This window comes from Brevundimonas sp. LM2, from assembly GCF_002002865.1.
Lineage (GTDB): Bacteria > Pseudomonadota > Alphaproteobacteria > Caulobacterales > Caulobacteraceae > Brevundimonas.
Genome location: NZ_CP019508.1, coordinates 112,330 through 165,189, shown reverse-complemented (window position 1 = coordinate 165,189; position 52,860 = coordinate 112,330). Strand labels below are relative to the sequence as shown.

The following is a 52,860-nucleotide window of genomic DNA, read 5'->3' as shown; positions in this document are numbered from 1 at the left end:
CGATCCGCTATTTCGATCCCCGGCCCTTCACCCTGTTCGTCGACAAGCTGGAACGGGAGCCGGCGCTGTGCGCGTCCGGCGTGGACATGTTCCTGAACCTGATGGAGGCCATCATCGACCGCGCCTCCGACGTGCTGGGCAAGACGTCCCACAAGGTCGAGGCGGTCGGCAACCACATCTTCAGCGAGGGCAAGCGGGTCGGGTTCGAGCATCTGGTGACCAAGCTGGGCCGGGCCCACATCGCGAATGCGCGGATCGAGCAGAGCCTGTCGGGCCTGGCGCGGGTCTTCGCCTTCGTCGGCGTGGACGACCGGATGGAGCATGGCGAGCCGAGAGAGCACCTGAGGTCGCTCGCCCGCGACGCCACCAGCCTGCTGGGCCACAACCAGGCGGTGGCGCAGGGGATCAATTTCCAGCTCTCGGCGGCCCTGGGCTTCATCAACATCGAGCAGTCATCGATCTTCAAGGTGTTCTCGATCTTCAGCGCCGTGCTGATGCCCCCGACTTTGATCGGGGCCATCTACGGCATGAATTTCGATCTGATGCCCGAGCTGCGCTGGGCCGCCGGCTATCCGATGGCCCTGGTCGCCATGGCCGTCTCCGCCGCCCTTCCGCTGCTGTGGTTCCGGCGGAAGGGCTGGATCTGAAGGGGAGGCAGTAGGCAGTAGGCAGTAGGCAGTAGGCAGTAGGGAAGCATCGCGCTTTTCTGCCAGCCGAGCCGGCTAAACTACTGCCTACTGCCTCCCTCACCACTGCGGCGAGATCGAGAATTGGAAGGCGACCAGCCCCTCGGTCACGTCCTTGTCGATGCCGTGGCCGGACATGCCCTCGGCCTCGATCTCGCGGTAGACCAGGCCGAACGAGCCCTGCAGGTCGCCGCGGCGCAGGGCGACCCCGACCGAGGCGTCGCCCAGGAAGGTGCCGCTGTCGCGGCTGACGCCCGAGCGGGCATAGTCGCCGTCGCGGTTCCGCGCGAAATTATAGCCGACCGCCGTGCCCGAGCCGGCGGCGTAGATGTACCAGCGCGCCCGTTCCCCGAACGCGTCCTGGCCATCGCGCACCAGACGGTCCAGCCCCTTGCCGATCTTCAGGGTCGCGCCCGCCTCGGCCAGGCCGCCGCGGTCGCCGACGCCGATGCCCGCGTGCGGGGTCAGGGTGACCTCGAGGCCGGACGCCGTATAGCCCCGCGCCACGGGCCAGCCGCGCGCGAAACTGACGTCGTAGCCGTCGGCCTCGAAGGCGGAAGGGTTCAACAGGGACGGCGGCAGGGGCCCCCCGTCGGCCCGACGCAGTTCGCCGCGCGCGCGCACCCGAAGACGGTCGGCGTGGCCGGCGCCCTCGATCCAGACGTCGCGGGTGGTGGAGGCGGCGAAGGGGTTGGTCCGCGTCGATGCGGCCAGAGGTTCGGCAAGCGCGACTGCCGGTCCGAACACGGCGTCCGCGGCGGCGATCTCGAACGCGGAGGCCGTCCCGAAGGCCGAGGACGTGTTGAGCCGGGTCGTGATGCCGGCGGTTGCGGGGGTCTGCGTCGTCCAGGTCTGGCCCACCGACGTCTGCGCACAGGCGGGAGCCGTCATGGCCACCCACGTCAAGACGCCGAACGCAGAGCGCAACAGATCAGGCAACGGTCCCCTCACAGTCCGTTCACAGCCCGCAGACTGCACCGGAATCCGGGACTGGCCGACCGTGATTTTGTGACAAGGCCCTGACGGCCTCGAAACGTGGGGTTGAGCGGGAGGTTCCACGGCCCGTGCGATCGCATCGCGCGGGCCGGGCCCTCAGGTCACTGGCAGGCCAGGCACTCGTCGTAGTCGGTGCGGGCGGCGCTGAAGAGGTCGGGCTGGTTCGGGTCCGGCTCGACCTCGGCCTTGTCCTCGGCCCCGGCGAAGGCGGCGCGCTGCACCGACTTGGAGCGCAGGTAGTAGAGCGACTTCACCCCCGTCTCCCAGGCCCGCCAGTGCAGCATGTGAAGGTCCCACTTGTTGACGTCGCCGGGGATGAACAGGTTGATCGACTGGGCCTGGCAGATCTCGGGCGAGCGGTCGGCCGACAGTTCGACGACCCAGCGCTGGTCCAGTTCGAAGGCGGTCTTGAAGATCCCCTTCTCGTCGTCGTTCAGCATGGTCAGGTGCTGGACCGAGCCTTCGTGCTCGAGGATGGAGGACCAGACGGCGTCGCTGTTGGCACCCTTCGCCTCCAGCACCCGCTCCAGATAGGGGTTCTTGACCGCGAACGAGCCCGACAGGGTCTTGTGGGTGTAGATGTTGGCCGGGATCGGCTCGATGCCGGCCGAGGTGCCGCCGCAGATGATCGAGATCGAGGCGGTGGGGGCGATCGCCAGCTTGTGGCTGAACCGCTCCATCACGCCGCGCTCGGCCGCGTCCTCGCAGGCGCCCTTCTCCTCGGCCAGCTTGACGCTGGCCTTATCGGCCTCGCGGCGCAGGTGTTTGAACAGCCGCATGTTCCACGACTTGGCCATGGCGGATTCGAAGGCCACGCCCTGGGCCTGCAGGAAGGAGTGGAAGCCCATCAGCCCCAGGCCGACCGAGCGCTCGCGCTTGGCCGAATAGACGGCGGCGGCCATTTCAGGCGGGGCGCGGGTGATGAAGTCTTCGAGGACATTGTCCAGGAAGCGCATCACGTCCTCGATGAAACGCGGCTCCTCGCGCCATTCCAGGAACATCTCGGCGTTGACCGACGACAGGCAGCAGACGGCGGTGCGGTCGATGCCCAGGTGGTCGGGGCCGGTGTGGAGCATGATCTCGCTGCACAGGTTCGACTGTTTGACCTTCAGCCCCAGGTCGCGCTGGTGCTGCGGCATCTGACGGTTCACCGTGTCGGAGAAGATCAGATAGGGCTCGCCGGTCTGCAGGCGGATCTCGAGGATCTTCTGCCACAGGCTGCGGGCGTCGACCCGGCGGATCACGGCCTGGTCCTTGGGCGACAGCAGGGCGAAGTCCGAACCGGCCCGCACCGCCTCCATGAATTCGTCGGTGATGTTGATGCCGTGGTGCAGGTTCAGGGACTTGCGGTTGAAGTCGCCCGAAGGCTTGCGGATCTCGAGGAACTCCTCGATCTCGGGGTGGTGCACGTCCAGATAGACGGCGGCCGAGCCACGGCGCAGGCTGCCCTGGCTGATCGCCAGCGTCAGGGAGTCCATCACCCGGATGAAGGGAATGATGCCGCTGGTCTGGCCCGCGCCCTTGACCTTCTCGCCGATCGACCGGACGCCGCCCCAGTAGGTGCCGATGCCGCCGCCGTTGGAGGCCAGGCTGACGTTCTCGTTCCAGACCCGCTGGATGCCGTCCAGGCTGTCCTGCACCGAGTTCAGGAAGCAGGAGATCGGCAGGCCGCGCGCCGCCCCGCCGTTCGACAGCACCGGCGTCGAGGGCATGAACCACAGCTTGGACATGTAGTCATAGACGCGCTGGGCATGGTCGTGGTCGTCCGCATAGGCGGTGGCGACGCGGGCGAACATGTCCTGATAGCTCTCGCCGGCCAGCAGGTAGCGGTCCTCAAGCGTCTTCTTGCCGAAGTCCGTCAGAAGGTCGTCGCGGGTCCGGTCCAGATCGAGGCTTCGCACCACCGTCAGATGGGGACGCTCCGGCGTCGGGACGACCTTGATCGCCTCGAATTCCACAGTCTTCAACGCTTCGCCGCCAGCCATAATCGTCATCGTCCCGAACAAAAACCTTGGATCAGAGCCTGCGTCGCCGCCACATCATCTTGTGGTCTCAACGCTCCCTAAGCCCACATATGGGGCGCAGATGCCTAACGACCCGTCAACGGGCTTGACGGACGAATTCCGTCCGAATCACTCCGCGACCGGGGATGACCCTGTGCAAAAGCACGCGACGACCTCGCGACGGTCCTTCCAGCGCGAGATCAACAAGCCGTGATCGGGAACGCCGCGACAGCTTGGCCGTTAGCGCCCGATGCCATCTTCCGCGCCCGTCCGTTTCTTCCGCCGTGCCCTCCGTATCGCGCGGACCGAGTTCATCGCCCTGTCCGCGCTTCTGGTCATCGGCCTGGGGGTGTCGATCTTCGCCGATCTGGCCGAGGACATGCGCGAGGGCGATGGTCACGCCTTCGATCAGTGGGTCCTGACGTCCCTGCGTCAGGGCGGTGATCCGTCCGACGCCTGGGGGCCCTGGTGGCTGTCGACGGCCGCCAACGACCTGACGGCCCTGGGCGGCATTTCGGTCCTGGGCCTGTTCGCCACCATCGCGGTGATCTTCCTGGTGATCCAGAGGAAGCGGCTGTCGGCCGTGCTGCTGGTGCTGGGCCTGCTGGGCGGGGTCGCCCTCAGCGAAGGCCTGAAGGCGAAGTTCGAACGGGCCCGTCCGCCCGAGGCCTTCCAGGCGGTGGAGACCATCAACGCCAGCTTCCCTTCCGGCCACGCCCTGCTGTCCACCGTCTTCTATCTCAGCCTGGCGGTCATGCTGGCCCGGGCCTTTCCCAGCCGGCGGCTGAAGGCCTATGTCATCGGGGCCGGGGTGCTGATCGCGGTGCTGGTCGGTCTCACGCGGATCTATCTGGGGGCCCACTGGGCCACGGACGTCTTCGCGGGCTGGAGCGTTGGGGCGGCCTGGGCCATGGCCCTGTGGCTGGTCAGTTATGCGGTCGAGCGCCGCCAGATCGTTCACCACGCCACCCTGGTCGACGAGGCCGAACCGGCCCGGGCCTAGGCCCGACGTCGCGATCCGGCCCCGCCGGGCCGCCGCGGACGTCATCAACGCAAAGCGTTAATCCCCGGCGTGGCAAAGCTTGGCCGTTGCGTCGTTGGAGGGGTGCGTGAGGGGTCGTTGGCGGCTGTTTCGTCATGAAGCGGGGCAGCGGGCGGGGCCACCGGCCTGGGCCTATGTTCTGCTCTACGGCCTGTGTCTTCTGGTCGGCCTGTGGAGCTCGGCCCGGTTCGACGCGGTCGTGCTGTGGCCGGCGAACGGGGTGCTGCTGGCGGCGCTGCTCCAGCTGCACCGCCGCAAGGCCATTCCCGTGGCGCTGGCCTGTGTCGCGCTGAACCTGGCCACCAATGCGGTGCGCGGCGATCCCATGCCGTTCCTGTGGCTCTGTCCGGCCCTGAACCTGACCCAGATCGCGATCGCGGGGATGCTGGCGCGGCGGTTCTGCGGCGCGGCCCTGGATCTGCGACGACCGCGCCGGCTGCTGGCCTATGCGCTCCTGGCCATCGTTCCCGCCGTCTTTGTCAGCACGGCCATCAGCATCACGACCTTCGTCGGGGTTCACGATTTCCCGATCAAGATCATCTTGTTCGTCGCCGAGCGGACCTTCGCCATGGAGGCGCTGGGCCTGTTCACGATCACCCCGATCCTGATGCTCCTGGCCCGACGCCATCGTTTCCGCGACGTCGTCGTTCGCGGCCGACGCCTGGAGGTCATCGGCCTGTTCGGCCTGTTGGGGCTGGTGACGGCGGCCGTCTTCGCCCAGTCCAGCCAGCCGATCCTGTTCCTGGTCTTTCCGCCCCTGCTGCTTCTGCTGTTCCGAGCGCCCCCGACCTGGGCCGCCGCGTCCGTCTTCCTGATCACCCTGATCAGCGGCTTCGCGACCTTGAAAGGCCATGGCCCCATCGTCCTGGCCCGGCTGGATCCGGACCTCCAGGGCGCGGTCCCGGCGGTGATGCAACGGCTGAACGTCCTCTATGCCTTCATGACGACGGTGGTGGCGGTGGCCCTGCCGGTCAGCACGGTGGTGTCGGAGCGCCATCGCCTGCTCGAACGGATGGAGGCGCGCCGCGCCGGGGCCCAGGCCGCGCGTCGCCGGGCCGAGGCCGCGGACGCCGCCAAGTCCCGGTTCCTCGCGGTCATGAGCCACGAGATGCGTACCCCCCTGCACGGGGTCCTCGGCCATGCCGAGGTCCTGTCGCGTCGGCCCGGCCTGGCCCGCGACGTCCGCGCCCAGCTGGACCAGATCCAGGCGTCCGGCGCGGCCCTGCTGACCCTGGTCGAGGACGTGCTGGAGGTGACGAGCGACGCCGCCGAGCCGACCCTGGCCCCCGTTTCCCTGGCCACCCTGCTGGACCAGGCCGCAGCCGCCAGTCGCGACTTGGCCGCCGGAAAGGGGCTGGCGCTCGTCCTGGTCGTGGAGCCCGGCGCGGACGCCCCGGTGCTGGCCGACGGACGCCGGGTCCGGCTGATCCTGCACCGCCTCATCGGCAACGCCGTCAAGTTCACCGCCGCCGGACGGATCGAGGTCTGCGCCGCGCGCGACGGGGCGGACATCGTGCTGCGCGTGATTGACACCGGTCCCGGAGTCGATCCGAGCCTTCGCGACTCCCTGTTCCAGCCCCTGGTCCAGGGCGACGACTCCCTGACCCGCGCCCATGTCGGCGCCGGTCTGGGCCTCGCGGTCGCCGCCCGCATGACGCAGAGCCTGGGCGGCACGATCGCCCTGGAATCGACGTCGGATGCAGGCTCGACCTTCGTGGTCCGCCTGGCCCTGGCCCCGGTCGACGCCGCCGCAGCCGATGCGGCGGGCTCGCGCCCGTCCGACGGCGCCGGCGCCGGGCGTGTCCTGGTGGTCGACGACCATCCCACCAACCGCGAGGTCGCCCGGCTGATGCTGGCCCCGCTGGGCTGCGAGATCCGCGAGGCCGTCGACGGCGTGGAGGCGGTGGACCTGGCCTCGACCACCCGGTTCGACCTGATCCTGATGGACGTGCGCATGCCGCGCATGGACGGGCTGGCGGCGACCCGGGCCATCCGCGCCCTGGCCAAGCCCTGGTGCGACACCCCGATCCTGGCCGTCACCGCCGACGCCATGCCGGAGGATGTCGATCGCTGCCTGGCGGCCGGCATGGACGGCCATCTGGCCAAGCCCTTGACCCACGCCGGCCTGTTCGCGGCCATCGAGGCGGTCATGCCGAGCGAGGCCGAGGCGACGGTCGCCGGCTGATCAGACCTCGAACACCCGGTAGGGCTGTTCGCCCAGGGTCCGCAGCACCGGCAGCGCCACGTTGTAGACCGGCACGCCCCGGTTGGTACGGCCCTCGGGCGCGCCGCGGTGGGCGTGGCCGTGCACCACCAGGCTGACGTTGTCGTAGCGGTCGATGGTCTCGGCCAGGCGCGACGAGCCGAGGAAGCAGTGGATCTCCGGTGGTTCGCCGATCACCGTGTCGACCACGGGCGCATAGTGCAGCAGCACCACCGATCGTTCGGTCCGCAGCGACCGGATCGAGGTCTCCAGCTGGTTGGCGTCCTCGACCGCCTCCTGCACGAAGGTCTTGATCGAGGCCTCGCCGAACGGACTCAGCATGTAGCGGCCGAAGCCGCCGACAAAGCCCTTGGCCCCGGCGAAGCCGACGCCGTCGATCTCGTGGTTGCGGCCGCCCGACAGCATGGTGACGCCCGCGTCCTCGAACATCTGCATCACCACGTCCGGCTGGCCGCACTCGTGCTCGTGGTTGCCCATGACCCCGACCATCGGGATGCGGCAGGTCTTCAGGTCCTCGGCCAGGGCCTCGACCTCGGGGGTCTTGCCGAAATTGACCATGTCCCCGCACAGGCACAGGACGTCGGCGACATCGCCGACCCGCTCGAACAGGTCGCGATAGGGCGACGGCCCCTCGCCGACGTGCAGGTCGCCCACCGCCGCCACGCGCAGCCGCCTCGTCGGGCCCGCGTCCATGCCGGGCTGGGGCGTCTGAGGGTCAATGGATGGGGTCATGGCGTTCCTCCAGACCCTTGCCGACCACGTCGCCGAAGCCGAAATCGGTGATGTCGGCGATATAGTCGCGCGGGCTGAACAGGCGGCCGCGACAGACCCGGACGCGCGGCGCCGGCAGGGTGACCTGGGCCTCCAGCCGCTGGGCCAGTTCGGTCATCAGCCAGGCGGGGATGTTGTCGCGCTCGGTCGGATAGGCGAAGCGGAAGTTCAGCAGGTGCGCCATGAGCACCTCCCAGTACAGATCCATCTGGTCCAGCAGCGACTTCCAGTCGATGGCGGCCGCCTGTTTCAGGATGACGTGGTTCACGTCGGCCCCGTCATAGCGATAGCGGTCCTGGATGAAGACCTTGGACAGGATCAGGGCCGTCGGCGGGGTGATCTTCACCTCGTGGCCGTAGACTTCGATCGTGTCGTCGCCGAACCAGCTGTCGGACACCGCGATGGTGCCGTTCGACATGGCGAAGATCACGTCGAAGAAATGCTTCTCGTCCTTCCAGACCTTGGCGATCCAGCGCTCGTCCTCGACGTCGGTGCGATAGCCGCGGGCCTGGAAAAAGGCCAGGATCCGGGGATAGTCCCCGGGCTTGCAGAACACGTCCAGGTCCTTGGTCGGCCGCTTGATCCCCGTGTAGGCGGTCACCGCATAGGTGCCGGACAGCAGGAAGGGAATGCCGCTCTCCTGCAGCAGCCTGAGGGATTCGGCATAGAATTCGACCGCATCCTCGGGCGGATGGAAGGTCGGATCGACGGCGGTCTCGGTCATGCGGCACCCTGGGGACAAGGGCCGGGAAACGCCTCTGTCGTGTGGCCGGTTCCGCCGCCCGGCGGCATGGCCGGGCTTCCCAATCGCCAAGCTTCGCGGCAAGCTGCGGCGTCTCCGGGAGAACCTCGCCATGCGCCGCCTCCGCCGTTCCACCCTCGGCTGGAAGGTCCTGCTCGCGGTCCTGACCGCGACGCCGGCCGCCGCCGGGATCGCCCAGGTCCCGCCCCCCGCCGCCTTCGTCGTCCCGGCCGACATGCAGGTGCTGTTCTGGCCGGCGGAGCGGCGCGAGCGCGACCTGCGCCGCATGGCCGAGCTGATCCCCCACGCGCGGATCGCGCCCTCGCCCGCGCCCCGACCCCTGCCGGCGGGGGAACCCCTTGACCTCGACCCCTCAGCCTTCATGGAGGCCGAGCGGGTCGCCGGCCTGCTGGTCATTCACCGGGGCCAGGTGCGGCTGGAGCGTTACGGCCTGGGCCTGACGGCCGCGGACGTTTGGGACAGTTTCTCCATCACCAAGTCCCTGACGTCGACCCTTGTGGGGGCGGCCCTGGCCGAGGGGGCGATCCGCTCGACCGACGACCGCGTCACCGACTATCTTCCCGAGCTCGCGGGCGGGGCCTATGACGGGGTCAGCGTCGACGACGTCCTGACCATGCGGTCCGGGGCGCGCTGGGACGAGGACTATACAAGCGCCACCTCCGACGTGGCCCGGTTCTATCTGACGCCGCCGCCGGCCGAGACCGACGCCACGGTGGCCTATCTGCGGGCCCTGCCGAGGGCCCATCCGCCGGGCCAGCACTGGAACTACAACACCGGCGAGACCAATCTGATCGGCGTGCTGGTGGCGCGGGCCACCGGCCGGCCGCTGTCGGCCTATCTGAAGGAGAAGATCTGGGATCCGGCCGGCATGGAGTCGCCGGCCTTCTGGATGCTGGACGCCCAGGGTCGCGAGGCCGGGGGCTGCTGCGTCTCGGCGACCCTGCGCGACTGGGGCCGGGTCGGGCTGATGGCGCTGGAGCGGGGCGCGGTGCCCGGCGGGGCGATCGCCACCCCCGCCTGGTTCGAGACCGCCACGGCCCAGAGGATCGACTTTCCGGACTCCGATCGCGGCTACGGCTCCCAGTGGTGGACCCGGGGCGAGGGGGCGCGGTTCGAGGCCGCCGGCATCTTCGGCCAGCTGATCCATGTCGATCCGGCCAAGGACCTGGTCGTGGTCGTCCTCGCGGCCTGGCCCACCGCCACCGGCCGCGCCCGCTCCGAGGCCCGCCTCGCCATGATCGACCGGATCCGGGCCGCCGTGGATTAGGCGGCCTGCGCCTCAGTCCTGCGGGACCGGCCGGGCGTCGGCATAATCGCCCTCGAACGGAAAGCGCTCGGCCCAGAAGTCCGCCAGCGCGGGCAGGGCGTCCACCCGCCGCGCCACCGTGCCCAGTCGGGGGGCCACTGCGTGGAATCGCGGGCGCAGCGGCCGCCAGCGGCTGACGACGGCCAGATAGAGGTCGAGCACCGACACCGTGTCGCCCAACAGGAACCGCCCGGCCGGGGTCAGTTCCGCCTCCATCACCGCCCAGCAGTCCGAGATCCGCTGTTCCGTGCGTTCCAGCAGCAGGCCCTGCGCCGCCGGATCCTCGCCCGCCAGACGCGACGGCACGTCCCGGGGCCAGTACATCGAATAGATCGAGGCCGGGATGAAGGTCATCCAGCGCAGGAACCGGCCGCGCATCGGGTCGCCCGCTTGCGGCGCCAGCCCCGCCTCCGGATACCGTTCCGCCAGCCAGATCAGGATCGCCGCTCTCGGTCAGGGTCTCGCCTTCGGGCGTCACCAGGGCCGGCAGCTGGCGCATCGGATTGACCGGGGCGACCTTGTCGCGCTGGTGGTCTCCCTCCCAGGTCGGGGCCTCGATCACCGCATAGGGCGCGCCGATCAGGGTCAGCGCCGCCTCGACCGGCACGGAACCGGAGCCGGCGGCGCCATAGACTGTGTAGCTAATCGTCATTCGGCTCGCTCCCTCGCCGCGATCGGACTGCGTCCAGCGCTAGACGGCTTTTGCCAAAGGCTCCGGCCGTTTTCCATCCGGCAGCAGGCGGCGGAGTTCGCTGTGCACGATGTCCGCCGAGAAGGGCTTGGAGATGAAGGCGGCCTTGGGCGGCAGGTCGCCGTCCGCCGGGCTCAAGCGCCCGCTAGAGACGACGATCTCGATATGGGGCCAGTGTTCGGCCACGTGGCGCGCCAGGGCGAACCCGTCGGTCGCGCCCGGCATTTCGACATCCGTGAACAACAGAACGACCTGTTCCCACTTCGCGGACAGGACCTCGATCGCTGCGTCGCCGGACTCCGCATCGAGGCAGCGAAACCCCGCGTCCTCCAGAATCTGCGTGGCATCCATCCGGATGATCACCTCGTCATCGACGGCGAGCGCATAGGGGACTGTCGAGGTTTCCATAATGGAAACAATGCGCGCTGACGGATTGGGTTCGAGAGAAAACGACCGGCCGTCAGGCCGCACCGCCTCGAAGGCCGTCGCCCGCTGCCGGGGTCTAGTCCGGCACGTTGGCGTCCAGCTCCGCCAGCCAGGCCCCCGCATTGCCATCGGACGGCGCGCGCCAATCGCCCCGCGGCGACAGCGATCCCCCCGTGACCACCTTGGGGCCATTGGGCAGGGCGGACCGTTTGAACTGGCTGGTCTGGAAGAAGCGAACCAGGAATTTGCGCAGCCAGGCCTTGATCGTCGCCAGATCGTATTCGACCCGCTCGGCGTCGGGCGTGTTGGCCGGCCACTGACCCCGCGCCGCGTCGCCCCAGGCCTGATGCGCCAGGAAGGCCACCTTCGACGGGGTCATGCCGAAGCGGGTGATGTGGAGCAGGAAGAAGTCGTTCAGCGCATAGGGGCCGACCGTTCCCTCGGTCGACTGGATCTTCCCGTCCGCCCCCGCCGGAACCAGTTCGGGCGAGATCTCGGTGTCGAGGATGGCGTGCAGCACGGCGGCCGCCCCGGCCATCTCGGGCCGCCCGGCGACCCATCGGATCAGGTGGCGGATCAGCGTCTTGGCCACCCCGCCGTTGACGTTGTAGTGGCTCATATGGTCGCCGACGCCATAGGTGGCCCAGCCCAGGGCCAGCTCCGACAGGTCGCCGGTGCCCAGGACGAAGGCCCGGTTCTGGCTGGCCAGGCGGAACAGATAGTCGGTCCGCAGACCGGCCTGGACGTTCTCGAAGGTTATGTCGTGGACCGGTTCGCCGCCCGCGAAGGCGTGGCCGATGTCGCCCAGCATCTGCAGGGCGGCGGGCTTGATGTCGATCTCCCCTGCCGTGACGCCCAGGGCGGTCATCAGGGCCCAGGCATTGGCCTTGGTGCCCTCCGAGGTCGCGAAGCCCGGCATCGTATAGGCCAGGATGCCGGTCCGCGGCAGGGTCAGCCGGTCGAACGCCCGGCAGGCCACCAGCAGGGCCTGGGTCGAATCCAGCCCGCCGGAGACGCCGATCACCAGCCGCTCGGCCCCCGTGGCCGTCATCCGCCGCATCAGGCCCTGGACCTGGATGTTGAAGGCCTCGAAACAGTCCTGATCCAGCCGGGCCGGGTCATCGGGCACGAAGGGGAACCTGTCGAGGGGACGGATTAATCCTCCCCCCTTGGGGGAGGTGGCGCGGCGCGGCTTCGCGTCGTGACGGAGGGGGCTCACGGCCGGCGGAGTGTCTGAGGTTGCCCCCTCCACCACTTCGTGGTCCCCCTCCCCCAATGGGGGAGGAATACGGAACCCGAGCCGGACATAGCCCTCCTCGTCCAGCTCGCGTCGGGCGCAGTCGGCGAAGGTGCCGGTGCGCATCCGCTCCTGGCCGATGCGCTCGACGTCGACGTCGGCGATGGTCAGGTGGCTGTCCAGGGCGAACCGCTCGCCCGAGGCCAGGCGCGTGCCCAGTTCGTGGATCGTCGCCTGGCCGTCCCAGGCCAGGTCGGTGGTACTCTCGCCCCAGCCCGAGGCGGCGAAGACATAGGCGGCCATGGCCCGGGCCGACTGGCTGGCGCACAGCAGGGCGCGTTCGTCGGCCTTGCCGATGACGACGTTGGAGGCCGACAGGTTCAGCAGGATCCGCGCCCCCGCCAGGGCCTGGCGCGTCGACGGCGGCAGGGGGGCCCAGTAGTCCTCGCAGATCTCGACCCCGACCACGAACCCCGGCCGGTCGTCGGCCTCGAACAGCAGCCGGGTCCCGATCCAGCTGTCGCGCCCGTCGAGGCGGATCGTCTCGGCCCCGATGTCGTCGCCCGGCGAGAACCAGCGCTTCTCGTAGTATTCGCGGTAGTTGGGCAGATAGGTCTTGGGCACCACGCCCACGATCTCGCCGCCCGCCAGCACCACGGCCCCGTTCAGCAGCCGGTCGCCGTGGCGGATCGGAGCCCCGACCACCGCCACCACCCCGGCCTCGCCCGCCACGGCCGCCAGGTGGCCCAGCTGTCGCTCCACCGCGTCCAGCAGCGTGGTCTGCAGATGCAGGTCGTCGATCGCATAGGCGCTGAGCGACAGCTCGGGGAAGACGACGAGCTCGCAGCCCTGCGTCCCCGCCGACCGGATCAGGGTCGCGTGTTCCGCCGCATTGGCCACGGGGTCGGCGATGTGGACCACCGGTGTGGCGGCGGCGACGCGGACGAAGCCGTGGGTGCGGGAAGAATGAAAGTCGCGACGGTCGGGCATGGGTCAGTCCGGAGCGTCCCGGCGGGGACGAGGGGTCCGGGGTCTTCTATCAGGCCGGGCACGGGGACGCCAAAGGAGACCCGATCACCGCGACAGCGTCGTGGCGATCAGGGATGAAGCCGCAGCCGGAAGGCGCTCACGTCCCCGTGGCCGGGGGCTGGGGCCCGGGGGCCGAGGGTCATGGCCGGTCGCCCACGGGCTCGGCCCCGGACGCGCCGCGCGCGGCGTTCAGGAACCGGTCGAGGGCGCTGTTGAACAGGGCCGGCCGCTCCAGCATGACGGCATGGCCGGTGTCGGGGACCGGGAGAAATCGCGCGCCCTGAATGGCGTCGGCGACCGCCCGCGCCGTCGCCGGCGGCACCGGCCGGTCCTCCGTGCCCGACACCACCAGGACCGGGGCCGTGATGGCGGACAGCTCGTGGATGATGGACCGGCGATGGGCCGAGGCCCGGGCCGCATGGGCCAGGGATCGCGGCAGCCGTTCCAGATATCGCTTCCAGTGCCGGCGCTCTCCGGCGCGCGCCGGATCCTTCAGGAAGGAGGGGCCGAACAGGATGTTCAGGAGCGGACGCACGAACGGCCGCGGTCCGAACAGCGTCACGCCGGCGATGAGGACGCGGTAGGCCGGCATCTTGCGCGGGGCCTCGGCCTCGGCGCTGGGGCCGATGAGGACCAGGCTCCGCAGCAGGTCCGGGCGGCGGGCCGCGACCCGCAGGGCGATGAAGGCCCCCATCGAGAACCCCACCAGATGACAGGCACCCGCGTCGAGACTTTGAATCAGCTCGGCGACGTCGGCGGCCAGGTTGTCGAGGTCGAGGCCGGCCCGGACATGGGCCGACCGGCCCTGGCCGCAGAGGTCGAAGGTGACGATGCGGTAGCGGTCCGAGAAGGCCGCCACCTGGCCGGCCCAGGACTCCGAGGCCAGCATCAGGCCATGGACGAAGACGAGGGTCTCGGGGCCGCGTCCGGACTCGTCGTAGTGGAGGCGGACGCCTCCGATCAGGATGTCGGGCATGGTTCCTGCTTTCTGTCTGGGATTCAGTCCGGATAGGCGGCGAGCATGTGGTCGATCGCGGTCTCGATCCGTCGCCAGCCGGCATCGTCCAGGACGACGCCGGCGAAGCCGCCGCGGATGGAGGCGGCCAGGGCCAGGTGCTGGACGGCGGCCAGCAGCACCACGTTCAGCGCCACGACGTCGCCGTGCGGCGGCAGCGCGAGATCCGGCCTGCGCGAGACCGTCCACCGCTGCATGACCGCCGATCGCGCGGCCTCGAGCCGGCGCAGCAGCGGCGTATCCTGACTCAGCTCCCAGGCCACGAGCCGGAGGATCAGGGGGCGCGACCTCAAGGCGTCGAGATAGGCCAGCAGCAGTTCGCGCGCGAAGGCCCGGTAGGTGGGGGCGGCCACCGGCGGCCGGGCCGCCAGGGTCTCGCCCAGCCACAGGTCCAGCCGGCCGGCCAGGGCCTCGACCACCCCCTCGACGCCGTCGAAATAGCGGTAGACCAGTTTACGGTCGACGCCGGCCTCGGCGGCCAGGGTGTTGACGTTCAGACTGGTCCACCCGTCGCGCAGCAGCAGGCGTTCGGCCGCCGCCACGATGGCCGCCTCGGTGGCCGGGCGGTCGCGGGGGCGGGGGGCGGACGGGACCTCCGGCATCAGCGCCCCCCGGCCGAAGCGGCGCAGGCGCGCAGAGCGACGGCCCGGTCCCGCTCGAAGGTCGCGGCCCAGCGCGCGTCGTAGTCGCCCAACCGCACCTCGGCTCGCGCGCCGGTGTCGGCGGGCCGGATGGTGACGCTCTCATAGGCCGCGCCATAGCCGGCCAGCGAATAGCGCCACTGTTCGCCATCCCGCACGAACCGGCTCAGCGGCAGGAAATCGGCCCGTTCCTGGAAACAGGCCGCGAAGGCCTCGACGGACAGTGGGCTGTCGACCACCGCATCGGGGGCCTGGGCCGCCAGCAGATCGAGGTCGGCGACGCCGACGCGCGGCGCGGCACACGCCTGAAGCGCCAGCAGGGCGGCCGCCAGCGGTGCGGCGGGGAGAAGGGAGGCAAGCGTCATCGGGGGCACAGCTCTCGGCGCGACGGGTCGGGCTTGACACTTCTCATCACTGGGACATACATAAGTCTCACCACTGAGACAACAGGAAAATGACGATGACGATGCGACTGTCCGAAAGGCGAAAGGCCGGGGCCGCCCTGGTCGGCTTCGCGGTGGCGGTGAACGGGCCCTATGCCCTGCTGGTGCAGCGGTTCGGCTATGACGAAGTGCTGCGCCGACCCGCGCTCGACGTCCTGGCCGCCTTCGATGCGGGCGGACCCGCGCTGATCGTGATCTGGCTGGCCTTCGCCGCCTGTGCCCTGAGCTTCCTGTAGGTCTCGGCCTGGACGGGCGAGGCGGTCGAGGCGGCCGGAGGGCGCTGGCCGCGCTGGGCGGCGACGGCGGGGGCGGCCTCGGCCGTGGCCCAGGCGATCGGCCTGTCGCGCTGGGTCTTCGTGGTCCCGGGCCTGACCGATCGCGCCCTGTCCGACGATCCCCTGGCCTCGGCCGGTGCCGTGGCCGTCTACCAGGGCCTGCACCAGTTCGCGGGCGTGGCGATCGGCGAATGGCTGGGTCAGACCCTGATGGCGGCCTGGACCCTGGCGCTGGGCCTCGCCCTGGTCGCCGGGCCCCTGGCGCGGGGAGCCTGGTCCCGCGGGCTGGGCCTGTTCGCCCTGATCCTGTCGCCGCTGTGGATCCTGGGCCAGGCCGAGCTCCTGGCCACCGTCGATCCGGCCTTCCCCGATCTTCAGATCACCCAGTGGGTCTTCACCGCCTGGATGGCCTGGGTGCTGGCCCTGGGTCTGACCTGGCTGGTCCAGGGCGACCGCGGACGCGACGGTGTCACGAACCCGACGGCGCCGCCCGGACGAAATCGATGAAGGCCCTGACCGCGACGGAGGGGTGGCCGTTGAGCGGGTAGTAGAGGAAGAAGCCGGGCTGGGGCGGGCAGAAGCGCTCGAGGACCCGAACCAGCCGGCCGGAGGCGATCAGCGGCGCGACCAGGAGGTCGGGCAGGGCGGCGATGCCCATGCCCGCCAGCACCGCGCCGCAGAGGACGCCCGTATCGTTGACCGTCAGACGGTCTTCGATCGCGATCTCGAGGGGCCGGCCGTCGTCCTCGAACCGCCAGCGCGCCACCGCCCGGGACGGCCGCCAGCGATAGTTCAGGCAGACATGGTTCAGCAGGTCGCGCGGGTGGCCGGGCACGGCGCGGCTCCGGAAATAGTCCGGCGATCCCACCACCGCGACGCGGACGTCGGGCGTAAGGCGGACGGCGGCCATGTCCTGGGCCACCCGCCCGCCGATGCGGATGCCGGCGTCCTGCCCCTGGGCGACGATGTCGCTCAGGTCGTCGTCGACGGTCAGGTCCAGGGTGATCGCGGGAAAGGCGGCGGCGAAGCGCGCCAGCACCGGAGCCAGGATCAGCTCGGCCGCGACCCGCGGCAGGTTCAGCCGCACCACGCCGCGCGGCGTGTCGCTGATGGCGACGATCTCGTCGACCGCGCTGTCCATCGCGGCGACCAGCCCCGGCAGGCGGGCGAACAACTGCGCGCCGGCCGCTGTCAGGCTGACGCTGCGCGTCGTGCGGTTGAGCAGCCGCACGCCCAGGCGGGTTTCCAGCCGCCCGATCGCTCGACTGATGACCGACGGCGTCGATCCCAGCCGATGCGCCGCGCCGCGGAAGCTCAGCGCCTCGGCGACGGCCATGAAGACCAGAAGCTCCTGATAGTCCCAGCCCGTCATGCTGTTGCTCTCCATGCAACAGCGCATTGCCATTGGTGCGCATTGCGATCAACGGCGGCCCTCATACCTGTGGCCGTGATGGGGGCCCCGAGGCGCCCGCGCGATGCTTTGAAAGGATCAGACATGACCATCGACAACCGGGCGGCCTGGCAGCGCCAGCCGGGCGAGCCCCTGACCGTCGGGCCAACCGAGGCGCCGGTCCCCGGACACGGCGAAATCCTGGTGCGGAACGCGGCGGTCGCGATCAACCCGCTGGACTACATCCTCCAGGACATGGCCCTGCTGCCCTGGCTCGACTATCCGCTGATCGCCGGCAGCGACGTCGCCGGCACGGTGGTGGCCGTGGGCGAGGGCGTCGACCGGTTCGCCGTGGGCGACCGCGTCCTGGGCCAGGCCGTCGGCACCACGGTCAATGCCCCGTCCCAGGGCGCCTTCCAGCAGCACACCATCGTGCTCGCCCATATGGCGGCGCCGATCCCGGACGATCTGCCAGCGACCCACGCCGCGGTCCTGCCGCTCGGGCTCGGCACCGCCGCCTCCGGCCTCTACCAGGCCGGCAATCTCGGCCTGCGTCCCCCGTCGGACACCCCCCGGACCGGCGGCGAGACCCTGCTGGTCTGGGGCGCGTCGTCGAGCGTCGGTTGCAACGCGGTCCAACTGGCGACGGCGTCGGGTTACGTGGTCTTCGCCACCGCCTCGCCTCGCAACGCGGCGATGGTGCGCGCTCTCGGCGCCGTGGAGGTGCTCGACCACGGCGACGCTCGGGTGGTCGAACTGATGGTGGCGGCGCTGCGGGGCCGGACGGTGGTCGGGGCGTTTCATGCCACCGGGGATCTGGCCGACACCGTCGCCGTCATGCACCGGGTGGAGGGGCGACGTCTCGTCGCGACGACCCTGCCGCCGCAGATCCAGCCGCCCGAAACGGTCGAGATCCGCGCGATCGCCGGCACCAGCCTGCGGGACGATGAGGTCGGCCCCATGATCTACCGCGACTATCTGCCCGCCGCCCTCGCCTCCGGCCGCTATGTCGCCGCGCCGGCCCCCCGGATCGTCGGTCGCGGCCTCGAGGCCTTCCAGCCCGGCCTCGACCTGCAACGGGCGGGCGTCTCCGGCACCAAGCTGGTGGTCGATCTGTCCTGACGCCGGGGCGCCGCGTCAAGGCGAGCCCTTGAGCCACAGGGGCGCGCAGGCGCATAAGACGGGTCGATGGCCTTCGCACCCGTTCCGCTGCAACCCCTGGAGCGTGGCTACCTCGCGGTGCTGCGCCTGCGATCCCTCATCGGATGGTCGATCAATGCCGGCCTGGCGGCCGTCGCCGACGTCGGCCTGCATGCGCGCACCGGCCTGCCGTTCGGGGTGGTGGTGATCCCCATTCTCCTGCTCGGCTTGATCTCCGTCGTCTTCCTGGTGCCGGGGCGCTGGCGGCGCTGGGGCTATGCCTTCACCGAGCGGGAGCTGCATGTCGCCCGGGGCTGGCTGACGCGCGTCCACACCATCGTTCCGGTCGCCCGGGTCCAGCAGATCGACGTCAGCCAGGGACCGCTCGAACGCGGCGCGGGGGTCGCGACCCTAAGCCTGCATACCGCAGGGACCGAAAACAGCCTGGTCGTGCTGCCGGGCATCAGCCGCCAGAGGGCCGAGGACATCCGCGACGCGATCCGGGGTCGCATCCGCGACGCGGCCTGGTGAGCGCGCCCGATATCCCGACCGATGCGGAGGCCCTGCCGCCGCGACGGCTGGATCCGCGGACCATTCTGGTGCGGGGCCTGCAGAGCTTCCCCTCCGCCATCCTGGGCATCCCCGTCTTCCTGGCCTGGTCGCGCGGGGAGGGCCTGCCGCTGGGGGCCCTGCTGGGGGTGATGGGGCTGCTGCTGGGGATACTGCTGCTGACCGGCTGGCTGCGCTGGAGGACCTTCACCTATCAGATCCTGCCGGGGCAGCTGGTCATCGCCCGCGGCCTGTTCAACCGGACCCGCCGGTCGATCCCCGCCGAGCGGATCCAGGACGTCTCGATCAAACAGGGGCTGGTGTCGCGTTTGTTCGGCCTGGCGGAGGTGCGGATCGAGACCGGCGGCGGGGCGGCGGACGAGGGCCGGCTGGACAGCGTCAGCCTGCCGGAAGCGCATCGGCTGCGGGCGGTTCTGCGCGGCATCCGGGCGGAGGCGCAGGTCGGGGACCCGGACGGCCGCGACGAGGCGGTCGAGGCACCGGATGCGGCCGAGACCGTCCTGTTCCGGATGGGCCTGCCCCGCCTGCTGGCCTTCGGGATGTTCAACTTCTCCCTGGTCTGGATCGCCGCCATCTTCGGCGTCCTGCAGTATGCCGACCAGGCCCTGAGCTTCGATCGGGAGCGCTGGCTGGAACTGGCCGGCAGGGCCGAGCGCGAGCTGCAGCCCTGGCTGAACGCCCCCGTCTTCCTGGCCGTGGCCGGGGCCGCCGTTGTCCTGGGTCTGGCGGCGGGGATCGTGCGGACGGTGCTGACGTATCACGGCTTCACCCTGACCCAGGCCGGGGAGCGGTTCCGCTACGGGCGCGGCCTGCTGACCCGCACCGAGGTGGTCGTGGCCCGGCGGCAGATCCAGCTGGGGCTGGTCGAGCGCGGCACCGTCAGCGGACGCCTCGGCTGGGGGGCGCTGAAGGTCCAGACCCTGGGCGGCAGCGACGAGGCCTCAGGGCGACAGGAACTGGCGCCTTTCGCCCGACCGCACGAAATCGCCCCAATCCTGGCCCTGACCGGGCTCCCGCCGTTCGAACCGGCCGGGCTGCGGCCGGTCTCGCCCTGGCATGCCCTCGGCGGGCTTATCGGGTTCGTCCTGGTGCCGGCGGCCATGCTGGCGGTGGCATCGGCGTTCTCTCCATGGGCAGGATTCGGTCTGCTGCTCCTGCCGCTGCCGCTGGCGATCGCCCTGCTGCGGCGGCGGTTTCACAAGCATGCCCTGGCCGACACCAGCGTGCAGGTGACGCGCGGGGTGATGACGCGGCGCGACTGGACCGTGCCCTATGGCAATGTGCAGGCGGTCACCGTGCGGCGCGGGCCGCTGCAGCGCCTGGTGGGGATCGCCACGGTGCGGATCGACACCGCCGGGGCGCGCGGGCTGCACCGTCCGCACGTGCACGATCTCGACCTGGCGGTGGCCGAGGCCTTCGTCGGCGATCTCGTCGCGCGCGTGGAAGCCCGTGACGCGGGCCCCCGTCTCGGATAAGCGGAGCGGATGACCGATACGCCGAAGACGGGCTGGTTCCAGCGCCTCAGCCAGGGCCTGGCCCGCTCCAGCCAGCAGATGACCGAGACGGTCGTCGGCGCCTTCGTGAAGGAGCCGCTGAGCCAGGCCGCGCTGGACCGGCTGGAAGAGCATCTGCTGGAAAGCGATCTGGGGCCCGCCGCCACCGACCGGATCGTGGCCCGCTTCCGCGAGCTGCGCTTCGGCAAGGTCTCGGACGAGCGCGAGGTCAAGGAGGCCCTGGCCGAGGCGGTCGCCGCCGAACTGTTGCCGCGGCAGGCGACGTTCGATCCGCTGTCGGAGGGGATCAAGCCCTATGTCGTGCTGTTCGTGGGCGTCAACGGCTCGGGCAAGACCACGACCCTGGGCAAGATCGCGGCCGACCTGACGGGCAAGGGGGCGAAGGTCATGATCGTGGCCGGCGACACCTTCCGCGCCGCCGCCCGCGAACAGCTGAAGGTCTGGGCCGAGCGGGCCGGGGCCCATTTCGAGAGTCGCCGCGACGGGGCCGATCCGGCGGGCCTGGCCTTCGACGCCTATACCAAGGCGCGGGCCGAGGGGTTCGACGTCATCCTGATCGACACGGCCGGGCGGCTGCAGAACAAGTCGGCCCTGATGGACGAACTGCTGAAGATCGTGCGGGTGCTGAAGAAGATCGATCCGGACGCCCCGCATGAGACCCTGCTGGTGCTGGACGCCACCGTGGGCCGCAACGCCCTGGCCCAGGAACAGATCTTCGGCCGGACGGCCTTCGTCACCGGCCTGGTCATGACCAAGCTGGACGGCACGGCGCGCGGCGGGGTCCTGGTGCCCGTGGCCCAGGCGTCCGACGCGCCCATCAAGCTGATCGGGGTGGGCGAAGGCATCGACGACCTGCAACCCTTCGACGCCCGCGCGTTTTCAAGGTCGCTGGTGGGGCTCGAGGACTGACATGACCGACACCCGCGCGACCGCTTCGAAGACGCCGCCGACCTGGATCCGTCAGGTCGTGGACTTCGGCGCCCTGGCGGCCTTCGCCGCCACCTTCCTGTTCTTCCGCCTGCGCGGCCTGCCCGGCGACGAGGCCCTGGTGCATGCGACCTGGGGCCTGGTGGCGGGCTCGGCCGTCGCCGTGGGCGTGGGGCTGTGGATGGAGCGGCGCCTGGCCCTCATGCCGCTGCTGGTCGGGGGCTTCGCCCTGGTGTTCGGGATCCTGACCCTGATCTTCAACGACGACCTGTTCGTGAAGCTGAAGGTCACGGTGCTGAACGGCTGCCTGGCCGTGGCTTTGCTGGGCGGTCTGTATCTGAACAAACAGCCGCTGAAGGCACTGCTGGGCACCGTCCTGCCGATCAACGACCGGGCCTGGCGCATACTGACCCTGCGCTACGGCCTGTATTTCGCGGTGGTGGCGGTGGTCAACGAACTGGTCCGGTCCGAGGCCCTGGTGGCCTGGGCCGCGCCCCGCCTCGGCATGGCCGGGGCCGATCCGGCCGACGTCTGGGTCAGTTTCCGCGGTGTGCTGTGGATCGCCTCGTCCGTGTTCGGCCTGTCCCAGGTGCCCCTGATCATGAAGAACATGCTGCCGGACGCGGACCGGGACGGACCGATCGATCCCTCCGCGCCCGCGCGGCCCGACACCGCCCCCTGAACCGATCGGCCTCGTCCGGCGCAGACGCTTCGGTCCGCCCGCAAAATTAGTGTCTTCAAACCGTAAAGCTGCGCTGATAACCCTCCGCATACGGCAAAGGGGAATGCGCGATGGTCAAGTCCGGCAAACAGGCACGACGGTCCGGCACGCTCGCCGATTCGCCCAGCCATCTGATGCATCGGGTGCTGCAACTGGCGCTCGACATCTATGCCGAGGAGGCCGGCGACGGCGGCCCGACCCAGCGCCAGTTCGCGGTCATGGAGGCGGTCTCGGTCCGCTCCGGCCTGACCCAGACCGATCTGGTCAAGGCCACGGGCATCGACCGCTCGACTTTGGCCGATCTGGTCGCCCGGATGACGACCAAGGGGCTGCTGGCCCGTCAACGCTCCAGCCTGGACGCCCGCGCCATGGCCGTCAGCCTGTCGGCCGAGGGTCAGGCCCTGCTGGAAGCCGCCCGCCCCCGCGTCGAGGCCGCCGACAAGCGGATCATGGGCCTGCTGCCCAAGGCCAAGCGCGAGGGTTTCCTGGAACTGCTCGGCGAACTCGCCGCCTCCGCCGATGCGGCGCCGGAACAGGCCCGGGCCGAGGCCAAGGCGCTGAAGAAGGCGCAGAAGGAGGCCCGCAAGGCCGAGAAATCGGCCAAGAAGGCCGCCGAGCCGGTCAAGAAGGCGCGCAAGGTCAAGAAGCTGCGGACCGCCGAACCCGTCGCTTGAGCTAGACCCGGATATCCAGGAACTGGCCCAGACGAGGCAGACGCAGAGCATCCGACGACGATGCCGATGACGGTTCCGGCTCGGACATCGGCGTCGGTGCGCGTGCCCGGGTCGGGGCCGCGGCGGCCGGGGCGGCCTGGACGTCGGCCAGGGCCGCGCGGAAAAAGGCTGCCTGGGCCGCCCGCATCGGGGGCGCCTGACCCGAGGGGGCGGCGGGCAGGGCAGGCCGGGCGGGACGAATCGCACTCATGCCGACAGGGTTAACCACATCCATCGAGAAACGGTTAACGCGGGCGGGTGGGCGCTAACGCTCGCCGGCCGCTACCGCGCCGCCGCGTCGCGCTCGGCGGGGGTGCGGGCGGTCGGCAGGGGCCGGGACGGGGCGATCAGGGCGTCGGTCATCCGCCTCAGGTCCGCGTCGGTCAGCAGGGGGCCGGAAGACTTGGCCACCACCTCGCCCATCGCATTGACCGCGAAGCTCTCGGGCACGCCCGAGATGCCCAGGTCCAGACCGGCGCGGCCGTCCTGATCGACCAGGACCAGCTCGAAGGGGTCGCCGAGCTCGTCGAGGAAGGCCTGGGTCGCCTCGGGCTCGTCCTTGTAGGCGACGCCGACGACGGCGATCCCCTGGGCCTGCAGCTTCAGCAGCTGCGGATGCTCGACCCGGCAGGGGGCGCACCAGCTGGCGAAGACGTTGACGATCATCGGCTTGCCGACGCCCGCCGTGCGCAGGTCGACATTCTGCGGCCCGGGCACGCCGTCCTGCAGGATCGGCAGGACCGTCTCGGGCACGGTCTGGCCGACCAGGGCCTCGGGCTTGAACTCGGGATCGCGCTTCAGCGACCAGCCGATGAACAGGACCGCCAGGGCCGCCAGCACCACCAGCGGGATCAGGGACAGCCAGCGGGTCATTCCTGTGGGCCTACCGCGCCTTGCGCTGCTTGAGGCCGGTCGGCGGGCGTGTCTTCCAGCGACTGCAACGCCGCCTTCCATCTGCGCGAGGCCGCCAGGGCGCGCACCACGACCGCACCCAGAACGACGGCGCTGATGCCCCAGGCGGGCCAGACGAAGGCGGCATAGGGGCTCATGTCGAAGTCGGGCATCAGGCCTCCAGCGCCTGGCGCGCGCGGATCGTCTGGACCCGGCGCCGCACGATCTCGGTGCGGATGGCGGTCAGCCAGACCGCCAGGAACAGGACGGCGTAGGCGGCCATCATGGTCAGGAAGGGGGCCAGGTACACGCCCAGCGACTGCCCCCCGGCGCGCAGGAGGGACGCCGGCTGGTGCAGGGTGTTCCACCAGTCGACCGAGAATTTCACGATCGGCAGATTGATGAGCCCGACCAGGCCCAGGATGGCGGCCGCCCGCGCCGCGCGCGCCTCGTCATCGATGGCGGAGCGCAGGGCGATGTATCCAAGGTAGAACAGAAACAGCACCAGAACGCTGGTCAGGCGCGCATCCCACACCCACCAGGTCCCCCACATCGGCTGCCCCCAGAGGGCGCCCGTGACCAGGGCCAGGAAGGTCAGCGCCGCGCCGGGAATGGCGGCGGCCCGCGCCGCCGCATCGGCCAGGGGATGGCGGAACACCAGGGCGAAGAAGCTCGACACGCCGAGGGCGGAATAGGCCATCAGGCCGACGGAGGCCGCAGGCACATGGACGAACATGATGCGCACGGAATCGCCCTGCTGATAGTCGACCGGGACCGTGAAGCTGAGCCAGATCCCGATCAGCAGCAGCACGCCGGCCACGCCCCACAGCACCGGCACCAGGGGCCGGGTGAACGACATGAACCGTTGGGGGTTGGCGAGGCCGAACATCGTCTTGCGCCTTACGCGGGCCGGACGCGCCGGGCAAGCGTGCCGGCGTCGCGGGCCGGGTTCAGGCGAACTCGGCCTCGAGGTCCGACAGGCGCGCGGCCTGGTCCTCGGCGATCAGGGCGTTCAGCATCGCGTCCAGATCGCCCTCCAGGATCTGCGGCAGGCTGTGCAGGGTCAGGCCGATGCGGTGGTCGGTGACCCGCCCCTGGGGGTAGTTGTAGGTGCGGATGCGCTCGGACCGGTCGCCCGATCCGACCTGTGACTTGCGCGCGTCCGAACGGGCATTGTCCTTCATCTGGCGCTGCATGTCGTACAGGCGCACCCGCAGGTTCTTCATCGCCTTGTCGCGGTTGACGTGCTGCGACTTCTCCGACGACGTCACCACGATCCCGGACGGAAAGTGGGTGATGCGCACCGCCGAGTCGGTCTTGTTGACGTGCTGGCCGCCCGAGCCCGAGGCGCGGTAGGTGTCGATGCGGATGTCCTTGTCGTGGATCTCGATCTCGACGTCCTCGACCTCGGGCAGGACGGCCACGGTGGCGGCCGAGGTGTGGATGCGTCCGCCGGCCTCGGTGGTCGGAACGCGCTGGACCCGATGCACGCCGCTCTCGAACTTCAGCCGGCCGAACACGCCGTCGCCGGTGACGGTGGCGATGATCTCCTTGTAGCCGCCGGCGTCGCCCTCGGTCGCCGAGTCCAGCTCGACCTTCCAGCCGCGGGTGGACGCGTATCGGGAATACATGCGGAACAGGTCGCCGGCGAACAGGGCCGCCTCGTCCCCGCCGGTGCCGGCGCGGACCTCCAGCACGGCCGAGGCGTTCTCGTCGGCGTCGCGCGGGGCCAGCAGCAGGGCGACGTCGCGCTCCATGTCCGGCAGGCGGGCGTTCAGCGTCTCCAGCTCGTCGGCCACCATGGCCGCCATGTCCGGATCGGCCGTCATGGCCTGAAGCTCCTCGATCTCCGTGCGCGCCTTGGCCAGGGCCAGGACCGCATCGGCGACGGGCTTCATCTCCGCGTGCTCCTTCGACAGGCGCACGATTTCCTGCCCGTCGCTGGCCGCGCCCATCCGCGCCTCCACCTGGTGGAAGCGGTCGAGGACCTGGTCGAGCTTGGACTGGGGAAGATGCAAAGACGGAAACCTCGGGCGGCGAAGCCAGCGCTTCTAGCGGCTCAAAGCCGATTGGTCACGCCGCCCGAGATGTCTTTGCCCTTAGGCGGCCTTGGACAGGCCTTCGCCGATGGCCTTCAGCTTGTCGCCGGCGGCGCCTTCGGCCTCGCCCGCGATCTCGGTCGTCTCCTGACCGAGCTTCTTGAGGAGCGTGCCGATCTTGGCGGAGTCGGGCTCCTTGGCCTTGAGGGCGGTCTTCAGCGCCCCGAGGTCGCGCAGGATGCTCTTGGCGCCCGTGCCCTCGACCTCCTTGAGGCTGTCTTCCCATTTCTCGATCAGGGTGACGCCCTTTTCGGCGCTGACCGACTCGATCCCGTTCTCGAGGGCATGCTGTGTTTCTGCGTACTGAACCATGGAACTCGCTCTGACAGGGGTTTGATCCTGCGCCGGACATCGTGTCTGGACGCCCGATCTGAACCGGGCTTGATGACTGGCGTTCCTGCGACGGGTTGTCGCGACGGGCGCAGGCCGACGTTCAGCAGCGCTATCGACGTCCAGCAGTTATTGCCGTTTCGACGGGTCGGAAGCGACGGTCTAGAGATCGCGCTTCGAGAAGGGGACTGAATGGATACGTTTTTCCTGTTTCTGCTGGTCGGGGCGGTGGCCCAGGCGGTCGATGGGGCCCTGGGCATGGCCTATGGTGTCATCTCCTCCTCGGTGCTGCTGGCCTTCGGCGTGCCGCCGGCGACCGCCTCGGCCAGCGTGCACGGGGCCGAGGTGTTCACGACGGCGGCCTCGGCCGGGTCGCACATCTGGCACAGGAACGTGGATTGGCGGCTGCTGCTGCCGCTGGCGATCGCGGGGGTCATCGGCGGCTGCGTCGGGGCCTATGTGCTGGCCGGGCTCGACGGCGACGTCATCAAGCCCTTCATCATCGCCTATCTGGCGGCCATGGGCTGCTACATCCTGTATCGCGCCACCCGGAACGAGCGTCCCCGCCACATCCCGCGCTGGCTGGTCGCGCCGCTGGGCCTGGTGGGCGGCTTCTTCGACGCCATCGGCGGCGGGGGCTGGGGCCCGACCGTCTCGTCCGCCATGGTCGGCGCGGGGGCCGAGCCGCGCCGCGCCATCGGCACGGTCAACACGGCCGAGTTCTTCCTGACGGTGGCCATCTCGGCGACCTTCGTCTGGGCCCTGGTGACCGGGCACTGGAAGGAGGCCGATGCGCTGGAGAACCATTTCTCGGCCGTGGCCGGCCTGGTGGTCGGCGGCCTGATGGCCGCGCCGTTCGCGGGCTGGATCACCAAGACCGTCCCCCAGCGGGCCCTGACCTACGGCGTCGGCGGCCTGTTGCTGCTGCTGGCCGGATTCCAGGGCATGCAGCTGGCGGGGGTCTTCGCCTGAGGCAGGCTTGCGGTCTTCATCCGTCGCGGACTACCGGCGCTCGATCTGCACCCCTTCGCACGTCCGGAGGACCTGGCGGTGGCCCACGGTTCACGGCATCCGTTCAGGGGTATTCGCGGCTGGTGTGGAGGACGCGCAGGATCCTGATGGTCTCGAGGCCTACGGCGTAGACCATGGTATAGTTGGGGTGGACGACAGCTTCCCGCGTTCCGGGCTCTCGGCCGGCCCGGTAGGCGAAGGGTCGCTCGCCCAATCGTTCGGCCGCAGTCCATATCGTCTCTGCCAACCTATCGGCCGCCGCTGGATTCCGAGTGCCAATATACAGGCTGATGGCATCCAGATCGTCGAAGGCCTCATCGGTCCAGGCGACGACCGCCACGGGTCACGTTTTCAGCGACGCGAGACGGGCCTTGATCCTGGCAACCACCTCGTCATGGGGAATATCGGGACCAGGGTTGGCTAAAGCCTCTCGCACCTTGGCGCGGAACCACACGTCATAGGCGGCCTCATCCTCGGTCGAGGCGAACTCGGAAACGATAGGGTCCAGGGCGGGCATCAGCGGATTATGCGCTTGGCGGCCTCGGGCGGCAAGCGACCGACCCGTGCCTAGCGCCGCTCGATCTGCACCCCGGCCGGCGCGACCAGCGTCGCAAGGCGCGCCGCCGCCTCGCCATTCCCCAGGGCATGGGCGCGCATGAAGTCGAGGGTGATGGTGCGCACCAACTCCCGCTGGGCCTCCGTCCCGTCGCGCACCAGATTGTGGTCGCCGCCTTCGAAGATCACCAGCATCCGGTCGCCGGAAGGCGAGCGGTCGTAGGGGCTGCGGTGGGCGTGCCAGTCGGGCGCATAGGTCGGGACCGTGTCGGCGTCGCCGGTGATCATCAGCAGGGGCGCGGCCAGGCCGGCATAGGTCTCGGGCGTGATCAGACCCGGCAGGTCGCCGGCCGTCGACAGGGCGACAATGGCCCTGACCAACGGATCGCCCATCGGGCCCATGGCCGTGACGGCCCCGCCCTGGATCAGGGCCAGCAGCGAGCCGAAGGAGTGTCCCGCCATGACCAGGGGGCGATCGGGGTGCTCGGCCTGGACCAGGGCCCGAACGGCAACGAGGTCGGCGACGCGCGTGGCCAGGGCCTGGCCTCCGCCGACCCGGCCGCCGCCGGGGTGACGCCGCGAATCGACGTGCAGGGGGGCGATCACGGTGAAGCCCGCTTCGGCCCATTGCGACAGCAACGCCGCATAGGCTTGTGGCTCGCCGCCGAGGCCGTGGCCGAAGACGATGACCCCCTGTTCCTCGGGCGCGGTCCAGACGAAGACGGGGATGTCGCGGCCGTCGGCGGCCTTCAGGGTCCGATCGCCGAGGGGCGCGACCGCCGGGGCCGGATCCGCCTGCGCCCAGCTCACCGCCGGGGCTGTGAGCCACAACACTGCGGCCAGCAGGCCGGCCAGGCGCGAGGCGAAGGTCATGGTGTGCTCCCCGGAAAGCCTGGAGCTTAGCCGGATTGCGCCATGGGGAAAGGCCGGGAGCGCTCGGCACGGCGGCAACGGCTGCGGGTGAAGGCGGACCGTTCGTGTGCCCCAACCGCTTGCTGAGCACAGGCGCAAGGGTAAGATATCTGGCGCGCGTGCATGGCGCGTGGGGGGACCAATCATGAAAACGATCATCACGTGCGCGGCCGTGGCCGCGATCGGCCTGTCAGGCTGCGTCACCTCCAGCGGAGGCGACACCATCAAGGCGCTTTCGCCGGAGCGGGCGCGGGCGGCGTCGATCGGCGACGTCGTCCTGACCGCGGCTCCGACGACGGTCTCGGGCGAGTTCGCCGCGCTGTTCGACCGACTTGTCACCGAGGAACTGGCCAAATGCGCGAAGGGAAGCCAGCCGCTGCGGCTGGAGATCCGGCTCAGCGAGCTCAAGGCGGCCAATCCCGCCATGGCCTATCTGGTGGGCGATTCGAACGTCATTCGTGGGACGGCGGTTCTGCGTGACCCCGCGACGGGCGAGACCGTGGGCGACTATGAGATCTCCCGCTCCGCGGGGGGCGGCGGACTCATCGCCGCGATCAGCATGGCCGAGGCGGAAGAACAGATGAGCCGGGCCTTCGGGGCCGAGCTCTGCAAGCGCGCCTTCGCGGGCTGACGGATTGTCACCGGGATCGCCTGGCGATCCCGGGGCTGCCCCGCCTATAGGGTCAGGGCGGCGGTGAATTCCGGGTCGGCCATCAGGGTGGCCAGGGCCTGCGAGAGGGCCTGGGACAGGGTGGTGGCGGCATTGCCCCCATTGGCCAGCTGAACCGAACGCTCGGCCTTGCCGGTGATCTCGCGGCTGTAGACCTGGCTTCCGCCGGGGGTCGCGACCGTCACGGTCAAGGCGACGTCGGCCGTGGACTTGCCCGAAAGCAAACCCACCGAGAACTTGTTGTAGAAGGTCCGCACCTCGGCGCTGACGCGCGACCCGGTCGCGCCGACCGCGTAGCCGCGTTGCGTCAACTCGGCCGCGATCGCGTCCTGAACGACCTGGGCGACCTCGGCCTCCGACCGGATGGCGGCCATCTCCATTCCATAACCGTTGATCTGAGCCCCGATGCGCGCCCGGTTGTCCGTGCGCGCGTCGCTGGCGGCCACGGTGACGGCGATCGACTCAGCGCCGGGAACGCGTGGCGCGGCGGCGACCGAATAGGGGATCGGCACGGTATCTTCGGAGGTGGCGCAGGCCGAAACCACCAGAGCGGCGCAAGCTGCGACCATGATGCGATGAATAGACATTTTCCCCCCGGAAAAGAACGCGCGCGACCTGCCCCATTGCCTGCCGCATAGACGATTATCGGCGTATCCTCTCGCCGTAAAACCTGTGTGACAAGAGCGCGGTGCGCCTATTCCGCCGCCACCAGGGCGACCGCCTCGGCCTCGCGCGCGGCGTTCAGCTCGGCCGCCTTGGCCTCGACCAGGCTGACGATGTGGTCGACCATGCCGGCGTTGGCCAGTTTTCCGGCGATCTTGCCGTTCAGATAGATCATGCCCGACCCCGCCCCGCCGCCGGTGAAGCCGACGTCGGTATAGAGGGCCTCGCCCGGGCCGTTGACGACGCAGCCGATGACCGACAGCGACATCGGGGTGGCGATATGGGCCAGTTTCTCTTCCAGCACCGCCACGGTCTCGATGACGTTGAAGCCCTGGCGCGCGCAGGACGGGCAGGCGATGATGTTCACCCCCCGGTGGCGCAGGCCCAGCGACTTCAGGATGTCGAACCCGACCTTGATCTCCTCGACCGGGTCGGCGGCGAGCGAGACCCGGATGGTGTCGCCGATCCCGGCCCACAGCATGTTGCCCATGCCGATGGCCGACTTGATCGTGCCGGTCCGCAGCGGGCCCGCCTCGGTCACGCCGAGGTGCAGGGGGCAGTCGATGGCGTCGGCCAGCTGCTGATAGGCGGCGACGGTCAGGAAGGGGTCGGAGGCCTTCACCGAGATCTTGAACTCGTGGAAGTCGTGATCCTGCAGGATGCGGGCGTGGCTCAGCGCGCTCTCGACCATCGCCTCGGGGCAGGGCTCGCCGTACTTTTCGAGCAGTTCCTTCTCGAGCGAGCCGGCGTTGACGCCGATCCGCATCGAACAGCCGTAATCCTTGGCCGCCTGGATCACGTCGCGGACCCGCGAGGCATTGCCGATGTTGCCCGGATTGATGCGCAGGCAGGCGGCCCCCGCCTGGGCGGCCTCGATGCCGCGCTTGTAGTGGAAATGGATGTCGGCGACGAGCGGGACCTTGGCCTCGCGGGCGATGGTGCGGAAGGCGGCGGTCGAGTCCTCGTCGGGGCAGGAGACGCGGACGATGTCGGCCCCGGCCTCTTCCAGCTCGCGGATCTGGCCGATGGTCGCATTGGCGTCCGACGTCGGCGTATTGGTCATCGACTGGACGGTGATGGGCGCGTCGCCGCCGACCGGGACGTTGCCCACCATGATCTGGCGGGACTTGCGGCGCTCGATATGGCGCCAGGGACGGATATGGCTGTGGTCGCTCATGACGGGTTCAATATAGGCCAGACCCTGCGTCGAAGCCATGACGCTGAAGCCGCGCGTGACGTCAGCCTGGATTTCCGACGGCCGGAGGGGTCTGTGCGGCCGGACCGGCGGTCTGGACCGTGCCCGCCTGGGCCTGGAGCGAGGCCTGGGCCGCGGTCGCCTGGGCGGCCGTCGCCTCGGCCTGAAGCTGGGCGGCCGTCTGGCGGGCCAGGGCCTGGGCCCGGGTGTTCAGCTGGGCCAGGGGGGTCAGGACGCCCGTCAGGGGACCCCCATGCTCGCCGTTCAGATAGACGTCGAAGGCAGCGGGGTCGGACACGTCGATGATGGCCGACACGCCGGCCGGCGCGCGCCAGGCCGCGCCCGCGGCCAGTTGACGCGCGAACAGTACCCGTCCGTCGGCCATGCGGACCACGAGGGCCCCCGGCTTCCGGGCCTGGATCACGACCTGCGACGCGGTGGCGGGCGCGCCGTAGATGGCGCCGCGTGGATTGAAGGCGGCCTGGACCGGCGGCGCATTGGCGGCCGCCGCCGCCGCGACCGCGGCCGTGTCCGTGGGATCGATGCCCGTCAGTTCGGCCTCGAGGCCGGGGGTGATGTAGAGGGCGGGCGTGGTCTGGTCCGGCGGCGCGGCCATGGCGGCGCCCACGTGGACCACGTCCTGACCGGGAACGTTGCCCAGCGACCAGCTCTCGGGCACTTCGGCGATGTCGGAGGGTTGCGGGGCGCGCATCAGATTGACGCGCTGGAACACGTTCCAGCCGATGACCGCGACCGCCAGCAGCACGACCCCGCCGATGATGCGCGGCGAGTAACGTTTCACGTCCTCGAAGGCGACGCCGACCGGCGCCTGCAGCGCGACCGAGGCGTCGGGCGTCTCTCGCTTGTAGCGTTCGACCGCCAGCTGTTCGTCGAGACCCAGGGCCCCGGCATAGGCGCGGACATAGCCGATGGCGAAGACCCGCGACGGCAGGGCCGCGATATTGTCCTCTTCGAGGGCGCGCAGATAGCGTTCGTGAACCCGGGTGTCGGCCGCCAGTTCGGCCACGGCGCGTCCCGAAAGCTCGCGCGCCTGGCGCAGGCCGCTGCCGAGAGTCGCGGCGTCCGTGATGGAGGGAACGGGGTCCTTCCAATCCGGGTGGGCCCGAAACTCGTCGGGGATCGTCCCCGTATCCAGCGCCATGACGCCTTGCCCCTTACTCGACGCGCCGCCGAAGATCGACGGCGTACGCAACTGGCCATCGTTTACCATTTCGGTGTGACAGTGACCGCCTGCCGACACAGGCCGCGCCGCCTCGTCTTGTGGATAACTCATCAGGCCTGCCGGTTCAACGTCTTGTTAAGCTTGGGTCGTCCCGATGAAGGACGACTCAGAGGCTGACGTTCAATTTCCGGGCCAGGCTCTCGATCTCGTTGCGGATCGAGCCGGCCGAGGACCCCAGCAGATTGGCCATGCCCCGCCGCGCGGCCACCAGATCGGCCGACAGGATCATCCGTTTGACCGGCCCGACGCCGCCGGCGGGGGCCGACAGCCGGGTGAAGCCGAGGGTGATCAGGGCGAAGGCCTCCAGCGGCCGCCCGGCCAGCTCGCCGCAGACCGACACCGGCGTGCCGGTCTCGGTGCAGGCCTTCTGGATCGACTGCAGGGCGCGCAGGGCCGGCGGCGACAGGGCGTCATAGCGATCCGACACCAGGGGATTGGTCCGGTCCGCCGCGTACATGTACTGGAACAGGTCGTTGGAGCCCACCGAGACGAAGTCCGTCAGGGGCAGAAGCGCGTCGAGATGCCACAGCAGGCTGGGGCATTCGATCATCGCCCCGACCCGCAGCCGCGCGGGCAGGGGCCGTCCCCGCCGCCGGGCCCAGTCGCATTCGACGTCGACCAGCTCGCGCGCGGCGCGGAACTCGTCGACCGTGGCGATCATCGGGAACATGACCCGCAGCTCGCGTCCGGCTCCGGCGGCCAGCAGGGCCCGCAGCTGCAGGCGGAGCAGGGACGGCCGGTCCAGCCCCAGGCGGATGGCGCGCCGCCCCAGCGCCGGATTCTCTTCGCGCTCCGAGGTCTCCATATAGGGCAGGACCTTGTCGCCGCCGATGTCCAGCGTCCTGAACGTGACGGGCCGGTCGCCGGCCGCGTCCAGCACCATCTTGTAGAGCGCCGTCTGGCTGTTCAGCCGCGGCAGTTCCTCCGACACCATGAACTGGAACTCGGTGCGGAACAGGCCGATGCCCTCGGCCCCCGTGGCGTCGAGGTTCTCCAGATCGACCGCCAGGCCCGCATTGGTCAGCAGGGTGATCCGCGTGCCGTCGGCGGTGATCGCCGGCACGTCGCGCAGCTTGGTGAACTCGGCCTGGCGCTGGTCGCGCAGGGCCATGCGCGACTGGACCGAGTCCAGCATGTCGGGCCGGGGCCGCAGGTGGGCCTCGCCCGCCTCGCCGTCGACGATGACGATGTCGCCTTCGCTCAGCCGGTCGCGGATGCCCTGCAGCCGTCCGACGCAGGGGATCTGCAGCGCGCGGGCCACGATCGCTGCATGGCTGGCGGCCGACCCCTCCTCCATCAGCAAACCGCGGATGCGGTCGCGTGGATATTCCAGCAGATCGGCCGGGCCCAGGTTCCGCGCCACCAGGATGGCGTCGTCCGGCAGGTCGCGCTGGCCGGGCTTCTCACCGCCCAGCACCCGCAGCAGCCGGTTGGCCAGATCCTCGAAATCGTGCAGCCGTTCCTTGATATAGGGGTCGCGGGCCTGGGCGAAGCGGGCGCGGTGCTCGTTCCGGACCCGGTCGACGGCCGCCTCGGCCGTCAGGCCCCCGCGCACCGCCTCCTCCAGCGACCGGTTCCAGCCCCGGTCGTCGGCGAACATGCGATAGGTTTCCAGCACCTCATAGGACTGGCCGGCCAGCTTGCCCTGGCCCCCGTCCAGCAGGGCGTCGATCGAGGCCTTCAGGGCGTTCAGGCCCTCGCGCAGCCGAATCTCCTCGACCTGCTGGTTCTCGGCCAGCAGGCGCTCGGGGGCCAGGGGGGCCTCGTGCAGGACGACATGGCCGAAGGCCAGCCCCTCGGCGAACCTCTGCCCCTTGATCCGTTCGGGGCGGTGCGGGGCGACCTCGATGTCGCGCAGCTCCTCCTGGGCCAGCAGCTCGCCGCTCGCCACGGTCTCGGCCAGGACCATGGCGATGGTCTGGATGTCCTCGACCTCGTCGGGGTCATAGCGGCGCTCGGCCCGGTTCTGGACCACCAGCACCCCGATGGCCCGACCGCCGCGCAGCAGGGGGGCCCCCAGGAAGGCGTGGTAGGGATCTTCGCCTGTCTCCGGCCGATACGAGAAGCTGGGGTGGTTGGGAGCGTCCGACAGGCTGATCGGCTGGGCCATGCGGGCCACCTCGCCGACCAGGCCCTCGCCGGCCTTCAGCCGGGTGGCGTGGACGGCGTCGCGGTTCAGGCCGTGGGTGGCGAACAGCTCCAGCTCGCCCGAGGCGCGCCGCAGATAGATGGAGCAGACCTCGGCCACCATCGACTGGGCGATGGTGGTGACCACGACGTCCAGACGCCCCTGGGCCGGGCCGCCGTCGGCCATGGCCTCGCGGATCTGGCGCAGGAGGACGCGTGGCCCCCTCGTCAATGTTCCGCCCGCTACCGGCATCGCCACTCCTGTCCCGGCCCGAGATAGGGCGCGGGTCTACCCCACGCTATACAGCGTCCAGCCCATAAGCCGAATGCAGGGCGCGCACGGCCAGTTCGGCGTAGGCGGCGTCGATCAGGACCGAGATCTTGATTTCCGAGGTCGAGATGGCCTGGAACTTGACCCCCTTGTCGGCCAGGGCGCGGAACATGGTCTGGGCCACGCCGGCGTGGCTGCGCATGCCGACGCCGACGACCGAGACCTTGGCCACGTCCTCGTCGACGCGGATCTCCTCGAAACCGATCTCGGCCTGGTGCGCCCGCATCAGGTCGGCGGCGCGGGCGGCGTCGCGTCGGCCCGTGGTGAAGGTCAGGTTGACCGCCCCCTCGGACCGGGCCTGGGACTGGACGATCATGTCGACGTTGACGCTGGCCTCGGCCAGGCGGGTGAAGACGTCGGCGGGGGCGTCGACCCGGTCGGACAGACCCAGCAGGGTGATCCGGGCCTCGTCCCGGCTCATGGTCACGCCGGACACGATGCGTTTTTCCACGATTTCTTCCTCGTCACAGATGAGCGTGCCGGACTTGGCGGGCAGGACGCCGTTTTCGTCGGGTTCGATGAAGCTGGACAGGACCCGCACCGGGACCTGTTTGGCCATGGCCAGCTCGACCGAGCGGGTCTGAAGCACCTTGGCCCCCAGGGAGGCCATCTCCAGCATCTCCTCGTAGGAGACCTTCTCCAGCCGCCGCGCCCGGCTCTCGATCCGGGGGTCGGTGGTGTAGACGCCGTCGACGTCGGTGTAGATGTCGCAGGGACAGCCCAGGGCCGCCGCCACGGCCACGGCCGAGGTGTCCGACCCGCCCCGGCCCAGGGTGGTGATCCGGCCCGAGGGCGACACGCCCTGGAAGCCCGGCACCACGGCGATCTCGCCGGCGTCCAGCGCGGCCCCCAGGACCTCGCCCGGCACATCGACGATGCGGGCCCGGGCATGATCCTCGTCGGTCAGGATCGGGATCTGCCAGCCCATCCAGCTGCGCGCGTTCAGACCCAGGTTGCGCAGGGTCAGGGCCAGCAGGCCGGACGTCACCTGCTCGCCCGAGGCGACGACCACGTCGTATTCGTCGTCCGACAGGGGCAGGCCGGGGGCCGCGGCACCCGCGCCGTCGGTCCAGGCCACCAGCTCATTGGTCTTGCCCGCCATGGCCGACACGACGACCGCGACCGAGTGCCCGGCCCGGACCTCGGCGGCGACGATCCGCGCCGCGCGGCGGATCCGCTCCAGGTCGCCCATGGAGGTGCCGCCGAACTTCATCACCAGTCGCTTGGTCGCCGGTGCCGTCATGTCGTCCGCGTCATCGTGGCGGAAATCCCCGTCTTGCATGGTGGCCGTAAAAGAGGTTCACCCTTGCGCCATGGCCGCTTCTAACGACCCCTCGTCCGAGCGCAAACCCCAAACGGGGCAAGGCTTTGCCGCCGATGCGACGGATCGGGCCGAGGGCGCAAGCATCGACCCCGCCGACGTCGCCCGCTTCTCGGCCCAGGCGGCGGAATGGTGGGACGCGCGCGGCCCCTTCGCGCCCCTGCACAAGTTCAATCCGGCCCGCCTCGCCTTCATCCGCGACCGGGTGGCTGAGCGGTTCCGCCGCGATCCGGCCCGGCGCGAGGCCTTCGCCGGCCTCAGCCTGATCGACATCGGCTGCGGCGGGGGCCTGATCGCCGAACCGATGCGCCGGCTGGGCTTCGACGTCACCGCTGTCGACGCCTCGTCCGAGAACATCGGAACCGCCCGCGCCCATGCGGCCGAAGCGGGCCTGGAGATCGCCTATCGCGCCGCCACGGTCGAACAGATCGAGGCCGAGGGGGCCGGGCCGTTCGATGTCGTTCTGGTGCTGGAGATCATCGAACACGTCGCCGACCCGGAAAGCTTCCTGCGCGCCTGTTCGCGCCTGGTCGCCCCCGGCGGAATCCTGATCGTCGCCACCCTGAACCGGACCCTGAAGTCCCTGGCCCTGGGCAAGGTGGCGGCCGAATACATCCTGCGCTGGGTGCCGGCCGGAACCCACGACTGGCGGCAGTTCGTCCGGCCCGACGAGATCCGCCTGATGCTGTCGGCCGAGCCCCTGGCCGTCACCGGCCCCTACGGCCTGGTCTACAGCCCCCTGTCCGACCGCTGGCGCGAGAGCGCCGACGCCGACGTCAACTACATGATGGTCGCGACCAGGGATTGAAGCGTCACCTTACCGCGAATTCATCCAGATGACGGATTGGTAACGGGATTTCGTCGGCGACCGGTGACATCCAGAGGGCTCATGCACCGGGAGCTCTCCATGAAACGCCTTCTGATCCTCGCCAGCCTGTCCGCCGCCCTGATGACCTCGGGCTGCATCACCGTGATCGACGCCAAGGGCGACGACGACGCCTGGCATGGCAACAACGCCCAGCCCTTCGACGCCGCCCGCGCCGACTGCGACGCCCGCACGGAGAGCCGCGACGCCTTCCGCGCCTGCATGGCCGAAAAGGGCTGGACCCGCGACTAGACCGTTTGGGTCATGTAGCGGGCGTCCGGGCCATAGCTGGCCAGCTTGTCCGCCATGCCTGGCACCTCGCGCACCGCGAACCCGTGACCGCGCCAGAAGTCGGCGGCGTCATTGACGGCGACCAGGGCGAGCGTCCGCCAGCCGCCGGCCCTCGCCAGATCGACCACGGCCTGTACGGCGGGCTTCGACCAGCCCTGGCCCCGGACGGCGGGCGTCAGGGCGAGGTCGTGCAGATACATCACCCCGGCGTCCGTCGGGATCGTCTCGATCAGGGTGTTCAGGGCCGGTGCCGCATCCGCGCGCCACGGGTAGGCGACCAGATAGCCCTCGAGCCCCTGCGGCGTCTCGAGCACGAGACAGCCCGCCGGGCTGAGCGCCAGACGGTTTTCGAAACAGTCGCGCCCCTCGAAATGATCGGGAAAGCCGACGGCGGCGATCGCGGCGACGCGGTCCAGATCCTCCGGCCGCATCGACCGCCAGCCGCTCGGCATCAGTGGGCCTTGGCCGGATCGACCGGGGCGGGGGGCAGGGCGGCGCAGGGCACCCCGTCCGCCTTCAGCGCCTTGACCTCGGCCGGCGTGGCCTCGCCATAGATCTCGCGCTTCTCGGCGCTGCCCTCGTGGATGGCGCGGGCCTCGCGGGCGAAGGTGTCGCCGACATAGTCGAAATTGGCCTCGACGTGGCTGCGCACCTCGCGGGCGGCTTCCATCATCATGGTCTGGACCTTGGCCATGTCCATGGCGGGCGCGGATCGGCGGGTCCCGGCCACGGCGGGGGCCATGATCTGTTTGGCCACCCCGTGCGAGCCGCAGAACGGGCATTCGACCAGGCCGCGCGCCGCCTGGTCGTCATAGTCGCCGGACGATCCGAACCAGGCCTCGAAGGGGTGGTCGGCGTCGCACCTTAGGGCATAGCGGATCACGCCAAGGCTCCAGGCGCGGCGAAGTCGCGGTCGTGGCGCAGCTGCGGCACGGCGGCGCGCGCCGCCTCGACGGCCGCCAGGTCCAGGGTGGCATGGAGGACGCCGGGCTCGTCGTCATCCAGCCGGGCGATCACCTCGCCCCAGGGCCCGACCACGATCGAATGCCCCCAGGTCTTGCGGCCGTCCTCATGGGTGCCGCCCTGGGCCGGGGCCAGGATGAAGGCCCCGGTCTCGATCGCCCGGGCGCGCAGCAGGGTCTCCCAGTGGGCCTCGCCGGTCGGCACGGTGAAGGCGGCGGGCACGGCGATCAGACAGGCCCCGGCCTTGGCCAGCTGGCGGAACAGCTGCGGGAAGCGGACGTCGTAGCAGACCGTCAGCCCCAGCCGCCCCCAGGGCGTGTCGGCGATCCCGGCCGCGTCCCCGGGTCGGATGGTCGAACTCTCGCGGTAGGTCTCGCCATTGGCCAGATCGACATCGAAGACGTGCAGCTTGTCGTAGCGCGCGACGATGCCGCCGTTGGCGTCGATCAGCAGCGACCGGTTCGCGGCGCGGGCATCGCCGGCGTGGCCAGACTTCACGATCGCCGAGCCGATCAGCAGCCAGACGCCCAGCTCCGCCGCCAGATGCCGCAGGCCGATGACGGCCGCGTCCTGGTCCTCGTCGGTGATCGCCTCCGCCCGACGATCCCGACGCTGTTCCAGCAGGTTGCTGCCTTCGGGCGTCAGGATCAGTTTCGCCCCCCCGGCCGCCGCCTGGCGGATCAGGGGCTCGACATGGGCCAGGGCCGCGGCCGCCGTCGCCGGCGTCCGTGTCTGGATCAGGGCGATGGGCAGGCGGATCGACATCAGCCCGCCAGCAGCGGGTCCAGCCCGCCGCGACGGTCCAGGGCGCTCATGTCGTCGGACCCGCCGATGTGTTTTCCGTCGATGAAGATCTGGGGGAAGGTGGCCTTGCCGCCGGCCTTTTCGACCATCTCGGCCTTCTTGGCCGGGTCGTTGGAGGCGACGATCTCGGTGTAGTCGACGCCCTTGCGGTCCAGCAGGGCCATGGCCGCGTGGCAGTAGGGGCAACCGGGCTTGGTGTAGAGGACGACGTCGGCCATGGGGGAAACTCCGGGGAAAAACTGACTGGGTCAGGACTATCTAGGCATTTCGCGCGCGGTTCGCACCCTCGCGATGACGGCCAGATCGACCGCCCGCGCGCCGCCGTCCAGCAGGGCCCCGGCGCAGGCCTCGGCCGTGGCCCCCGTGGTCAGGACGTCGTCGATCAGAAGGATCCGCCGCCCCCGGACCCGGCGGGCCCCCGTCTCGGTCAGGGCGAAGGCCGATTTGACGTTCATCCGTCGCCCCCGGGCGCTGCGCCCGCCCTGGCTTTCGGTGCGTCGCGCCCGCGTCAGGGCGTCGGGCAGGTAGTCCAGCTTCGCCGTCCTGGCCAGCGGCCGCGCGATCTCCGCCGCCTGGTTGAAGCGCCGGGCCAGCAGGCGGGTCGGATGCAGCGGCACCGGCACCACGGCGTCGGCCTCCGCGATCAGGGGCGCGGCGGCCCGGCCCAGCCAGCGCGCGAACAGGCCGGCGAACTGCTGCTGGTCGCCGTGCTTGAACTTCAGGATCAGCCCCCGGGACGCCTCGTCATAGACGCAGGCGGCGCGGCAGCGGGCGAACCGGTAGGGCGAGGCCAGGCAGGCGGCGCAGCGGTCCGAGGCGAAGTCGCCGCCGTCGTATTCGAAGGCGGCTGAGCAGCCGTCGCAGACCGGGTCTTCCAGGAAGGCGACCCGGCTCCAGGCGTCGGGGGTCAGGCCGGCGGCCTGGGTCGCCTCGCGGCTGTCGTGGGCCAGGGGCGGCAGGACCAGATCGGCCAGGGCGCGACCCAGGCCGGTCGCCATCAGGCCCGCGCGCGCACGCGCCGCTTCCCAAGGCGCGCTCCAGTCCCCATCCTGAAGGCCCATGACCGCTTCCGCTCCCCCCGTGATCTTCGATCCCGTCCGCCGGGCCGCCCGCCTGGCGCGGTCCGCGCCCCGCCTGGCCGAGGCCGATTTCCTGCACCACCGCGCCGCCGAGAACGCCGTTCTCAGTCTCGAGGCCACCTTGCGGGAGTTTCCGACGGTCGTCGACCTGTCGGCGCATCCCGGGGTCTTTGGTCGGGTTCTGGCCGAGAGCGACGCGGCCGGTCGGGTCGGCTCGCCGGCGACGGGGCGGAACCAGGGGGCGTCCCCCGGCGCGGGGGCGCTGGAGATCGCCGATGGCTCGGCCGACCTGATCGTGACCCTGATGACCCTGCATTGGGCCAACGACCTGCCTGGGGCCCTTAGCCAGATCCGTCGGGCGCTGAAGCCGGACGGCCTGTTTCTGGGGACCCTGCTGGGGGCCGGGACGCTGAAGGAGCTGCGCGCGGTCCTGACCGAGGCCGAGCTGGCCGAGCGCGGCGGGGCCCAGGCCCGGGTCTCGCCCTTCGCCGACGGCTTCGACGGGGCGGGCCTGCTGCAGCGGGCCGGGTTCGCCCTGCCGGTGTCCGACGTCGACCGGCTGACGGTGCGCTATCCGGACCTGTTCGCCCTGATCCGCGATCTGCGCGCCATGGGCGAGACCAATGTCCTGGCCGGGACCATCCGGCCCCTGACCCGCGGCTTGATCGCGCGCGCAGCGACGCTCTATGCGGAACGCTATGGCGAGCCGGACGGGCGCATCCCGGCGACCTTCGAGATCGTCAACCTAGCCGGCTGGGCCCCGCACGAGAGCCAGTCGAAGCCCCTGCCACGTGGATCGGCGAAGGTGCGGCTGGCCGACGCCCTGGGGGTCGTCGAACACGGACGTACCCAGACCTAGAGGGGGGCGGCCTCGACCAGAACTTCGGTACGGCGACGCAGGGGCTCCTGCACCCCAGCGGTGGTGGTGGCCCCGGCGTCGCCGGCGGCCTCGATGTCGAAGGCGGGGGCCGGCCAACCGGCGGCGGTCAGGGCCTCGGCGACGGCTACGGCCCGGCGCTGCGACAGGTCCATGTTCTCGGCGGCCGCGCCGGTGGCGCTGGCCAGGCCCAGCACCTTGACCGACTGGATCCGGCAGCCCTGGAGCTGGGTCGCCGTCAGACCGATCGCTTCCAGCGCCGACGTGGTCAGCCGATCCTGATCCTCGTTGAAATAGACGTCGAAGCGCTTCGCCGCGCAGGCGCTCGGGGTGACGACCAGGTCGTCGCGATCGCGGAAACGGGGCCCCATCGAACAGGCGGACAGGCCGACACCGGCGATCAGCCCGGTCAGCACAAGCTTCTGCATCGTCATCATCGCCCCGTCTCCTGTTTCTGGTCGCGCAAAGGGCGGCCCGTCACCTGACGAGCCGCCCTGAGAGTCGTCTTCGTTCAGAGCCTAGTAGCGGCGCTGACCGTTTTCCCAGTAGCACTCGTTCTGGTTGTTGTCGTAGCAGTAGTAATACTGGCCACGGTTGTCGCGGTAGCGCTGTTGATTGTTGCGGTCGGCTTGCGAGCCGCGGACGGCGCCGATGGCACCACCGGCGACGCCGCCGATCAGGGCGCCGGTGGCTGCATTGCCGCCGCCGACGTTGTTGCCGATGATGGCGCCGGCGACGGCACCCAGGCCCGCACCGATCGCGCCCTGACGGACGGTCTGGTTCGAGCCGGTGTTGCCGTACGGGTCGCTGGCGCAGGCCGAGGCCAGGAGGCCGGCGGCGCTGATGGCGAGAATAGCCTTGTTCATGGTGTGTCTTTCATTCCTGATGTTCGCCCCGAGAGCGAGAACGCTGGATTACGGCACAGGTTCCGCGTCTAGTCTGCCCGTGAACGATGACATATGCTGTGGCGGGTGGCGCAATGGGCACCGCCCGCGATCGTCAGCGTGGGTGGGGTTGGCCGATGCGATTTCCTGAACCGGTTCGAATGTCGGACGATCATGCCAGCCCGGTCTGGGCCCGCACGCGCAAGCGGTCCGGCGGGGGCGGCGGGGGCTTCGTCGGCCTGCTGGTCACCCTGCTGGCGCTGTTCGGCGTGCTGACGGCGGTGCTGGGCATCAAGGAGCGTTCGCTGGCGGAGGCCGGAACGATCATGGACGGCTGGATCGTCGCGGGCGTGGCGGCGGCCGAGCGTCTGGCCGGTCGGGCCGCCGACGGCGCGGACAAGGCGGCGACCAAGACCGGCGACGCCCTGGAAGCCGGGGCCGAAACCACGGCCGAGGAAATGCGGACCCCATAGCCACGCTTGGGCCGGAACACGCGCCACGGGCGCGCGTTCGGGCGTCATGACCGATACGATCACGCCCGATACCGACCCGATGAACCCCGTGGGATCCCCGTCGATCGACCCCGTGGCGGAGCCGCGCGCCCTGACGCCGCACGTGTCCATTTCGCGGGTCGTGATCCTGGTCAACACCCTGTCCGGCTCGGTCGGACCGCGCGCGGTGGCCGAGGTCGAGGCCATTATGGCCGACTATCCTTGCGAGGCGGAGATCGTCGAACTGGTCGGCGCGACCATGGACGACCAGATCGACGTCGCCCTGGCGTCCAAGCCCGATGTGCTGTTCGTCCTGGCCGGGGACGGCACGGCGCGCGCGGTGGCGTCCAAGGCCGGGCCGAAGGGGCCCCTGGTGGCACCCCTGCCCGGCGGGACCATGAACATGCTGCCCAAGGCGCTGTACGGCACGGCCGACTGGAAGCTGGCCCTGCGCAACACCCTGGAGAACGGCTCGTCCCAATGCGTGGCGGGTGGCCGGGTCGAGGGGCAGTCCTTCTACTGCGCCGGCATCTTTGGATCTCCGGCCCTGTGGGCCCCGGCGCGCGAGGCGATGCGCACCGGCAAGCTCAGCCTGGCCTGGACCTATGGTCGTCGGGCCTTGAAGCGAGCCTTTTCCGGCAAGATCCGCGTCGAGCTGGACGGCGGGCGGGCCCGCCGCAGCGAGGCCCTGGCCCTGATCAGCCCGCTGATCTCCAAGGCCATGGACGAGCACACGGGGCTGGAAGCCGCCGCCATGGATCCGGCCGACGCGGCCCAGGCCTTCCGCCTGGCCGCCACGGCCCTGTTCAGCGACTGGCGCCAGGATCCGTCCGTCGTGACCCAGCCGGCGCGCAGGATCCGGATCCGCGCCCGCTCCAAGATCCCCGCCGTTCTGGACGGGGAGCCGACCCTGTTGCATCACGACACCATGGTGACCTTCATTCCCGACGCCTTCCAGGCCCTGGCCCCCGATCCTCAACCCCAGGGAGAGACGGCGTGACCGCCATCTCGCCGCGGGGCGCCGCCCGATGACCGGCCGACTGCTTCAGTTCTCAGACGTCCATTTCGGCGTCGAGCACAAGCGGGCCTGCGAGCGGGCCCTGGAATACGCCCATGCGACGCCGACCGACCTGATCCTGATCACGGGCGACATCACGCAGAAGGGGCTGCCGGACGAGTTCGCCGCCGCCGGGGCCTGGATCCGGGCCATGCCGACGCCGCGCTTCGTCATCGTCGGCAACCACGACGTTCCCTATTACAGCCTGTCGGCCCGTCTGTTCCGGCCATGGAAGGCGTTCGAGGACGCGACCGGCCACCCGGCCCATGACGGCGAATTCGTCCGGGACAACGTCATGGTCCGGGGTGTCACCACGGCGCGCGGATGGCAGGCCCGCCCCAACTGGTCCAAGGGCGTCATCGACCTGGACCAGACCCGGCGCGCGGCCGAGGCCCTGCGCAAGGCCCCGGTCGGGGCCCTGCGGATCCTGGCCTGCCACCATCCGCTGATCGAGATGATCGGCACGCCCATGACGGGCGACGTCAAGCGAGGCGACGCGGCGGCGGAAATCTTCGCCGAGGCGGGCGTCGACCTGATCACGACCGGCCACGTCCACGTGCCCTTCGCAATCCCGATCGACCTGTCGGACCGCTGTTCCTATGCCGTCGGCTGCGGGACCCTGTCGCACCGCGAACGGGGGGCGCCGCCCAGCTTCAACCAGATCGAATGGACCCCGCACGAGATCGTGGTCACGGCGATCGCCTGGGACGGTCAGGCCTTCGCCCCGGCCGAGAGCTGGCGGCTGCCGCGGCGCCAGGACACGCGCCACCGCGAGTCGGCCCCGGATCCATCCTCGCCGGGGACCCTCGAAGCGGCCATGACCTGAGACAATAAAAAAAAGCCGCGACCCGGAAGGTCGCGGCTTTTTCGATTCGGGGTCCGGCGCTCTAGAGCTTGCGGCGCAGGCCGCCGGTGAAGAACGACACCACCATCAGGATCAGGAAGACGACGAACAGGACATAGGCGATGTTCATCGACAGGCCGGCGACGCCGCCGGCACCCAGGGCGCCAGCGACCAGAGCGAGAACGAGAAAAATGAGAGCCCAGCGGAGCATAGACGGTCCTCCCTTAGAAGGTTGAAGGCAGGCCCCGTCCCAGCGACGTCGCCTGCTTGATCAACGTTCGCGCAAGGCTTGCGTTCCGCCGGGTCTTAACCCTAGCGCCGGTAGCGCTTGTGGGACTTCTCGGTGAAGGCCGCCGCCACCATGGTGGCCAGCGCCGGGTTGCGCAGGAAGATCCAGCCGCCCGCCAGGGCCGCGACGGTTCCAAGCACCGGGCGCGAACGGAACAGGGCATAGGCCCGGCCGCCCAAACCCTCCGGTTCCTCGTCCACCTCTTCCTCTTCGGGCTTTCCGGCCCCGAGGAAGACCATGGCCACCGCCATCGCCACCACGGCGAACAGGGCGGCCGTGATGGCCGCCGCCGCCAGCGGCACCACGACCAGTTGCAACGCATAATAGACGGTCGCGCCCAGGGCGACGACCGCGACGAAGGCGCAGCCGGCGACCACCAGGGCCGCCGACAGCTTCTTGACGAGCCCCTTGCCGAACATCAGCGGCGACGGCCGGCCAGCAGCAGACCCAGGACGACGCCGACGCCCAGCGCCACCGCCGTCGATTGCACCGGACGCTCCTGCACCCGCTCGGTGATGTAGCGCTGGGCTTCGTCGAGGCGTTCGGCGGCGTCGTCGTAGTATTCACGGCTGCGCACGCGAGCCTGGTCGTAATAGCCGCGCGCCTGGTCGCGCAGTTCGTCGGCGCGCTCGCGCACGCGGGCATCGGCCTCGGCCGCCTTTTCGCGCAGGCGGGCTTCGGTCTCGGTGGCCTTGGCCTTCAGCTTCGCGGCCTCCTCGCGGGCCCCGACCTTCAGGTCCTCCTTCAGAGCATTCAGGTCGTTCTTGATGTCTTCACGCGCCTTGGTGGTGGCCATGATCGCACTCCGTTGCTGCAGCTTAGCCATAAATAGAGGCCCTGACGGCTGAACGCCACTGCCCGGCGTGGGTTCCGATGCGGTGCAGCAATGAGGCGGTAGGGCTTAGGTCTTAGGTCTTAGCGAGGTGCTAGAGATTTTGCCGTCGGCGCGAACTCTAAGCCCTAAGCCCTAAGCCCTGCCCGAACCCCGTTCCGCTGGTAACGAACCGGTAGGGTCTCCCTCAGGCTCCCTTAAACATTACCGGTCAGAATCACCCGGTGATCTCATCCTCCTTTCCCTCACCGGCGAAGAAGCTGGCCCTGGCGGTCGTGACCGAGCCGGAGCGCGCGGTCCCGGCACCGGTCGGCGTGGGCGAGGAGGCGATGCGCACGCTGCTCGGCACCGCGGCCGACGCCGGCGTGTCCGTGGTGGCGACGCGGCCCATCGGGGACACGGAACGCCTGCTGGGCCAGGCCTGGCCCTTCCCGTCGCCCTTCTCCGTCACGGTCCGCACGGTCGCCCTGTCCGAGGGCCTGGACCGGGTCGAGGCCCGCGCCCGACGCTCGCTGGAGCGGATGGGCCTGCCCCGCGGCGACACTCTGCTGGTCTCTCGTGCCACCGATCTGGCGGGGGCCGAGGGGCGGGACCTGTGGGACCGGTTGCAGGCGCTGAAGGATCGCGGCCTGTATCGGCGCATCGGCTTCGTCACGACGCTGGAGGATGGCCCGGCCCTGCTCGCGCGTCGCTTCCAGCCCGACGTCATCGAAATGCCCTGCAATATCCTGGACCAGCGCCCGGTGACGGAGGGCGTGCTGTCCGACCTCGCCGCCCGGGGCATCGACGTCCATGTCTCCTCGGTGTTCGCGCGGGGCCTGCTGTTCGCCAGCCGCGAGGCCCTGCCGGCGCATCTGGCCGGCCAGGGGGTCGCCCTGTCGCGCACTCGCCGACGCCTGGCCGAGGCCCGGGTCGATCCGATGCAGGCGGCGCTCGCCTACTGCCTCGGCCTGCCGCCGGTGACCGCCGTGGTCGCCAGCGTCGCCTCGGCGGCCGAGCTGCGCGCCGTCCTGGCCGCCGCCCACGCCCCCCGGCCCGATCTGGACTGGGAGGAGCTGGCCCTGTCGGAGCCGGCCGCCATCTCGACCGGCTCCGTCGCCCGGATCAGTAACGCAGCCTGATCTGATCCTTCCCCAAAGGGGGAGGATTTTTAGTAACGCAGCCTGATCCCGACATAGCCGGACCGGCCCGGCTCGCCGTATCCCAGCACCTGCTGATACTGTTCGTCGGCCAGGTTCTCGAGCCGCGCCGTCACGGTGACGCCGTCGGTCAGGTCATAGGCCGCGTTCAGATTGGCGGTGACGAAGCTCTCGCGCAAGCCGCCCGAATCGTCCTGATCGCCCTCCGCCCGGACCGTCAGGGCTCCCGACAGTTTGTCGCCCGTCCAGCCCAGGGTCGCCGAGCCTGCATGTTCCGGCACGCGCAGCAGGCGCGCCCCGGTGGTCGCGTTGACCGCATCGGTCCAGGCATAGGCGACCGTCAGGTCGAAACCGGACCCCAGCAGGGCCCGCCCCTCGACCTCGACCCCGTCGGTCCGGGCCTCGGCGATATTGACGTAGTAGCTGTCGAAGGTGACCGGGGCGGTGAAATAGGTGATCTGGTCCTCGACGTTGAGGCGATACAGCGTCGCCCGGCCGTCGAAGCGGCCGTCGCCGGAGGTCCAGCCGATCGCCACCTCGGCGCTGTCGGCCGTCTCGGGCCGCAGGACCGGCACCGGCACGGTCGAGAAGCAGAAGTCGCACACGGCCTGGCTGACCGACGGGGCCTTGAAGCCGGTGCCATAGGCCCCGGACAGGATCAGTCCCGCAGGCAGCGAATAGGCGGCCGAGATCCGGCCCGTGACCTCCTCGCCGAAGTCGTCGGTGTCGTCGTAGCGCAGGCCGCCGGTGATGCTGAGGGCCTCGGTGGCCTCCACCCGGGCCACGCCGAACACCGAGGTGGTGCCCAGCTCGACCGACTTACCGTCGGAGAGGCTGCCCGCCGTGTCCTCGCGCTCGGCCCCGAAGGCATAGGCGACCCGGTCCCCCAGGGCCGCGCCGTCCGCCTGCCAGCGATAGGTCTGGCGGTCGGCCTCATAGACGGAGGCGAAGTCGCCGTCCGTGGCGCGCTCGATGTCCGAGGCCGAGACGCTGAGGCGGTGCGACAGGCCCAAGGCGCTCAGGCGCGCGCCGACCACGCCCGACCAGGACTGGCTGTCGGTGGTGTCCAAGGTGTCGGCCAGGGCATAGGTCGGCGCCGGGAAGCCGTCGATGTCGGCCTCCGAATCCGTCCAACGCAGCGCGCCGTCGAGCGCGATCGCGTCGGAAACCGCATAGCGGCCCTTGAGCCCTACGGTCAGGCTCTCGAACCCGTCCTTCTCGGTGTTGCCGTCGGCCTCGTCGGCGACGGAGATGCCGTCGGTCGTATAGTGCGAGACCCAGGCGCCGATGGCGGAGCGGTCATCGGCGCGCCCGGCCGCCAGCCGGTGGCGCAGGGTGCCGTAGGACCCGGCCTCGGCCTCGGCGCGGACGCCGTCGATCTCGCGGGTGGTGAAGGCGATCACGCCGCCGATGGCGTCAGAGCCCCACAGCGAAGACTGCGGCCCCGACAGGACCTCGATCCGTTCGATGTCGCCCAGTTCGAAGCCCGAGAAGTCATAGGCCCCGTTGGGTTCGGAGGCGTCGTTGACCGGCGCCCCGTCGACCAGCACCAGGGTCTTGCCCGGCGTGGCCCCCCGCATCCGGACCTGGGCCACCCCGCCGAGGCCGGAGCGGGTCACCGACAGGCCGGGCACGTCGGCCAGGATGTCGGACGCGAACACCGCGCCCCGCTGTTCGATCGTGGCGGCGTCGATCACCCGGGCCCCCGGTGTCTCCTGCTGGATCGCGGGCAGACGGGTGGCGGTGACCAGCACCTCGGGCAAGGTGTCCGGAAGGGCGTCCGAGCCGGCGTCCTGGGCGAAGGACGGGCAGGCGGCCGCGACCGCCACCAGGGCGGTGGACAGGAGAAGAAGGCGTTTCATGGCGGGCAGGCTCCGACAGGCCCGGCTTCGGCGCGCGCCGGGCGTGTGAACAGCGACCAATCCGCCGCGAGCGGGGCTCACGGCGGCTCCGAGATCGGGTCGCTTCGACGGAACGGCCTTCCCGCGGGGGAGAAGGGGTTGGTCCCACGCCTCTGTCTGGTCCCGGACAGCGGGCGAGCGACATCGGCGGCCAGGTCTCCTGGCTTGCGGGTCACCGACCGCCGTCCCCGCCTTCCCGGATCCGCGACGCGGACCCAGTGACGCCGGGGAGCGAACCCCCCGGACCGGACGACGGCCTAACCGCCTACAGTTGCGGGCACAGCCGCGGTGTTCGACCGCGTTCCCTTAACCGCCTGGCGGGCTTGTCGCAGCGCGGCGGAGGTTCTGCAAGATCGCTTGAGCCGCGCCGCCCGATCCGTCACCCTGACGCCACATCATGAACGCCCCGCTCACCCATCCGCCGAAGATCGCCCCCCCGGACGGCACCACGCCGGTCATGGCGCAATTCCTGACGGCCAAGGCGTCGCAGCCGGACGCCATCCTGTTCTTCCGCATGGGCGATTTCTACGAGCTCTTCTTCAAGGACGCCGAGATCGCCGCCGCCGCCATCGGCATCACCCTGACCCGGCGCGGCAAGCATCTGGGCGAGGACATTCCGATGTGCGGCATGCCGGTCCATGCGGCCGAGGGCTATATCGCCCGGCTGATCCGCATGGGGTTCAAGGTCGCCATCTGCGAACAGCTGGAGGACCCGGCCGAGGCGCGGAAGCGCGGCTCCAAGGCGGTGGTCCATCGCGACATCGTGCGGGTGGTGACCCCCGGCACCCTGACCGAGGACAGTCTGCTGGACGCGCGCGGGGCCAACCGGCTGGCGGCGGTGGCGATCCGCAGGGGCCGCGCGGCCGTGGCCGTGGTCGAGCTGTCGGCCGGGGCGGTCGACTGCGTGGCCTGCGACCTGGGCGACCTGGGCGCGACCCTGGCGGCGTTTCGCCCGTCCGAGGTGCTGGTCACCGACAAGGCCTTTTCCGATCCCGACCTGAAGGCGGCGCTGGATGGCTCGGGCGGGGTGGTCCAGGCCCTGGCCTCGGCCGTGGCCGAACCGGCGGCGGCGGGCGGGCGGGTCGCGCGGCTGTACGGCGTCGCCTCCCTGGACGGGTTCGGGGCCTTCGAGGAAGCCGAGGTCTCGGCGCTCGGCCTGATCGCCGCCTATCTGGAGACCACCCAGGCCGGCAGGGTCCCGGCCCTGGCCCCGCCGCGCCGCTCGGGCGACGCGGGCTTTCTCGCCATCGACCCGGCGACCCGGCTGAGCCTGGAGATCGATCGCACCCAGAGGGGCGAGCGCGAGGGCTCGCTGCTGGCCTGTCTGGACCGGACGGTGACCTCCGGCGGGGCGCGGGCCCTGGCCGAGCGGATCGCCCGGCCGCTGCGCGACCCGGTCGCGATCAACCACGGCCTGGACGCGATCGAATGGCTGCTGGAGCGGCGGTCGCTGCGGCGCGACCTGCGCGACGGGCTGAAGGCCTCGGCCGACGTGGCCCGGGCCGTGTCGCGCCTGGCCCTGGGACGGGGCGGGCCGCGGGACCTGGGGGCCATCCGGTCCGGCCTCACGATCGCCGAAGGCTTGGCCGGGCTGTTCACCGTCTCGCCCGATCCCCTGACCGGGCCGCCCGCGCGGATCATGGGCTGTCTGGACCGGCTGACCCTGTCGCCCGATCTGGCGCGGCTCATGCTGGACCTGGCCGAGGGCCTGGCCGACGAGCCGCCGCACCTAACCCGCGACGGCGGCTTCGTGAAACCCGGCTTCCGGCCCGAGCTGGACGCGGCCCGGACGCTGCGCGACGACAGCCGCCGGGTGGTGGCCGATCTGGAGGCCCGGGCCGTGGCCGACAGCGGCGTGCCGTTCAAGGTGCGGCACAATGCGGTGCTGGGCTATTTCCTGGAGACCACGTCCAAAAACGCCGAGCCCCTGTTCCGCGCCGGGCCCGAGAGCCCCTTCATCCACCGCCAGACCCTGGCCGCCCAGGTGCGGTTCACGACGGTGGAACTGTCGGAGCTGGACGCCAAGATCAGCCAGGCCGGCCATCGCGCCCTGGCCATGGAGGGCGAGACCTTCGAGGTCTGGCGGCGCACGGTTCAGGACCTGGCCCGTCCGCTGCAGGCCGTGGCCGACGCCCTGGCCGAGCTGGACGCCACCGCCGCCCTCGCCGAATGGGCCGAGGAGGTCGGGGCGGTCCGTCCCGTGGTCGACGACAGCCGCGTCTTCTCCGTCGAGGCCGGGCGTCACCCGGTGGTCGAGGCGGCGGTCAAGAAGGCGGGCGACCCCTTCACCCCCAACGACTGCAGGCTGGACGGCGACGGGGCGGGATGCGCCCGGCTGTCGATCGTCACCGGGCCGAACATGGCCGGCAAGTCGACCTTCCTGCGCCAGAACGCCCTGCTGGTCGTGCTGGCGCAAGGCGGCTGTTTCGTGCCCGCCCGGTCGATGCGGCTGGGCGTCGTCGACCGCCTGTTCAGCCGGGTCGGCGCCGGGGACGACCTGGCGCGCGGGCGGTCCACCTTCATGATGGAGATGGTCGAGACCGCCGCCATCCTGACCCAGGCGACGCCCTCCAGCTTCATCGTGCTGGACGAGATCGGGCGCGGCACGGCGACCTATGACGGCCTGGCCATCGCCTGGGCCTGCGCCGAGGCCCTGCACGACGTGAACCGGTCGCGCACCCTGTTCGCCACCCATTATCACGAGCTGGCCCGGCTGGAGGAACGGCTGGACCACGTCTGCAACCTGTCGATGCGGGCGCGCGAGTGGAACGGCGACCTGGTCTTCCTGCACGAGGCCGTGCCGGGGGCGGCGGACCGCTCCTATGGGGTGCAGGTGGCCAAGCTGGCCGGGGTGCCGCCGGCGGTGGTGGCGCGCGCCCGGGCCGTGCTGGACCGGCTGGAGACCGAGAAGGCGGCGCAGGGGCGGCTGGACGACCTGCCGCTGTTCGCGGTGATGGAAGCGCCGGTGCCGGCGTTGAAGTCCGCGCTGGATGACGCGGTTGCGGCGTTGGATCCGGATGCGCTCAGCCCGCGCGAGGCGCTGGAGGCGCTGTACCGTCTGAAGGGGCTGGCGACGTGAGGCGGAAACGCAGCCCTTCCCGCATCCTTCATGGGGGAACGCGGTCCGTCGCTGGCGTAGCCAGCCAGGACCGATGGGGGAGGTCTTGCCTTGCTTCGCGGGTGCCTGAAGTTCCCCCATCGGTCCTGTTCTCGCTTTGCTCGAAGACGGACCGCGTTCCCCCGCAAGCGGGGGAAGGGCTTCAGTGACCGACACCCTCGACGCCCGCCTCGACGCCATCGTCTCCGGCCCTGGGGTCCGGCCCGCCGTCGCCGCCGTCCTGAAGGCTCACCACGATGCGGCGCGCGAGCGGATCGCGGCGAAACTCGCCAACGGCCTGCCCGGCGTCGAAGTGGCCCGGCTCTATGCCGCCGCCGCCGACGACCTGCTGACCGCCCTGTGGCGGTTCACGACCGAGACCCTGTATCCGTCGCACAACCCGACCGAGGCGGAGAAGCTGAGCCTGCTCGCGGTCGGCGGCTATGGGCGCGGCGTGCTGGCCCCCTTCTCGGACCTGGATCTGGTCTTCCTGCGGCCGTGGAAGACCACGGCGCGGACCGAGACGGTGGCGGAGTTCATGCTCTACGTCCTGTGGGACCTGGGGCTGAAGGTGGGGTCGTCGGCCCGGTCGGTGGAGGAGGCGCTGAGCCTGGCCCGCACCGACATGACCATCCGCACCGCCCTGCTGGAAGCCCGGCCCCTGGCGGGGGATGCCCAGGTCACCGAGAATTTCCTCTGGCGCTTCCGGGGCATGGTCACCAATGCCGATCCCCGGCCCTTCATCGCCGCCAAGATGGAGGAGCGCGACGCCCGCCACCAGAAGGCCGGGGCCACCCGCTACCGCGTCGAGCCCAATATCAAGGACGGCAAGGGCGGGCTGCGGGACCTGAACACCCTGTTCTGGATCGCCCGGTCGCTGGCGCCGGAAAGCCCGCTGGGGGCCAAGGTGCTGGACGAGCTGCTGACCGCCCGCGAGCGCCGGACCTTCGAGGAGGCGTTCGACTTCCTGTGGCGCGTGCGCTGCCACCTGCATCTGGCCGCCGGACGCGCCGAGGAGAAGCTGACCTTCGACCTGCAGCCGGAGGTGGCGCGCCGCATGGGGTGGCGCGGCCGGGGCGACGAACCGGCGGTCGAGCGGTTCATGCGCCGCTATTTCCTGGTCGCCCGCGACGTCGGCGCCCTGACGCGGGCCATGAGCGCCACGCTGGAGGCCCGCCACCAGAAGAAGACCCTGAGCCTGTCGCGCCTGATTCCGGGGCGAAAGCGCGACCTGGGCGTGCCCGGCCTCGTCGAGGACGGCGGACGTCTGTCGATCACGGGGCCGGAGGTCTTCGCCGAGGATCCGGTCCGGTTGCTGACCCTGTTCGTGACGGCGGACCAGCACGATCTGGACGTCCATCCCCACGCCTTTTCGGCCGTGACACGCTCGCTGTCGCTGGTCACGCCTCGGCTACGACGCGATCCCCGGGCGACGGCGGCCCTGCTGCATGTGCTGGCCCACGGCCAGCGGCCCTATCGGGTCCTGACGATCATGAACGAGGCCGGTCTGCTGGGCCGGTTCCTGCCGGAATGGGGCCGGATCGTCGGCCAGACCCAGTTCAACATGTACCATGCC

General features: G+C 70.5%; 58 protein-coding genes, 1 pseudogene and 1 riboswitch (2 of these 60 cut by a window edge). Of the genes and pseudogenes, 23 read left to right on the top strand and 36 right to left on the bottom strand.

The annotated features are described in order from the left end of the window. Positions 1-647 carry the 3' portion of a magnesium transporter CorA family protein gene (locus BZG35_RS00800; RefSeq protein WP_077353900.1) on the top strand. Its footprint begins 313 nt before the window's first position, so the window shows 647 of its 960 coding nt (coding positions 314-960); its start codon lies beyond the left edge, outside the window; the stop codon is at positions 645-647. Between the two features lie 99 nt (positions 648-746). On the opposite strand, the gene BZG35_RS00795 is transcribed toward BZG35_RS00800, so the two are convergent. Both BZG35_RS00795 and BZG35_RS00790 read right to left on the bottom strand, forming a co-directional pair. After that, the gene (locus BZG35_RS00795; protein ID WP_253189229.1) at positions 747-1,547 is read right to left on the bottom strand and encodes a lipid A-modifier LpxR family protein; all 801 of its coding nucleotides are present in this window, start codon (positions 1,545-1,547) and stop codon (positions 747-749) included. A gap of 236 nt (positions 1,548-1,783) precedes the next feature. Then, entirely contained in the window at positions 1,784-3,676 is a 1,893-nt protein-coding gene (locus BZG35_RS00790; protein ID WP_077357695.1) for a ribonucleoside-diphosphate reductase subunit alpha, read from the bottom strand. A gap of 259 nt (positions 3,677-3,935) precedes the next feature. Here BZG35_RS00790 and BZG35_RS00785 point away from each other — a divergent pair, with 259 nt between their 5' ends. Further along, the gene (locus tag BZG35_RS00785) at positions 3,936-4,688 is read left to right on the top strand and encodes a phosphatase PAP2 family protein (protein WP_077353897.1); all 753 of its coding nucleotides are present in this window, start codon (positions 3,936-3,938) and stop codon (positions 4,686-4,688) included. A 106-nt stretch (positions 4,689-4,794) separates the two neighbouring features. Next, entirely contained in the window at positions 4,795-6,912 is a 2,118-nt protein-coding gene (locus tag BZG35_RS00780; RefSeq protein ID WP_216351875.1) for a response regulator, read from the top strand. On the opposite strand, the gene BZG35_RS00775 is transcribed toward BZG35_RS00780, so the two are convergent. Then, positions 6,913-7,683 (bottom strand): metallophosphoesterase, encoded by a 771-nt coding sequence (locus tag BZG35_RS00775; protein ID WP_077353894.1) that lies wholly within the window; start codon positions 7,681-7,683, stop codon positions 6,913-6,915. Then, positions 7,667-8,446 carry a nucleotidyltransferase gene (locus BZG35_RS00770; RefSeq protein ID WP_077353892.1) on the bottom strand — a complete coding sequence of 260 codons (780 nt, stop codon included), beginning with the start codon at positions 8,444-8,446 and terminating at the stop codon, positions 7,667-7,669. Before BZG35_RS00770 ends, BZG35_RS00775 begins: the two co-directional genes overlap by 17 nt. 130 nt (positions 8,447-8,576) lie before the next feature. Between BZG35_RS00770 and BZG35_RS00765 the strand changes: the two genes are divergently transcribed. Then, the gene (locus tag BZG35_RS00765; protein ID WP_150125876.1) at positions 8,577-9,752 is read left to right on the top strand and encodes a serine hydrolase; all 1,176 of its coding nucleotides are present in this window, start codon (positions 8,577-8,579) and stop codon (positions 9,750-9,752) included. A 12-nt stretch (positions 9,753-9,764) separates the two neighbouring features. Here BZG35_RS00765 and BZG35_RS00760 read toward each other — a convergent pair. From BZG35_RS00760 to BZG35_RS00735, 6 genes and pseudogenes are all read right to left on the bottom strand, one after another. After that, positions 9,765-10,443 (bottom strand): annotated as a pseudogene (locus BZG35_RS00760) (glutathione S-transferase family protein). Between the two features lie 39 nt (positions 10,444-10,482). Continuing rightward, entirely contained in the window at positions 10,483-10,890 is a 408-nt protein-coding gene (locus BZG35_RS00755; protein ID WP_077353889.1) for a response regulator, read from the bottom strand. A gap of 94 nt (positions 10,891-10,984) precedes the next feature. Further along, the gene (locus tag BZG35_RS00750) at positions 10,985-13,135 is read right to left on the bottom strand and encodes an NAD(+) synthase (protein ID WP_077353888.1); all 2,151 of its coding nucleotides are present in this window, start codon (positions 13,133-13,135) and stop codon (positions 10,985-10,987) included. 178 nt (positions 13,136-13,313) lie between these two features. Then, a complete protein-coding gene (locus BZG35_RS00745) occupies positions 13,314-14,150 on the bottom strand; it encodes an alpha/beta fold hydrolase (protein ID WP_077353886.1) in 837 nt (278 codons plus the stop codon). A gap of 23 nt (positions 14,151-14,173) precedes the next feature. Beyond that, positions 14,174-14,791, bottom strand: a complete 618-nt coding sequence (locus tag BZG35_RS00740; RefSeq protein WP_077353884.1) for a TetR/AcrR family transcriptional regulator — start codon at positions 14,789-14,791, stop codon at positions 14,174-14,176. Continuing rightward, positions 14,791-15,195: a hypothetical protein gene (locus tag BZG35_RS00735; protein WP_077353882.1), complete on the bottom strand. Its 405-nt coding sequence runs from the start codon at positions 15,193-15,195 to the stop codon at positions 14,791-14,793. The genes BZG35_RS00740 and BZG35_RS00735 overlap by 1 nt, the downstream gene beginning before the upstream one ends. A gap of 95 nt (positions 15,196-15,290) precedes the next feature. Here BZG35_RS00735 and BZG35_RS00730 point away from each other — a divergent pair, with 95 nt between their 5' ends. Together BZG35_RS00730 and BZG35_RS00725 are read left to right on the top strand one after the other, a co-directional pair. Next, complete coding sequence (locus tag BZG35_RS00730) at positions 15,291-15,509, top strand: hypothetical protein (RefSeq protein WP_150125875.1); 219 nt, start codon at positions 15,291-15,293, stop codon at positions 15,507-15,509. 84 nt (positions 15,510-15,593) lie between these two features. Further along, positions 15,594-16,055, top strand: a complete 462-nt coding sequence (locus BZG35_RS00725) for a hypothetical protein (protein ID WP_077353878.1) — start codon at positions 15,594-15,596, stop codon at positions 16,053-16,055. Here the strand turns inward: BZG35_RS00725 and BZG35_RS00720 are convergent. Then, complete coding sequence (locus BZG35_RS00720; RefSeq protein WP_253189228.1) at positions 16,018-16,935, bottom strand: LysR family transcriptional regulator; 918 nt, start codon at positions 16,933-16,935, stop codon at positions 16,018-16,020. The two genes, BZG35_RS00725 and BZG35_RS00720, sit on opposite strands and share 38 nt — an antisense overlap. A 108-nt stretch (positions 16,936-17,043) precedes the next feature. Here BZG35_RS00720 and BZG35_RS00715 point away from each other — a divergent pair, with 108 nt between their 5' ends. The 6 genes from BZG35_RS00715 (at position 17,044) to BZG35_RS00690 (ending at position 22,484) form a co-directional block, all read left to right on the top strand. After that, positions 17,044-18,060 (top strand): zinc-binding alcohol dehydrogenase family protein, encoded by a 1,017-nt coding sequence (locus BZG35_RS00715; protein ID WP_077353876.1) that lies wholly within the window; start codon positions 17,044-17,046, stop codon positions 18,058-18,060. A 66-nt stretch (positions 18,061-18,126) separates the two neighbouring features. Next, the gene (locus tag BZG35_RS00710) at positions 18,127-18,609 is read left to right on the top strand and encodes a PH domain-containing protein (protein WP_077353874.1); all 483 of its coding nucleotides are present in this window, start codon (positions 18,127-18,129) and stop codon (positions 18,607-18,609) included. Further along, on the top strand, positions 18,606-20,123 hold the full coding sequence (locus BZG35_RS00705) for a PH domain-containing protein (RefSeq protein WP_077353872.1): 1,518 nt from the start codon (positions 18,606-18,608) through the stop codon (positions 20,121-20,123). Before BZG35_RS00710 ends, BZG35_RS00705 begins: the two co-directional genes overlap by 4 nt. Before the next feature lie 9 nt (positions 20,124-20,132). Further along, positions 20,133-21,071 carry a signal recognition particle-docking protein FtsY gene (gene ftsY / locus BZG35_RS00700; RefSeq protein WP_077353870.1) on the top strand — a complete coding sequence of 313 codons (939 nt, stop codon included), beginning with the start codon at positions 20,133-20,135 and terminating at the stop codon, positions 21,069-21,071. 1 nt (position 21,072) lies between these two features. After that, positions 21,073-21,771 carry an inner membrane-spanning protein YciB gene (locus BZG35_RS00695; RefSeq protein WP_077353868.1) on the top strand — a complete coding sequence of 233 codons (699 nt, stop codon included), beginning with the start codon at positions 21,073-21,075 and terminating at the stop codon, positions 21,769-21,771. A gap of 110 nt (positions 21,772-21,881) precedes the next feature. Then, a complete protein-coding gene (locus BZG35_RS00690; RefSeq protein WP_077353866.1) occupies positions 21,882-22,484 on the top strand; it encodes a MarR family winged helix-turn-helix transcriptional regulator in 603 nt (200 codons plus the stop codon). A 1-nt stretch (position 22,485) separates the two neighbouring features. Here the strand turns inward: BZG35_RS00690 and BZG35_RS00685 are convergent, their stop codons facing one another. From BZG35_RS00685 to BZG35_RS00660, 6 genes are all read right to left on the bottom strand, one after another. Then, the gene (locus BZG35_RS00685; protein ID WP_077353864.1) at positions 22,486-22,734 is read right to left on the bottom strand and encodes a hypothetical protein; all 249 of its coding nucleotides are present in this window, start codon (positions 22,732-22,734) and stop codon (positions 22,486-22,488) included. A gap of 71 nt (positions 22,735-22,805) precedes the next feature. Continuing rightward, positions 22,806-23,396, bottom strand: coding sequence for a DsbE family thiol:disulfide interchange protein (locus BZG35_RS00680; protein WP_077353862.1), 591 nt, complete (start codon positions 23,394-23,396; stop codon positions 22,806-22,808). Continuing rightward, positions 23,393-23,587 (bottom strand): heme exporter protein CcmD, encoded by a 195-nt coding sequence (gene ccmD, locus BZG35_RS00675; protein WP_077353860.1) that lies wholly within the window; start codon positions 23,585-23,587, stop codon positions 23,393-23,395. Before ccmD ends, BZG35_RS00680 begins: the two co-directional genes overlap by 4 nt. After that, complete coding sequence (ccmC, locus tag BZG35_RS00670; RefSeq protein WP_077353858.1) at positions 23,587-24,303, bottom strand: heme ABC transporter permease CcmC; 717 nt, start codon at positions 24,301-24,303, stop codon at positions 23,587-23,589. Before ccmC ends, ccmD begins: the two co-directional genes overlap by 1 nt. Before the next feature lie 61 nt (positions 24,304-24,364). Continuing rightward, positions 24,365-25,432, bottom strand: a complete 1,068-nt coding sequence (gene prfA / locus BZG35_RS00665) for a peptide chain release factor 1 (RefSeq protein ID WP_077353857.1) — start codon at positions 25,430-25,432, stop codon at positions 24,365-24,367. An 81-nt stretch (positions 25,433-25,513) separates the two neighbouring features. Continuing rightward, entirely contained in the window at positions 25,514-25,825 is a 312-nt protein-coding gene (locus tag BZG35_RS00660; protein WP_077353855.1) for a hypothetical protein, read from the bottom strand. A 210-nt stretch (positions 25,826-26,035) separates the two neighbouring features. Between BZG35_RS00660 and BZG35_RS00655 the strand changes: the two genes are divergently transcribed. Continuing rightward, positions 26,036-26,815, top strand: a complete 780-nt coding sequence (locus BZG35_RS00655) for a sulfite exporter TauE/SafE family protein (RefSeq protein ID WP_077353853.1) — start codon at positions 26,036-26,038, stop codon at positions 26,813-26,815. A 103-nt stretch (positions 26,816-26,918) separates the two neighbouring features. On the opposite strand, the gene BZG35_RS00650 is transcribed toward BZG35_RS00655, so the two are convergent. The 3 genes from BZG35_RS00650 to BZG35_RS17805 are packed head-to-tail and all read right to left on the bottom strand — an operon-like array spanning position 26,919 to position 28,282. Then, positions 26,919-27,194 (bottom strand): type II toxin-antitoxin system RelE/ParE family toxin, encoded by a 276-nt coding sequence (locus tag BZG35_RS00650; protein WP_077353851.1) that lies wholly within the window; start codon positions 27,192-27,194, stop codon positions 26,919-26,921. A gap of 3 nt (positions 27,195-27,197) precedes the next feature. Next, the gene (locus tag BZG35_RS00645; protein ID WP_077353849.1) at positions 27,198-27,371 is read right to left on the bottom strand and encodes a stability determinant; all 174 of its coding nucleotides are present in this window, start codon (positions 27,369-27,371) and stop codon (positions 27,198-27,200) included. Positions 27,372-27,421: 50 nt separating this feature from the next. Then, positions 27,422-28,282, bottom strand: a complete 861-nt coding sequence (locus tag BZG35_RS17805) for a serine aminopeptidase domain-containing protein (protein WP_171981845.1) — start codon at positions 28,280-28,282, stop codon at positions 27,422-27,424. A 184-nt stretch (positions 28,283-28,466) separates the two neighbouring features. On the opposite strand from BZG35_RS17805, the gene BZG35_RS17800 reads away from it, so the two are divergent. Then, positions 28,467-28,952 (top strand): hypothetical protein, encoded by a 486-nt coding sequence (locus tag BZG35_RS17800; protein ID WP_171981844.1) that lies wholly within the window; start codon positions 28,467-28,469, stop codon positions 28,950-28,952. A gap of 44 nt (positions 28,953-28,996) precedes the next feature. Here the strand turns inward: BZG35_RS17800 and BZG35_RS00630 are convergent, their stop codons facing one another. From BZG35_RS00630 to BZG35_RS00610, 5 genes are all read right to left on the bottom strand, one after another. After that, positions 28,997-29,578 carry a YajG family lipoprotein gene (locus BZG35_RS00630; RefSeq protein WP_077353844.1) on the bottom strand — a complete coding sequence of 194 codons (582 nt, stop codon included), beginning with the start codon at positions 29,576-29,578 and terminating at the stop codon, positions 28,997-28,999. Positions 29,579-29,685: 107 nt separating this feature from the next. Then, on the bottom strand, positions 29,686-30,831 hold the full coding sequence (gene ispG, locus BZG35_RS00625) for a flavodoxin-dependent (E)-4-hydroxy-3-methylbut-2-enyl-diphosphate synthase (protein ID WP_371454823.1): 1,146 nt from the start codon (positions 30,829-30,831) through the stop codon (positions 29,686-29,688). 61 nt (positions 30,832-30,892) lie between these two features. Beyond that, the gene (locus BZG35_RS00620; protein ID WP_077353841.1) at positions 30,893-32,011 is read right to left on the bottom strand and encodes a RodZ family helix-turn-helix domain-containing protein; all 1,119 of its coding nucleotides are present in this window, start codon (positions 32,009-32,011) and stop codon (positions 30,893-30,895) included. Between the two features lie 187 nt (positions 32,012-32,198). Then, a complete protein-coding gene (gene ptsP, locus BZG35_RS00615; protein ID WP_077353839.1) occupies positions 32,199-34,472 on the bottom strand; it encodes a phosphoenolpyruvate--protein phosphotransferase in 2,274 nt (757 codons plus the stop codon). 46 nt (positions 34,473-34,518) lie between these two features. Then, entirely contained in the window at positions 34,519-35,793 is a 1,275-nt protein-coding gene (locus tag BZG35_RS00610) for an aspartate kinase (RefSeq protein WP_077357691.1), read from the bottom strand. Positions 35,794-35,863: 70 nt separating this feature from the next. On the opposite strand from BZG35_RS00610, the gene ubiG reads away from it, so the two are divergent. Together ubiG and BZG35_RS00600 are read left to right on the top strand one after the other, a co-directional pair. Further along, on the top strand, positions 35,864-36,679 hold the full coding sequence (gene ubiG, locus BZG35_RS00605; RefSeq protein WP_150125874.1) for a bifunctional 2-polyprenyl-6-hydroxyphenol methylase/3-demethylubiquinol 3-O-methyltransferase UbiG: 816 nt from the start codon (positions 35,864-35,866) through the stop codon (positions 36,677-36,679). 99 nt (positions 36,680-36,778) lie between these two features. Continuing rightward, positions 36,779-36,988, top strand: a complete 210-nt coding sequence (locus BZG35_RS00600) for a hypothetical protein (RefSeq protein WP_077353837.1) — start codon at positions 36,779-36,781, stop codon at positions 36,986-36,988. Here BZG35_RS00600 and BZG35_RS00595 read toward each other — a convergent pair. Genes BZG35_RS00595 through BZG35_RS00575 form a run of 5 tightly spaced genes read right to left on the bottom strand, consistent with a single transcriptional unit; the run spans position 36,985 to position 39,855 of the window. Continuing rightward, entirely contained in the window at positions 36,985-37,479 is a 495-nt protein-coding gene (locus BZG35_RS00595; protein WP_077353836.1) for a GNAT family N-acetyltransferase, read from the bottom strand. The genes BZG35_RS00600 and BZG35_RS00595 overlap by 4 nt on opposite strands. Continuing rightward, positions 37,479-37,910, bottom strand: coding sequence for a DUF1178 family protein (locus BZG35_RS00590; RefSeq protein WP_077353834.1), 432 nt, complete (start codon positions 37,908-37,910; stop codon positions 37,479-37,481). The genes BZG35_RS00595 and BZG35_RS00590 overlap by 1 nt, the downstream gene beginning before the upstream one ends. After that, positions 37,907-38,755, bottom strand: coding sequence for a carbon-nitrogen hydrolase family protein (locus BZG35_RS00585; protein WP_077353832.1), 849 nt, complete (start codon positions 38,753-38,755; stop codon positions 37,907-37,909). The genes BZG35_RS00590 and BZG35_RS00585 overlap by 4 nt, the downstream gene beginning before the upstream one ends. Beyond that, positions 38,755-39,012 (bottom strand): glutaredoxin 3, encoded by a 258-nt coding sequence (gene grxC / locus BZG35_RS00580; protein ID WP_077353831.1) that lies wholly within the window; start codon positions 39,010-39,012, stop codon positions 38,755-38,757. Before grxC ends, BZG35_RS00585 begins: the two co-directional genes overlap by 1 nt. A gap of 36 nt (positions 39,013-39,048) precedes the next feature. Beyond that, a complete protein-coding gene (locus BZG35_RS00575) occupies positions 39,049-39,855 on the bottom strand; it encodes a ComF family protein (RefSeq protein ID WP_077353829.1) in 807 nt (268 codons plus the stop codon). Here BZG35_RS00575 and BZG35_RS00570 point away from each other — a divergent pair. Continuing rightward, entirely contained in the window at positions 39,854-40,732 is an 879-nt protein-coding gene (locus BZG35_RS00570; protein WP_077353828.1) for a methyltransferase domain-containing protein, read from the top strand. The genes BZG35_RS00575 and BZG35_RS00570 overlap by 2 nt on opposite strands. On the opposite strand, the gene BZG35_RS00565 is transcribed toward BZG35_RS00570, so the two are convergent. Beyond that, complete coding sequence (locus BZG35_RS00565) at positions 40,729-41,187, bottom strand: OmpA family protein (protein ID WP_077353826.1); 459 nt, start codon at positions 41,185-41,187, stop codon at positions 40,729-40,731. The genes BZG35_RS00570 and BZG35_RS00565 overlap by 4 nt on opposite strands. An 81-nt stretch (positions 41,188-41,268) precedes the next feature. Continuing rightward, entirely contained in the window at positions 41,269-41,616 is a 348-nt protein-coding gene (locus BZG35_RS00560; RefSeq protein ID WP_077353824.1) for a YMGG-like glycine zipper-containing protein, read from the bottom strand. Positions 41,617-41,795: 179 nt separating this feature from the next. Here BZG35_RS00560 and BZG35_RS00555 point away from each other — a divergent pair, with 179 nt between their 5' ends. Genes BZG35_RS00555 through BZG35_RS00545 form a run of 3 tightly spaced genes read left to right on the top strand, consistent with a single transcriptional unit; the run spans position 41,796 to position 44,008 of the window. Next, complete coding sequence (locus BZG35_RS00555) at positions 41,796-42,107, top strand: hypothetical protein (RefSeq protein WP_253189226.1); 312 nt, start codon at positions 41,796-41,798, stop codon at positions 42,105-42,107. Positions 42,108-42,153: 46 nt separating this feature from the next. Beyond that, positions 42,154-43,125, top strand: a complete 972-nt coding sequence (locus BZG35_RS00550; protein WP_077353820.1) for a diacylglycerol kinase family protein — start codon at positions 42,154-42,156, stop codon at positions 43,123-43,125. Between the two features lie 28 nt (positions 43,126-43,153). Further along, positions 43,154-44,008 (top strand): metallophosphoesterase, encoded by an 855-nt coding sequence (locus BZG35_RS00545; protein WP_077353818.1) that lies wholly within the window; start codon positions 43,154-43,156, stop codon positions 44,006-44,008. 61 nt (positions 44,009-44,069) lie between these two features. On the opposite strand, the gene BZG35_RS00540 is transcribed toward BZG35_RS00545, so the two are convergent. From BZG35_RS00540 to BZG35_RS00530, 3 genes are all read right to left on the bottom strand, one after another. Then, complete coding sequence (locus BZG35_RS00540) at positions 44,070-44,237, bottom strand: DUF1328 family protein (RefSeq protein ID WP_077353817.1); 168 nt, start codon at positions 44,235-44,237, stop codon at positions 44,070-44,072. Between the two features lie 101 nt (positions 44,238-44,338). After that, positions 44,339-44,734, bottom strand: coding sequence for a hypothetical protein (locus BZG35_RS00535; protein ID WP_077353815.1), 396 nt, complete (start codon positions 44,732-44,734; stop codon positions 44,339-44,341). Continuing rightward, complete coding sequence (locus BZG35_RS00530; RefSeq protein WP_077353813.1) at positions 44,734-45,111, bottom strand: DUF883 family protein; 378 nt, start codon at positions 45,109-45,111, stop codon at positions 44,734-44,736. Before BZG35_RS00530 ends, BZG35_RS00535 begins: the two co-directional genes overlap by 1 nt. Before the next feature lie 260 nt (positions 45,112-45,371). Here BZG35_RS00530 and BZG35_RS00525 point away from each other — a divergent pair, with 260 nt between their 5' ends. Continuing rightward, a complete protein-coding gene (locus tag BZG35_RS00525; RefSeq protein ID WP_253189225.1) occupies positions 45,372-46,268 on the top strand; it encodes an aldo/keto reductase in 897 nt (298 codons plus the stop codon). Positions 46,269-46,297: 29 nt separating this feature from the next. Here the strand turns inward: BZG35_RS00525 and BZG35_RS00520 are convergent, their stop codons facing one another. Further along, positions 46,298-48,148 carry a TonB-dependent siderophore receptor gene (locus tag BZG35_RS00520; RefSeq protein WP_077353812.1) on the bottom strand — a complete coding sequence of 617 codons (1,851 nt, stop codon included), beginning with the start codon at positions 48,146-48,148 and terminating at the stop codon, positions 46,298-46,300. A gap of 192 nt (positions 48,149-48,340) precedes the next feature. Continuing rightward, a riboswitch (cobalamin riboswitch) is annotated at positions 48,341-48,495 on the bottom strand. An 89-nt stretch (positions 48,496-48,584) separates the two neighbouring features. Here BZG35_RS00520 and mutS point away from each other — a divergent pair. Together mutS and glnD are read left to right on the top strand one after the other, a co-directional pair. Next, positions 48,585-51,266 (top strand): DNA mismatch repair protein MutS, encoded by a 2,682-nt coding sequence (gene mutS, locus BZG35_RS00515; protein ID WP_077353811.1) that lies wholly within the window; start codon positions 48,585-48,587, stop codon positions 51,264-51,266. A gap of 184 nt (positions 51,267-51,450) precedes the next feature. Next, positions 51,451-52,860: the 5' portion of a [protein-PII] uridylyltransferase gene (gene glnD / locus BZG35_RS00510; RefSeq protein WP_077353810.1), read on the top strand. Its footprint extends 1,263 nt past the window's final position; only the first 1,410 of its 2,673 coding nucleotides appear in the window; it begins with the start codon at positions 51,451-51,453; the stop codon falls past the right edge of the window.

What these genes read in the sequence shown, in the direction of transcription:
- BZG35_RS00770 (WP_077353892.1), bottom strand. Translation starts at nt 8,446, where the DNA reads ATGACCGAGACCGCCGTCGATCCGACCTTCCATCCGCCCGAGGATGCG.
- ftsY (WP_077353870.1), top strand. Translation starts at nt 20,133, where the DNA reads ATGACCGATACGCCGAAGACGGGCTGGTTCCAGCGCCTCAGCCAGGGC.
- BZG35_RS00750 (WP_077353888.1), bottom strand. Translation starts at nt 13,135, where the DNA reads ATGCCCGACCGTCGCGACTTTCATTCTTCCCGCACCCACGGCTTCGTC.
- BZG35_RS00560 (WP_077353824.1), bottom strand. Translation starts at nt 41,616, where the DNA reads ATGAACAAGGCTATTCTCGCCATCAGCGCCGCCGGCCTCCTGGCCTCG.
- BZG35_RS00550 (WP_077353820.1), top strand. Translation starts at nt 42,154, where the DNA reads ATGACCGATACGATCACGCCCGATACCGACCCGATGAACCCCGTGGGA.
- BZG35_RS00545 (WP_077353818.1), top strand. Translation starts at nt 43,154, where the DNA reads ATGACCGGCCGACTGCTTCAGTTCTCAGACGTCCATTTCGGCGTCGAG.
- BZG35_RS00660 (WP_077353855.1), bottom strand. Translation starts at nt 25,825, where the DNA reads ATGGTTCAGTACGCAGAAACACAGCATGCCCTCGAGAACGGGATCGAG.
- BZG35_RS00715 (WP_077353876.1), top strand. Translation starts at nt 17,044, where the DNA reads ATGACCATCGACAACCGGGCGGCCTGGCAGCGCCAGCCGGGCGAGCCC.
- BZG35_RS00745 (WP_077353886.1), bottom strand. Translation starts at nt 14,150, where the DNA reads ATGCCCGACATCCTGATCGGAGGCGTCCGCCTCCACTACGACGAGTCC.
- BZG35_RS00570 (WP_077353828.1), top strand. Translation starts at nt 39,854, where the DNA reads ATGACCGCTTCCGCTCCCCCCGTGATCTTCGATCCCGTCCGCCGGGCC.
- ptsP (WP_077353839.1), bottom strand. Translation starts at nt 34,472, where the DNA reads ATGCCGGTAGCGGGCGGAACATTGACGAGGGGGCCACGCGTCCTCCTG.
- BZG35_RS00755 (WP_077353889.1), bottom strand. Translation starts at nt 10,890, where the DNA reads ATGGAAACCTCGACAGTCCCCTATGCGCTCGCCGTCGATGACGAGGTG.
- ubiG (WP_150125874.1), top strand. Translation starts at nt 35,864, where the DNA reads ATGGCCGCTTCTAACGACCCCTCGTCCGAGCGCAAACCCCAAACGGGG.
- BZG35_RS00720 (WP_253189228.1), bottom strand. Translation starts at nt 16,935, where the DNA reads ATGGAGAGCAACAGCATGACGGGCTGGGACTATCAGGAGCTTCTGGTC.
- BZG35_RS00630 (WP_077353844.1), bottom strand. Translation starts at nt 29,578, where the DNA reads ATGTCTATTCATCGCATCATGGTCGCAGCTTGCGCCGCTCTGGTGGTT.
- BZG35_RS00690 (WP_077353866.1), top strand. Translation starts at nt 21,882, where the DNA reads ATGGTCAAGTCCGGCAAACAGGCACGACGGTCCGGCACGCTCGCCGAT.
- BZG35_RS00785 (WP_077353897.1), top strand. Translation starts at nt 3,936, where the DNA reads ATGCCATCTTCCGCGCCCGTCCGTTTCTTCCGCCGTGCCCTCCGTATC.
- ccmC (WP_077353858.1), bottom strand. Translation starts at nt 24,303, where the DNA reads ATGTTCGGCCTCGCCAACCCCCAACGGTTCATGTCGTTCACCCGGCCC.
- BZG35_RS00655 (WP_077353853.1), top strand. Translation starts at nt 26,036, where the DNA reads ATGGATACGTTTTTCCTGTTTCTGCTGGTCGGGGCGGTGGCCCAGGCG.
- BZG35_RS17800 (WP_171981844.1), top strand. Translation starts at nt 28,467, where the DNA reads ATGAAAACGATCATCACGTGCGCGGCCGTGGCCGCGATCGGCCTGTCA.
- BZG35_RS17805 (WP_171981845.1), bottom strand. Translation starts at nt 28,282, where the DNA reads ATGACCTTCGCCTCGCGCCTGGCCGGCCTGCTGGCCGCAGTGTTGTGG.
- BZG35_RS00540 (WP_077353817.1), bottom strand. Translation starts at nt 44,237, where the DNA reads ATGCTCCGCTGGGCTCTCATTTTTCTCGTTCTCGCTCTGGTCGCTGGC.
- BZG35_RS00610 (WP_077357691.1), bottom strand. Translation starts at nt 35,793, where the DNA reads ATGACGGCACCGGCGACCAAGCGACTGGTGATGAAGTTCGGCGGCACC.
- grxC (WP_077353831.1), bottom strand. Translation starts at nt 39,012, where the DNA reads ATGGCCGACGTCGTCCTCTACACCAAGCCCGGTTGCCCCTACTGCCAC.
- BZG35_RS00730 (WP_150125875.1), top strand. Translation starts at nt 15,291, where the DNA reads ATGACGATGCGACTGTCCGAAAGGCGAAAGGCCGGGGCCGCCCTGGTC.
- BZG35_RS00710 (WP_077353874.1), top strand. Translation starts at nt 18,127, where the DNA reads ATGGCCTTCGCACCCGTTCCGCTGCAACCCCTGGAGCGTGGCTACCTC.
- BZG35_RS00695 (WP_077353868.1), top strand. Translation starts at nt 21,073, where the DNA reads ATGACCGACACCCGCGCGACCGCTTCGAAGACGCCGCCGACCTGGATC.
- BZG35_RS00735 (WP_077353882.1), bottom strand. Translation starts at nt 15,195, where the DNA reads ATGACGCTTGCCTCCCTTCTCCCCGCCGCACCGCTGGCGGCCGCCCTG.
- BZG35_RS00765 (WP_150125876.1), top strand. Translation starts at nt 8,577, where the DNA reads ATGCGCCGCCTCCGCCGTTCCACCCTCGGCTGGAAGGTCCTGCTCGCG.
- BZG35_RS00585 (WP_077353832.1), bottom strand. Translation starts at nt 38,755, where the DNA reads ATGTCGATCCGCCTGCCCATCGCCCTGATCCAGACACGGACGCCGGCG.
- BZG35_RS00575 (WP_077353829.1), bottom strand. Translation starts at nt 39,855, where the DNA reads ATGGGCCTTCAGGATGGGGACTGGAGCGCGCCTTGGGAAGCGGCGCGT.
- BZG35_RS00740 (WP_077353884.1), bottom strand. Translation starts at nt 14,791, where the DNA reads ATGCCGGAGGTCCCGTCCGCCCCCCGCCCCCGCGACCGCCCGGCCACC.
- BZG35_RS00645 (WP_077353849.1), bottom strand. Translation starts at nt 27,371, where the DNA reads ATGCCCGCCCTGGACCCTATCGTTTCCGAGTTCGCCTCGACCGAGGAT.
- ispG (WP_371454823.1), bottom strand. Translation starts at nt 30,831, where the DNA reads ATGAGCGACCACAGCCATATCCGTCCCTGGCGCCATATCGAGCGCCGC.
- BZG35_RS00555 (WP_253189226.1), top strand. Translation starts at nt 41,796, where the DNA reads ATGTCGGACGATCATGCCAGCCCGGTCTGGGCCCGCACGCGCAAGCGG.
- BZG35_RS00790 (WP_077357695.1), bottom strand. Translation starts at nt 3,676, where the DNA reads ATGACGATTATGGCTGGCGGCGAAGCGTTGAAGACTGTGGAATTCGAG.
- BZG35_RS00680 (WP_077353862.1), bottom strand. Translation starts at nt 23,396, where the DNA reads ATGACCCGCTGGCTGTCCCTGATCCCGCTGGTGGTGCTGGCGGCCCTG.
- BZG35_RS00595 (WP_077353836.1), bottom strand. Translation starts at nt 37,479, where the DNA reads ATGCCGAGCGGCTGGCGGTCGATGCGGCCGGAGGATCTGGACCGCGTC.
- BZG35_RS00775 (WP_077353894.1), bottom strand. Translation starts at nt 7,683, where the DNA reads ATGACCCCATCCATTGACCCTCAGACGCCCCAGCCCGGCATGGACGCG.
- BZG35_RS00685 (WP_077353864.1), bottom strand. Translation starts at nt 22,734, where the DNA reads ATGAGTGCGATTCGTCCCGCCCGGCCTGCCCTGCCCGCCGCCCCCTCG.
- BZG35_RS00520 (WP_077353812.1), bottom strand. Translation starts at nt 48,148, where the DNA reads ATGAAACGCCTTCTTCTCCTGTCCACCGCCCTGGTGGCGGTCGCGGCC.
- BZG35_RS00530 (WP_077353813.1), bottom strand. Translation starts at nt 45,111, where the DNA reads ATGGCCACCACCAAGGCGCGTGAAGACATCAAGAACGACCTGAATGCT.
- BZG35_RS00565 (WP_077353826.1), bottom strand. Translation starts at nt 41,187, where the DNA reads ATGATGACGATGCAGAAGCTTGTGCTGACCGGGCTGATCGCCGGTGTC.
- BZG35_RS00620 (WP_077353841.1), bottom strand. Translation starts at nt 32,011, where the DNA reads ATGGCGCTGGATACGGGGACGATCCCCGACGAGTTTCGGGCCCACCCG.
- BZG35_RS00535 (WP_077353815.1), bottom strand. Translation starts at nt 44,734, where the DNA reads ATGTTCGGCAAGGGGCTCGTCAAGAAGCTGTCGGCGGCCCTGGTGGTC.
- mutS (WP_077353811.1), top strand. Translation starts at nt 48,585, where the DNA reads ATGAACGCCCCGCTCACCCATCCGCCGAAGATCGCCCCCCCGGACGGC.
- ccmD (WP_077353860.1), bottom strand. Translation starts at nt 23,587, where the DNA reads ATGCCCGACTTCGACATGAGCCCCTATGCCGCCTTCGTCTGGCCCGCC.
- BZG35_RS00600 (WP_077353837.1), top strand. Translation starts at nt 36,779, where the DNA reads ATGAAACGCCTTCTGATCCTCGCCAGCCTGTCCGCCGCCCTGATGACC.